A 54720-nucleotide genomic window follows, 5' to 3' on the forward strand; every position below is an offset into this window, starting at 1 on the left:
AACCAGTTGTTCCAAGGTGACCATTTCTAATTCGTGTTGGAAAGGTGTCGGTGTTTTTAGCATGCCGCTATTAAACCAAAAGGCCTCGCACTTGGCGAGGCCTTTTGGGGTTTGTCAGCAGTCTGAGGCTGAGATGATCAGCCTTTTTTATTTCTTGGATTAGACATGACTCAGCGTTCGCAAAGAAAAGTCTCAGATAGGCCAAGCCTACTCCTTGATAAAGTGCTCTCGATAGTATTTCAGCTCTTCAATCGACTCAATAATGTCAGCTAAGGCCGTATGTTTCTGGTGTTTCTTAAATCCACTTAGTAGCGCTGGTTTCCAGCGACGGCACAACTCTTTCAAAGTCGAGACATCCAGATTGCGATAATGGAAAAACTCTTCCAACTTCGGCATTCCACGGAACATAAAGCGTCGGTCTTGGCAGATTGTGTTGCCGCACATTGGTGATTTACCCGCTGGTACAAAATTTTTCAAAAATGCAATTAAAGCTTTTTCTGCATCGGCTTCGGTCACTGTCGATGCTTTCACGCGGTCGATCAGACCCGAACGTCCATGCGTTCCTTTGTTCCACGCGTCCATTTTGTTTAGCACTTCATCCGATTGATGAATAGCAAACACCGGCCCCTCAGCCAATACATTCAATTGCATATCGGTCACGACGACAGCGATTTCAATGATCTTGTCATTGTCTGGATCAAGTCCAGTCATCTCCATATCGACCCAAATCAAGTTCATTTCATTGGGTTTGCTTGGTTTTTCGGTGGCATTGGTTACAGCTTCAGTTACTTGCGAATTGCTCTCTTGTGACATAATTCTTCCTAGGACGCTAATTTGACCTTCCTGTTTACATTCAGGCCTTTGAACATTTTTCTGATAAAGCAGCATTTTCCCATGAATTCTTATACGTTTTCGGTTTTATTCATTGTTTTTCTCGCGCTGACAGTCAGTTTGCAATGTTGGCTATCAACACGTCAACTACGCCATGTCAGTCGACACCGCGCGGCCGTTCCAGCGGAATTTATTGAAAAAATTGGTTTGGACGCCCATCAAAAAGCAGCTGACTACACCATCGCCAAGACAAAATTTGGCTTATTGTCTCTATTTGTTAGTGTGTTGGTTCTCGTTGCCTTCACCTTATTTGGTGGCCTACAGTTACTGTCAGTTAGCTTATACAAGTACTTGGGCGATGGTATGGGCTACCAATTAAGTTTATTGGCCGCTTTCGCCCTGATCAGTGGCGCATTAGACTTGCCGTTTGATCTGTACCGACAATTTGTCTTAGAAGAGAAATTTGGTTTCAATAAAATGACGTTCAAGCTTTTTTTCAGCGACATGATTAAAGGTAGCTTGCTCGGCGCAGCGATTGGACTACCTTTAGTGTGGGTCGTACTCAGTTTAATGGATCAATCTGGCGACCTATGGTGGTTCTATGCCTGGTTGGTCTGGAGCGGCTTTCAACTACTGATGATGCTCATTTTTCCAACTTGGATTGCGCCATTGTTTAACAAGTTCACACCACTCGCCGACGAGAGCCTGCGTACTCGCATTGAAGGCTTGATGAGCCGCGTCGGTTTTGCTTCTAGCGGTTTATTTGTGATGGATGGATCCAAGCGCAGTGCTCATGGCAATGCCTATTTTTCTGGCTTTGGTAATACCAAACGCATTGTCTTTTTCGACACCTTGATCGAACGCTTGGCGCCTCAGGAAGTTGAAGCCGTGCTAGCTCACGAATTAGGGCACTTCAAACTCAAGCATATCGTGAAGCGTATGGTCGTCATGTTCGCCGTCTCCTTGGGTTTCCTTGCCTTACTCGGCTATTTGAAGCAACAAGTTTGGTTTTTTACGGGATTGGGAGTCGATCCCATCCTGTTTGCCTCGTCGAATAATGCCATGGCATTAATTTTATTTATGCTGACCCTGCCTGTGTTTACTTTTATTTTGTCGCCATTGACCTCCATCAGTTCGCGCAAACACGAGTTTGAAGCCGATGCGTTTGCAGTCAAGCACACTAACGCCAATGATTTAGTTTCCGCCTTGGTCAAACTGTATGAAGATAATGCTTCAACGTTGACGCCTGACCCTGTCCACTCTGCTTTTTACGATTCACATCCGCCAGCATCCATCCGGATCGCGCATCTACATCAACAAAGCAAACTGGCCTGAATTTTAACTTTTAAAGAATCCTAAATCTTATGAAAACATCCGATCTTTTAGCAAAAAAATCTGCGCACACTGAAATTGGTTTGCAAGACAATGAACTACCGACTTACTTGGCTTCGACCCCTGGTTGGACGCAAGATGGTCCACGTATCGTAAAGACCTACAACTTCAAAAATTACTACGAGACCTTGGCTTTTGTAAATGCGATCGCTTTTACAATTCATGAAGAAGATCACCATCCAGAATTAGTGGTGACTTACAGTCGCGTCGTGGTGAAATTTGATACCCACACAGTCAATGGTGGCAAAGGCGGCATTTCAGAAAATGACTTTATTTGCGCAGCCAAGCTGGATGTGATCTTTACCCAGACTTTCGGCTAAGTCCTCTGCATGTCTAAACAATTCGCCAAACAAAAAAAATCTGCGCCGACCGAACAGGGCACCGTGATTGCTGCCCATGGTCGGCACTATTTGATTCAAGCAAATGGTCTAAAGCTGCATTGCGTTACACGCGGTAAGAAAAGTGACGTCGCAGTTGGTGATGTCGTTGAATATCAAATGACATCCGCCAACCAAGGAGTGATTGAAGCGATCGTCCCGCGCACCACCCTACTGTACCGCTCAGATCAGTATAAATCGAAAATGCTGGCTGCCAATTTGACGCAGTTGATTGTGGTAGTGGCGACCGAACCTAGTTTTTCCGATGACCTCATATCTCGCGCCCTCGTCGCCTCTGAATCATCAGGAATCAAAGCGCATATCGTTTTAAATAAAGTCGACGTCACCGCCAGTCTTCCAAAAGCGAGAGAACGTGTGGGCCTGTACGCTTCCTTGGGCTATCCTGTGCATGAAGTTTCTGTGACCGGGCAGCCTGAAGCGACGCGGGAAAAAATGCTTACGCTGATTCAAGGTCAAAGCACGATACTGATCGGTCAATCTGGCATGGGCAAATCCTCACTGATCAATCTTCTAATTCCCGATGCAGAAATCGCCACGCGCGAGATTTCCGCAGCCTTAGATACCGGCAAACATACGACGACCTTCACACGCTTATTTCAGATGGATGCTTATGATGGACAAGCGACTTATGTGATTGACTCGCCTGGCTTCCAAGAATTTGGCTTGCATCATTTAAGCGAAGGTATGTTGGAACGCGCTTTTCCAGAATTCCGACCGCATCTAGGCCACTGCAAGTTTTACAACTGTCATCACCACACGGAACCAGGGTGTACCGTGCTTGAGGCAGTGAAGCGTGGGGAAATCACTGGCATGCGTCACGATTTGTTTAAGCAATTAGTGCATGAAGCTGCACAGACGATCGGGTATTAACATTAAAAAATACTCAACTATGGCGCTGGATTGCGCCATTTTTGTTCGATCTGTTGGTACGTACCATTTTTCTTAATTTTGCGTAGGCCTTGATCTAGTAAGGCTGCATATCTGAGCGAATCTTTCCGTTGCTTTGAAAAACTCACATACAGTGCTTGCAAACTAATACTACCCACCTGCTTGATGTTTCCTTTAAATTCACTTGCATATTGATTGGTCAAATAGTCGACGACCCGGGTATAAACCAAAGAGTAATCAGAGCGTTGGCGCAGCAATTTACGCAAATTTGACAAATCGGTGGGTGCAACTTCACGCTTGATGCCCGAATCATTGTCCACTTCATCGGTGTACGTATAGCCATGAGTGACCCCAATTCGTTTTCCATGGAGCGCAGAAAAATCCAGCTGATTTTCCGTTGAACTTGCTAAAGCGTAGATGCCAATTTCTGCTTTGAAAATGGGTTCCTCATGGAATAAAAATGTTTTGCTTAACTTTCGGTCTTTTAAGCTGTCAAAACAACCGAGCTCCTGACCAGTTTCAACCAACATCAAACAGCGCGCGTACGGCGCCGACTTGAAGTGCACTTTCACATTCACGGCGGCATAAGCGGCGTCAATCAAGTCGACCGCATAGCCTTTGAGGCGACCATCTTTCAACGCTGCGTAGGGATACCATTCGTCTTCACCAACAAGCGTGATATGAGAATCATATCTCTCATCTGTCGCAGCCAAACTGACCGCGGCGCAGAAAAATAGCCCCAAGATAAAGGTGACTAGTCTCGCCAAGCGCATAAACCAAAAGTGATAGTGCATAAAAAGTATGGTAGAAGAAAGCCAGTATATTTAAACATAAATTATTGCCATCACAAAAAATAAGAACAGTTTTGCTTAAAATAAGCCTTCAAGCTTCACAAATTGTGCGAAAACTTAGAACTAATTTTCATCCTTCCGGTCTGAGAACATAGCAAAAACAACGGTTTTCAGATTTTGTTGCACTCAACAGACATTATAAAATCAGACTGAAGTTGGCGAACGACATTCGTCGAACCATGGCGCTAGTTGGCAACTGTAATACCGGGTTAGACAATAAGAAACTCACAGGACTGCAATTTGGATTTATTACATCGATAAGAAAAAACTATGAAAATTTCCTCATTATTTTTAACACTCTCACTAGGTGGCATGATTGCTTCGGCTTATGCCGCGCCCAACGACAACGCTTATGTGCGCTTTCCCTCGATTCGAGCCGACTCTGTGGTATTTACTGCAGAAGGCGATTTATGGAAAGTTGCCAGCAATGGCGGTGCCGCACAAAGACTTACCACTCACCTTGGTGCAGAAACCCATTCGGCCATTTCATTGGATGGTAAATGGTTGGCCTTTTCCGCCAACTACGAAGGCACACAAGAAGCTTATGTCATGCCCATCACTGGCGGCGTTCCAAAACGGATTAGCTTTGAAAATACCGCAGTCACGGTGCTTGGTTGGAGCGCTCAAGGTGAAGTGCTAGTAACCAGTCAGCATCAACTCGGGCCGACGTCACAAACGGTTATTTCAGCGATTAACCCACAAAACCTACAACGTCAGGTTTTTCCAGTGTCAGATGCGAACGAAGCCACACTGGATGATGCCGGTAAGACTCTCTATTTCACGCGCCTTGGTCTACATACACGCAATGACAACGCGAAACTTTACCGCGGTGGTGCTTTAGCACAATTATGGAAATACGAGCTAGGTGGCAAAGCCGAAGCCGTAAAGCTATTCGCCAACGACAAATCCAACAACCGTCGCCCAATGCTATGGAAAAATCGTTTGGTTTTTCTGAGCGATAGAGATGGCGCCTACAATCTATACTCCAGTAATCTCGCAGGTGAAGATGTCCGTGCGCTGACTAAGCATCGTGAATGGGAAGTACGCAACCCACAAATTGGTGATGGCAAAATCGCTTATCAGCTCGGTGCCAATTTACATCTATTTGATCTCACGACACAAAACGATCAATTGCTCAATGTCGATTTGGTATCCGATTTCGATCAATCGCGCCAACGCTATATCAAGAATCCGCTCGAGTTCTTAAGCAATGTGCAGGTCGCGGGAAAAGAAGAAAAACTCGTGTTCACAGCTCGTGGTCAAATGACCATAGCGGGCACAGCATCTCAACGACGCGTCGATATTCAATTGCCCGATGGGGCGCGTGCACGCGAAGCCGTGTTCTCTCACGACGAACGCTATGTTTATGCTTTTGTTGATAGCACCGGTGAAAATGAAATTTGGCGTTTTCCCGCCAATGGCAATGGCAAAGGCGAACAATTAAGCAAAGATGGTGAAACCCATAGACTGACCATGGCACCTTCTCCCGATGGAAAATATCTGGCGCACACCGATAAGCGTGGCCGCCTCTTCCTACTAGACCTTAACACTAAGGCTAATTTGGTCATCGATGACGCTGCCAAAAATGGCTATGGAACCCATGACGAAATCGTGTGGTCACCGGACAGTAAAACTCTGGCATTAGTTCGTAGCAATAACTCACAAGGTCGCAATCAAATCGGCTTATATGATTTAGACAGTAAGCAAACGCATTTTGTCACCACCGATCGTTATGAATCCGAATCGCCTAGCTTTTCCAGTGATGGAAAATGGCTGTATTTCCTTTCAAATCGCAATTTTCAACCAGGTGTAGGCGCCCCTTGGGGTGACCGCAATATGGGTACCAATTTCGATAAGCGAACAGGAATTTTTGCGTTGGCCCTCCAAGCTGGCAATCGTTTTCCTTTCAAGCCCGATGATGAGTTAAGCAAGGTCAGTGAAAAAGCCGCTGAAAAACCTTCAGAAAAAACAAGCGACAAGCCAGAAACGACAGAGGCGAGTAAAGAGGTAAAGAAAACCGAAGTCGCCACCACAAAAAAAGCGCCTATTACAATAACCTATCAAGGCTTGGCAGAACGTCTCTATGAAGTGCCTGTCCCAGCCGGAAACTATCGACGTTTGATCGTCGATGACAAACGCCTGTATTTCCTCGAGAGGGATGCAACTGATCGTAGCCGCAGCAATGTCAAGACTTTAGCGATTAGCAAAACGTCGCCACAAGCTGAAATTTTCGCAGCCGGTGTTCGTAATTTCGATTTATCACTCGACAAAAAACGTGTCCTCTTACACATCGGTGCGGGCAATGGCGACTTTTATGTGGTCGATGCTGCCGCCAAAGCGCCGGGAGATCTAAGTAAAGCCAAAGTCAAAGTGGACGACTGGAGTTTCAGTTCCAATCCTCGTCAAGAATGGAAACAGATGTATTTGGACGCATGGCGCATGCATAGAGATTTTTTGTATGACACCAATATGCGCGGCGTGGATTGGGTCAAAGTCCGTGAAAAATATGCACCATTGGTGGATCGAGTCAGCGATAGAGCGGAACTCAATGATGTACTTGGCTTAATGGTCAGCGAAGTCAGCTCCCTGCATTCTCAAGTGCGTCCAGGCGATGTACGACGTGCGTCACCAGACGGTCAGGCCACTGGCTTAGGTGCAGTGTTAAGCAAAACGAATGAGGGGTATCGCATCGATCACATTTATCGTGGCGAACCTGATTTACCTTCGCAAAGAGCGCCATTGGACAACCCGGATATTGATATTCGAATCGGCGACATCATCACTGCGATCAATGGTAACGATGTACTCAAGGCGCGTGATGTTTCTGATCTCCTTTTAAACCAAGCTGACAAGCAAATTCTGCTGCAATACAAGCGTGCCAATCAAGCGACAAAAACGGTACTAGTGTCGCCTGTGAACATGCAAAAACAAGCAAATCTCCGCTACAGTGATTGGGAACAAAGTCTAGCCACTAAAGTCAATCGTCAGTCGGATGGAAAAATTGGCTATTTACACTTGCGTGCGATGACGCCAGCTGACGTTTCCAGCTTCGCCCGCGATTTCTACGCCAACTATGATCGTGATGGTTTGATTATCGACGTTCGTCGCAATAATGGCGGCAATATCGACAGCTGGATTATCGAAAAACTCTTGCGCAAAGCGTGGGCATTTTGGTCATCCGCTGGCAATCAACCGTACGCGAATATGCAACAAACCTTCCGTGGTCATCTAGTCGTTTTGATTGATGAATTAACTTACTCCGATGGCGAAACCTTTGCAGCGGGGGTCAAAACTTTAAATCTCGGACCTCTCATCGGTAAGCGTACAGCAGGCGCAGGTGTCTGGCTGTCAGATCGCAATACTTTGAGTGATAACGGTATGGTGCGAGCAGCCGAAAATGCCCAGTTTGATGTCAAAGATGGTCGCTGGCTGGTCGAAGGTGTAGGCGTGGTACCTGATATCGAAGTCGATAATTTGCCGAACGCTACATTTAAAGGGGAAGACAAACAATTAGAGGCCGCTTTGAACTACTTACAAAAGAAACTCAAAGAGCAACCAATTAAGCCTTTGCAGCCACAAGCAATTCCCGCATTAAAGTAACAGTCGTATTTCAGAAATAGAAATGGCGCGGACTTCAAAAATCTGCGCCATTTTTATTTTTCAAGAACAAACTTAAAACTTATGGTCAGCTGGCCCAACAACCTCTTTATAGGCGTGCCAAGTTGCATGTCCGATGATGGGCATCGCAATAATAAACCCCAAATTCCAAGTTATAAAACCCAACACCACAAAGCCAACAATAGTTAAGCCCCAAATCATCGTCAAAGGCACGTTCACAAACAAAGCCACAATACTGATAATCATCGCAGTAATAGCGTCAGTATCCCGATCCAACATCAAAGGAATCGACACCCAACTAATTGCAAAAACCAAGCTAGCAAAGATAAAGCCAATGCAGGCATACACCACTAAAAACTCCACATTTTCTAAAGAAAACAACTTAGCCAAGAAGCCTTCCATCGTTGGCATCCCTTTGTTGTAAAACAGCGCAAAAATCACCAAAGAAGCACGCGCCCATACCATCATGATGACGGCCAATACGACTGCAAACGTACCAATATTGCTCCAGCGTCCACTCATAGAAAATGCGCTACCGAGCATACCTGAACGCAAATTTTCGATACGACGACTAACGTCATACAATCCCAGAGCGAGTAGCGGCCCGACCAAGAGAAATCCACAAGTCAATGCCGATAAATATTGTGGGGCATTCGCCAAAGTCAGTTTTAATATACCGCCCATGACCGCAAAACACACGCCATAAAACAAACCAACCATCGGTTCGGCCCGAAAGTCTTGCCAGCCTAAATACAACCAATGAAAAGCCCGAAAAGCGCCAAGTCGCGCCACCGGTGGAAAAGCACTCTTTTGATCAATTACCATACGGATGTCAGGGGCAGCACTATCCCCGTCACGCCCGCTAGTTGGTTCACTCATAGTATCTCCTGATTATATTTATTTGAGCTCGACTGCTCTTTGTTCTTGAGCTTGATCAAGCAAGCATCATGTCCTAATGCTAAGCGAAATTTGGGTTTAACCGCAAGTCATAGCAAAAAAGAAGAGTCGCACCGCCTAAAAAAGCCAGATGCAAAAATGTGAATGCAACAAAATAGAAAAGACTGAGGTGGAAGATTGCGTCAAGGTATCGCTTCTATGTTCGGTGTCGGCTCAAGCTTTCTACTACTAGAGAGCACATACTGAAAACTCACTATCAAGCTTCGCATTTTTCCTGCTAGCGCCGACTTTGGCTATCGCTATCGACCTGAATGATAACGATAGCCTCAAACTCAATGACTTTTACAAGATTATCTGCGCGAAGGTTTCAAGTAGATCCGCCTTAGTCAGCAGCTCACGCTAGGCTTAACCGCCATGTCCATATCCAAGTGCGATGTCAACATCGGGATATGAATATATCTACCAGAAAAGTAATGTATTACAGTTTGATCAAATCAAAATTTAAACGCATCTTATTCGCTATCGCACTGAGGGTGCGCGCCAATATCGGCTTCAAGTACACTATTGGGTAAAAAGTTTTTGCAGGCCTGCTGAGCTAAGGCATCTGCACGTACATTTCTGGCACGTGGAATCCATTGCAAATCCATCTTGGGAATTTGTTGCATCAAATCTGTAGCAATCCGCCTATACGTTTCCAATCCATGCGCAGACGCCCCGGTTTGTGGCCTGAGATCATCAATGACTACCCTGCTATCGCCAAAGATCGTCACCGACCTTACATCTAACTTCAAAGCCAGTTCAAGTACTGCAATCAAAGCTAGATATTCAGCGCTACTACTATTTCCATAACCGACAGTGCGCGCAATTTCCCAACATTGACCATCCGGTGACTGCAATAGCCCACCAATAGCACAGTCGCCAGGGTTTGGCTTAGCAGAGCCATCAAACCAGCCACACCAACTGTCGACAGGAACCGCCTTAGTATTCAATTTCGCCATATGTCTTTGCTGTCCAGCCTCTCGTTGCTGCGCTTTACGCTCAGCTTGCACCGAAAAGTGTACCCGCCGCTGATCTAACAGATGCGCCAAACCCTGGTCACCAGCCCGCTCGCATAAAATCTGCTCCAAAGCGGTTGTCAAAGACAATCCGGTTCGTTTTACCAAACGCCGCGCGGCGACCTGCTCACGATGAAAAGTTAAATGCAAAATCGATTCTGGATAGGACAACATATTTACCAAAGGACGAACCACCATCATTAATAGACGTACACTTTACTCACACAAAAAACCAAACCGATATTGAAGTCAAGACATCTGAATTCACAGAAATAATGAAATTACATTCTTTTTTTCATATATCAAATCCAGCTTCTCTCCTTGTACATTTGTAGCGATCCTCTTCATCAACCTCGCGAAATCATCTGTTCGCACTGACAAGCGCCGTCACACAATTCACTTCACAATTTTGAGTTAATTTAAAGTCGCAATCACAGGTGCATGGTCAGATGGTTGCTCCCATTTGCGTGGAACCCGATCAACAACACAAGAAATACAGCGTTCCGCCAGCGGCTTGGATAACAGCACATGATCAATCCGTACACCTTTATTTAAACGGAAACCAAGCTGACGGTAATCCCACCAACTAAAGGTTTTTTCTGGCTGCTCAAATTGACGGAAGCTGTCACTTAAGCCAAGATCAATTAGCGCTTGAAAGGCTGCGCGCTCCGGTGGGGAAACTAAATTCATGCCTTCCCAAGCAGCAGGATCATGCACATCCCTATCGTCTGGCGCAATGTTATAGTCTCCAAGTAGCGCTAGTTGAGGATGCGCTTCCATTTCGGCTTTCACCCAATCACGCAAGGCTGCTAGCCAGCTCAGTTTATACGGATATTTTTCAGAATCGAGTGCTTGGCCGTTCGGCACGTAGGCGCAAATAATGCGCATGCCAGTGATTGTCGCTGCGATGATGCGTTGTTGCTCATCTTCAAAGAGAGGATTATTTTTCTGCACAGCCTCGATAGGATGACGTGAGACGATGGCGACCCCGTTATAGGTTTTTTGGCCAGTGAAGACGACGTGATAGCCAGCGGCTTCGATTTCGGCTTGAGGAAATTTATCGTCGGTCAGCTTCGTCTCTTGTATGCATAAGACGTCGACAGGATTCATTTCCAGCCATTGCAACACTTGTGGCAGACGAACTTTTAAAGAGTTAACGTTCCAAGTAACTAGTTTCATTTTTGATCTCAGCCGATGGCGATAGAGGTGCTAACAATAAAAAACGCGCTCAATGCAGGCATAGAGCGCGTCCAATGATTTTAAACCTAGGTTTTAACCTGCGCGGTTCATCAGGAACGTGGTCAACATCGGTACTGGACGACCAGTCGAGCCTTTTGCCGCGCCAGATTTCCACGACACACCGGCGATATCCAAATGTGCCCACGTGTATTTCTTGGTGAAACGTTCGAGGAAACAAGCTGCAGTGATCGAACCTGCAGCTGGACCACCAATATTGGCGATATCAGCGAAATTCGATTTCAACTGTTCGTTATAGAGTTCACCAATCGGCAAACGCCATGCGACGTCGTTGGCTTGTTTGCCAGCAGTCAGTAATTCTTCTGCTAACTTGTCATGCGTGTCATCGTGACGGGTGAACAAACCAGTTGTGTGATGGCCAAGGGATGTGATGATGGCACCAGTCAAAGTTGCGACGTCAATGACTGCAGCAGGCTTGAAGCGTTCAACATAGGTTAATGCATCACACAAAATCAAGCGACCTTCTGCATCGGTATTTAAGACCTCAATCGTTTGCCCGGACATGGAAGTCACGATATCACCAGGACGAGTTGCACTACCAGAAGGCATGTTTTCGCAAGTTGGGATGACCGCGACGACGTTCAGTTTCAACTTCATTTCACCAATGGCACGCATGGTGCCGAGAACAGAGCCTGCGCCGCCCATGTCGTATTTCATTTCGTCCATGCCAGCGCCCGGTTTCAATGAGATACCGCCGGAGTCAAAAGTGATGCCTTTGCCGACCAACACCACTGGCGCGTCTTTTGCTTTGCCTCCCATGTGCTTTAAGACAATGAATTTTGGTGGTTCATCTGTCCCGGCAGAAACGGACAAAAAGCTATTCATCTTCAAGGCTTGAATTTGCTTACGTTCCAAGACTTCGATACCCATCTTAAAATCAGCAGCGATTTTTTTCGCAGTGTTGGCCAAGTGCGTTGGGGTACAGAAGTTTGCTGGCATATTACCTAATTCTTTTGCCAACTCCATGCCATTCACCAAAGCAATGCTTTGCGCCAAAGCGATTTTAGCTGCAGCAGCTTCCGTCGCTGCAACGTAGATCGCTACCTTTTTAACATTCGCGGCAACCGTATCTTTTTTGCTCTTATGTGCATCAGTACGGAAAATCGCTTCCTTGAACGCGATCACAGTTTGACGAATCGCCCAAGCCAGATCACGTCCATCAACTGCTGGCAATACCAGACTAACATCGGCGCCGCCGAGATTATTCAAGCTACGTGCGGCATTCTGTACTGCACTAATGTAGGCTTTTTCTGACACTTTGTTTGGATCTTCACCTAAACCCACCAACAAAACACGTTCAGCACTAACATCAGTCAGATTGCGTAACATCAAAGTCGAACCGGCTTTACCGGATATGTCACCAGACTTGAGTGCCGCATCAATTGCCGCTTTTTTATTTAATTCGCTCGCTGCTGTTGTTAATTTCTTGTTTTCAAACACGCCGACAACGATACAGGCTGTCTTAATGGTGCTGGCATTGTCTGCTGCTGTGCTTTTGGCTGCTAGTGTTTTTATGCTAAAGTCCACGTCTTGCTCCTTATTGTCGATCAGCGATGATCTTTTGAATTTCGCTTAAAGCGTAAAACGACTATTATAACTCCCCCCGCCAGATCGACATAACCACTTATAAGTACATATTAAATATGATTTTTCAACGTGCGCTCAGGCGAGAATTATTTAGTGCTGCCAGCGCTGTGTTTACGACCTTGTTTACCATCACGGTCACCTTCATGCTAATCCGGATCTTGCGCGACGCCGCGGGCGGTAAGATTGCGTCTGGTGATGTTTTGATATTGATTGGCTTTTACTCACTAGACTATTTTCCGATTTTGTTAATTCTGACCGGCTTCATTTCTGTGCTGCTGGTTGTCACCCGCGCTTATCAAGACTCTGAGATGGTCGTTTGGTTCGCATCGGGCTTGAGCCTGACACGCTGGATTGCGCCGATTCTTAGCGTCGCGTTGCCGTTAACTTTTGTCGTCGGGCTTTTGAGTTTAGTGGTGTCACCTTGGGCCAATGAGCAAATGCAAGAGGTTCGCAATCGCTACGAGAAGCGAGAAGACATCGCTAAAGTGGCACCGGGAAAATTTCAAGAGTCGCGCGGTGGTGGTCGTGTCTCCTTTGTTGAAGAGGTCTCAGGAGACTTAAGCAAAGTGCAAAATATTTTCACCAGCATGATGAGTGATGGTCGTTCCAGCGTGATCGTCGCTAAAGAAGGTAAGGTAGAAATTGACGCCCATGGTGATCGTTTCTTAGTTATGAGTCAGGGACGCCGTTACGATGGCTTGCCGACCGAAGGTGACTTTCAAATGATGCAATTTGAAAAGTACGCAGTACTGCTATCGACTCAGAGCGCCGTTGAAGCGGGCAATAAATCTGCCAAAGCCTTACCTTTACAAACCCTGATTGATGAACCCAATTCAGTACGTGACGGTGAACTGTTGTGGCGTGTGTCATTGCCATTTATGGGATTGTTGTTGATGTTATTGGCAATTCCTTTGGGTTACGTGAATCCACGCGTCGGACGTTCTGCCAATATGATCGTGGCGTTGATATTGGTTGCTGTTAATCTGAATATTTTGAACGTCCTACAGCTAGCTGTGGTTCAAGGTCGCATGAGTTTTTGGCGAGCCTCTTGGCCTATGCATGTGTTGGTTGCTGTTTTAATTGGCCTATTTTTCTTGTGGCGATTAAAGGTCAATAGTGCATGGCATCCAAGCAGTGTGTGGGGAAAAATTAAATGCCAGCTATATCGTAAAAAGAACCAACAGTGCGTCGATCATCAGCACATGGTAGGTAACTAATGAAGGTACTACAACGCTATTTTGGCAGCGAAATCATTCGTGCCGTCCTGTTTGTTTTATTGGCGCTCTTAGTGTTAACTTCCTTTTTTGATTTGATGAAGGAACTGGGTTCGGTCAACAGAAATGGCTATCTATTAAAGCACGCGATCTTTACTGTGCTATTAAATATTCCTGGAAACGCCTATGATTTTTTACCAATCGCGGTATTGATAGGCTCCATTTATGTGCTAGCGCAATTTGCCGGCAATTCCGAATTTACAATCATGCGCGCGGCCAGTATGTCCTCTTGGACGGCAGCCAAAATGTTAGGAAAAATTGCGGTCGTTTTTATTCTTTTCACCTATTTGCTCGGTGAAGTCATTGCGCCGATGGCAACTAAACTGTCCAAGCAACTGAGCATGCAAGCCGCATCGACGCCATTGACTCAAGGCTTTCGCAGCGGCTTGTGGACTAAGGATTTGATCCGCAGCAGCGATACCAATGGCGGTGTCATTGGTACCCGCTTTCTTAATGTGCGCGAAGTATCTCCCGAGCGTGTACTGCTCGGCGTAAAGATTTACGAGTTCGATACGAATTTCCAATTACTACGTGAAATCAATGCCAAGCAAGCGGTCTACGTACGCTCACACGTATGGCAACTGCGCGAGGTGGTTGAAACCAGTTTTCCTCAAAATCTGGCAACCCAGACGATGATTGAATCTGATACCCATAAGCTGGAAAGCAAAGATCTCATTTCTGAAATCACACCAGACATTTTGTCAGTCTTATTTACCGAAGTTGATCGTATGTCCGCTTATGAACTAGCTTCTTACACCAAACATTTGGCAGAAAATAAGCAATCGACTGATCGTTATGAAATTGCGTTCTGGAAGAAAATAACTTATCCAGTTTCTATTTTAGTGATGATGGCCTTGGCACTGCCATTTGCCTATTTGCATGCACGCGATGGCGGTATTAGTCTGCGTATCTTTAGCGGCATCATGCTAGGTATGGTGTTTTATCTGGTGAATAGTTTGTTTGCTTATCTTGGTCAAATCAATACTTGGCCCGCATTGATAACAGCATTATTTCCAAGTTTAATATTCTCTCTGCTTGCCTATGCAGGTTTGCGATATGTAGAACGGCATTAGAGCCGCCACCACCTCAAACAAACTTAAATTTTTTAAGGCTTTCATGAAAAAACAAGCATTGATTTTATTTGCACATGGCGCTCGTGCAGCCAGTTGGGCTGAGCCATTTCTGCGGCTGCAAAAATTAACACAAGAAAGTTCTCCCGAACTCAAAGTGGAGTTGGCTTTTTTGGAATTGATGCAGCCGCAATTACCAGAAGTTGTTAAAAATTTGGTCGATCAATCTTACGAGTCAATCACGATCACCCCAATTTTTTTGGGACAAGGTGGTCATCTCATACGTGACTTACCTTTGATGGTAGAAGAAATTCGCCAGCAATACCCAAACCTCCAGATTAAACAAGTCGCCGCCGCTGGTGAAGATGCTGGCGTTTTACATGCTATTCGTGACTATTGCTTACGCTCTATGAATCCGTAGCGGATATTCGTTCAGTTTCTGAATTCAATAAAGTGCCGTGCAAGGTATCTGCCAAATGTTTATCGCTGAGCAAAATATGTGAGGTAAGCCAAAATCGCAGCAATTCTGCGGTGTCGAGTGCGACCATTTCACGGGCACGGTTTAATTCTTGCTGTAAGTCGGAAACGCGCTCTAAGAGTTTTCTATGTTGCTCTTTATGGGATTTGAAACGCGCGTAAGCAATTGCCTGCATCAAGTCCTCCTCGCGCTGAAAATGTTCTCTGGTGTAGGCTGCAAGCCTCTCTAAGATGCGAGATAGGGTGATGTAATCTTTCCCTAGATCTGCTGCGTCATGCAATTCATTAACCATGCCAATCAAGATCTTGTGGTCTTCGTCAATTAATGCGTCGTGAACACTCAGACTGCTATTCCATTCAAAATATTCCATGTGATGCCAGATGACTGTTAAAAGTCTAAAAGTTTCAGAGTGGCAAATTTTACGAGGCTACGCAAGGATAAAACTTGTCCTATCGCAAGTTTTTGAATAAAAAATTGCTATTTCTTTGAACGAGCTGGCAGACGTTGACATGGTCTGAGTCACCACAAGTTCATTATTCGATGTTGGTGTGATGAATGCGGATCAATTCATTGCGCGTTTGCGCATCGACTCCCCCATCATCACCAAAACCGGACCTTCACATGCAGGCAAACCATGCGCTAATTCAGCCAGTGTCAGATGGAGATGACGTTCTTCAGGGCGACTACAGCTTTCTACGATCACGATAGGATGTGTCGCTGAAAAACCTTTTGCCAGCATGCGTTGCGCAGTGAGGATGGCCTCCTTGCCACCCATGTATTGAACTAAGGTATCGCAATCGGGAATGCGCGTTTCGGCGATTTCGCCGGGTGCTGTACTGGAAGTAAATAGGGCAACGCTACGAGCAACACCACGTTTGGTCAGAGGCAATTGCACGCTTGCCGCTGCTGCCATCGCCGTGGTGATGCCCGGCACAATTTCAAAACGTATGCCTGCTTGTTCCAACGCCGTCATTTCTTCATCAGCACGTCCAAATAACATCGGGTCGCCGCCTTTCAAGCGGACGACGATCGCATGCTGACATGCTGCTTCGACTAGTTGTTGATTGATGTGCTCTTGCGCGGCAGAGCGTTGTCCGCTGCGCTTACCTACTGAAATCTTAATTGCTTGCGGACTGAGTGCTAGCATCTCGCGAGTGACCAAGGCATCATGCAAAACGATATCTGCTTGCGCTAAGAGCTTGGCACCGCGCACGGTAATCAAATCAACTGCACCCGGCCCGGCACCGACTAAATAGACGATGCCTGTTTTATTTTTAACGGAGGATGTAGTTGATTCAGATGGATTAGCCAAGACGTATCATTCCTGCTGCGACAGTTTGATGGGTGACTTCGTCGATCAAAATAAATGCCCCTGTCGTACGGGTGATATCGTAAGCATCAGCTGCCAGAGCTTGCTGTACATTGATATTGACGCGAGCGATGTCGTTCAATTTAAGTGTATCAGTTGGACGACGTTCTTGGGTATTGATATCTAACAAAGTGTCGACCGATGCAACACGTGCTGCGACCTGACGTGTGGTATGTTTCAACCAATACTTGCGACGTACATCTAAGGCGTCTTCAGATAACCAGCACAAATCAGCACTCAGGGTTTTCAATACAGTGGCAGGACGATCCGCGCCCGCCAACATATCTCCGCGTGAAATATCCACGTATTCATTGAGTAAAATCGTCACCGATTGACCAACTACGGCTGTTTGCAAGGAACCGTCTAAAGTCTGGATATCTTTGATGGTTGCAGTCTGGCCTGATGGCTGCACCACGATGCTGTCACCAATGCTGATTTTGCCTGCCTCTATCCGCCCCATATAGCCACGGAAATCATTTGCTTCATGACCATTGTGACGAGCTACCAATTGCACAGGGAAACGGAAGGGCTCGTCATGGCACTCATCATAGACGCTTAAAGACTCCAACAATTCGATCAAAGTTGGGCCTTGGTACCATGCCAGATTATCGCTATTGGTGACGACGTTATCGCCTGCCAATGCGGATAAAGGGATTGGATGTACGTCTTTTAAACCTAATTGCGCAGCGAATTCTTGGTAAGCACCAACGATACGATTATAAACAGTTTGATCGTAATTGACCAAATCCATTTTATTCACAGCCACAATCACGTGCTCGATTTGCAGCAAGTGAGCGATGGTCGAATGACGCTTTGTTTGTGTGAGTAATTCCACGCTGCCATCGTCACCTAGTTTAACTTTGGAAACGTCGATCAAAATGATCACCGCATCGGCGGTCGAAGCGCCTGTCACCATGTTACGTGTGTATTGCTCATGACCTGGCGTATCAGCAATAATGAACTTACGTTTTGGTGTGGCGAAATAACGATAAGCGACGTCGATCGTAATACCTTGTTCGCGTTCTGCTTCCAATCCGTCAGTTAACAAAGATAAGTCGATCGTATCGCCGACTGTGCGTTTATGTTTCGCTTTGGAAATCGCGCTTAACTGATCGGCAAAAATGCCTTTACTATCGAAAAGCAAACGGCCGATGAGCGTACTTTTACCATCGTCCACAGAGCCCGCCGTAATGAAACGCAGCAGGCCGCGTTCACGAGCGACGTCAATAGCAGTGGTGGATTGTTGTACCTGTGTGCTCATTAGAAATATCCTTCTTTTTTACGTTTCTCCATCGATGATTCAGACGTTTGATCATCCATGCGTGTTGCGCCGCGTTCTGTGATTTGCGTGACTGCGGTTTCTTCGATAATCGCTTCGACTGTTGCCGCATCGGACGACACTGGGCAAGTACAAGAAATATCGCCGACAGTACGGAAGCGCACGATTTGTTTTTCTACCGTTTCGCCAGCGCGTGGCGGTGTCAATTCTGTGACGGGAACGAGCAAGCCATTGCGTGGAATGACTTCGCGTTCATGCGCAAAATAAATCGGCGGCAATTCTAACTTTTCACGCGCGATGTACTGCCATACGTCCAATTCAGTCCAGTTAGAAATTGGGAATACGCGCATGTTTTCACCAGGATGAACGCGGGTGTTATACAAGTCCCAAAGTTCTGGGCGTTGTGCTTTGGGATTCCATTGACCGAATTCGTCGCGGAAAGAAAAGATGCGTTCTTTGGCGCGGGCTTTTTCTTCATCACGACGCGCACCACCGATGCAAGCATCAAATTTGTGTTCAGCAATCGTCTCTAATAAGGTGACAGCTTGTGCCGCATTGCGTGAATCGGTTTTTGGATTACGCAAACGTACAGTGCCACGATTGATCGATTCTTCGACTGAACCCACGATCAAACGCTCGCCTAATTCCGCTACGCGTTTATCGCGAAAGGTGATCACTTCTGGGAAATTATGTCCCGTGTCGACGTGTACTAGTGGGAAAGGAAACTTACCTGGACGAAAAGCTTTTTCTGCGATTCGCAATAACACCACAGAATCTTTACCACCTGAAAACAGCAGTGCAGGATTAGTACATTCGGCCGCCACTTCACGCATGATGTGGATGGCTTCGGATTCCAGCCAATCGAGATGGCGATTACTCGCGGCATCAATGAAGTGATTTTCAACTACGGTGTTCATGCTTTACCTTTTAATTCGGTTTTGATTTTCAATTTAAATGGATTTGATACGGACTAATTTGCCATCAACCACATGCAATCCACATTCTTTTGATTCAGGATTTTCCCACCACCAGCGTCCAGCACGTACATCTTCGCCCGGCTGTATGGCGCGGGTGCAAGGCTCGCAGCCTATCGATGGATAGCCTTTGTCATGGAGTGCATTGTACGGCACATTATTGCTGCGAATATAGTGCCAAACATCATCTTCTGACCAATCCGTTAAAGGATTGAATTTTTGCATAGCATGGGCGACATCATCTTCTTGTACTGCCAATTCTGCACGAGTGGCAGACTGGGCACGACGTTGTCCTGTGATCCAAGCTTTGTTGCCACTTAGTGCCCGATTTAGCGGTTCTACTTTACGGATTCTGCAGCATTCTTTACGCATCTCTACGCTATCGTAAAACGCATTCAAACCGTGCTGCTGAACATAGCTGTTAACAGCATCTGTTTCTGGTTTGTAGAGTTCGACTTCGTAGTCATAGGTCTCTTTGATGCGATCTAACATGCTTAAAGTCTCTTTGTGCAAGCGACCTGTTTCCAAAGAAAAGATACCTATGTTCAGCTTGTGACGCAAAATTAAATCCGTCAACACCATGTCTTCAGCTGCCAGGCTAGAAGCGAAAACTGCAGGGGAAAACTCAGTTGCAATTTTTTCTAAAATACTGACCGTCGCCGCTAGGCGTGCTGCAAAATCGCTCATTCAAATACCTGTTCTTTCAACACGGCGGAAAAGTGGATTTTTCTCATCAACCGAGGTCTGATACTTTTCGCTGAAATCCGTCAAACCTTTGATCGCATCATGAATATTCTTGTCGGCGCGTACCGCAAAGGAATTGAAGCCAACCCGCTGCATGTAAAACAATTGATCGCGCAACACATCACCAATCGCGCGTAACTCGCCTGTGTAATTAAAGCGAGTACGTAAATTGTAAGCAATTGAATAGCCACGACCGTCAGCGAATTTAGGAAAATCGACAGCTAATAAGTTAAATAATGGCAAATCACTTTGTAATTCTTTAGCTTGTTCATTACTGCTAAACCAAACCGCAATTTCAGCGCTATCTCTAGCGCGCTGGATCAACTTATCACGCTGTAACTGCCAGACTTTGAGTGGAACGATTACTTTACCCTCGGGCACTTCAATCGCATCTGCGGTGTCATCTTCCGACAACTGCAAAATCTCCCAGTCGTCTTCAATAATTGCTCTATCCTTGATAATTTTTGTCATTCTTATTCTCCCCCTTTAATACACAACTGCAGAGCCGGCATCCTCTCCGTGATGCTCGATCGTTTTTATAGGTGTTGCATACACAAATTCTTTGAACGGTGCAGTGCCTAGGCGTTGTGCCGTGTCAATGAATCGTTCGCCATCAGTCCGCTCACGTAAATACACTTGAATGATGCGATCGATGACTTCTGGCATCTGTCCGGCTGAAAAAGATGGGCCGATAATCTTACCGATCGCAGCGTTATTGCCTTGCGCGCCACCGATGGAAACTTGATACCACTCGCTACCATCTTTATCGACACCGAGAATACCGATATTGCCGACGTGATGATGACCACAGGCATTGATACATCCGGACATATTGAGTTCCAGATCACCGATGTCATGCAAATAATCAAGATCACTGAAACGGTCGGTAATATCGAGTGCAATCGGAATAGACTTGGCATTGGCCAGCGCACAGAAATCACCACCAGGACAGCAAATCATATCGGTTAGTAAACCAATATTTGGCGTTGCCAATCCATGAGCTTTTGCTTCTTGCCACAAAGCAAATAATTGGCTTTGCTCGACATCCGACAACACTAGATTTTGTTCGTGCGTGACACGAATCTCACCAAAACTAAAGCGGTCTGCCAGATCAGCAATGAAATCTAGTTGATCAGCACTGGCATCACCTGGTGGCACACCTGGCTTTTTAAGTGATAGCAATACGGCATTATAGCCTGCGACCTTGTGTGACTTGACGTTACGTTTTACCCAATTAGCAAAAGCTTTGTTTTCTTGTTGTAATTGCACAAAATTGGCGTCGCTTGCTGGAAGGTCTGCATACGCAGGAGCCGTGAAATAAGCGGATACCCGAGCCAATTCTGCCTCGGTCAAGGTACCTGGTCCGTCTTTAATGTCTTGCCACTCTTCTTCAACCTGACGGGCAAATTCTTCGACCCCGATCGCCTTCACCAAAATCTTGATGCGTGCTTTATAAATATTGTCACGACGTCCGAATTGATTATAGATACGTAGAATCGCTTCGAGGTAAGTCATGACGTGTTGCCATGGCAAGAACTCACGAATCACACTACCTAATATCGGCGTACGTCCCATGCCACCACCGACCATCACTTTGAAACCAACTTCACCAGCCTCGTTATGTACGACGGTCAGACCGATATCGTGAACGGCAATGGCGGCGCGATCTTCTTTTGCACCATTAATCGCAATCTTAAATTTACGCGGCAAATAGGCGAACTCTGGATGAAACGTTGTCCATTGGCGCAAAATTTCAGCATAAGGGCGCGGGTCAATAATTTCATCCGCAGCGATGCCAGCAAATTCATCCGACGTGATATTGCGCATGCAATTACCTGATGTCTGAATCGCATGCATCTCTACTGTGGCGAGTTCCGCCAAGATGTCTGGTGTGTCCTCCAGATTAATCCAGTTATATTGAATATTTTGGCGCGTCGTGAAGTGACCATAGCCGCGATCATATTTGCGGGCAATATAGGCAAATTTTCTTACCTGCGTGGATGACAGCAGACCATACGGCACCGCCACACGCAACATGTAAGCATGTCTCTGCATGTACAAACCGTTTTGCAAACGCAGAATACGGAATTCATCTTCGCTCAACTCATTGGCGATGCGACGGCTGACTTGATCGCGAAATTGGGCAACGCGTTCTTGAATGATTAAATGATCATGTTGGTCGTAACGATACATCTTCAAACTTCCTATTTAAAACGCCATGCCTTAGCATGCACGTGATGTCAGTAGAGTACAGCTATAAAGAAAGCACTGCTGAACTGGGTGATTGCTTAAAGAACTAATTTGCAGGCGACCAATGTTAAGGTCGTTGCCAGAATACCGCGTAATAATTTTTCTGGTACGGCTTTGGCTGCCAAAGAGCCTAACGTAATTCCGGGGATAGAACCGAGCAAAAGAGAGCCGAGTAGTTCCCAATTGATCGAGCCCAACCACCAGTGCCCAATTGCTGCAATGGCAGTGAGCGGAACTGCATAAGCGATATCCGTACCAGCGACATGTGCTGCTGGCATTTTTGGATATAGCAAAACCAAAATTGTGGCGCCGATCGCACCAGCACCAATGGACGAAATAGTCACCAGCACACCTAAAACTGCTCCGGCAATGATGGTGGCGCCTGCCAATCGATTGCCATGCAATTGACGCTCTGGATGCGCATTAATCCAAGCAAGCAATTTACTGCGATATAAAATGGCGATCACCGTCAGCAGTACAGAACCCGCAATAGAGTAACGAATAATTTGATGAAGCTCCTGACTCAAACCGCCAAAATATTTCAATGCTAGAGTCGCGACCAAGGCAGCTGGCAATGCTCCCATACACAACAATCGCACCACATGCCATTCCACGGTGTCACGCAAACGGTGGGTAAACGTACCGGTGGCTTTCGTAATCGACGCAAAGGCTAGGTCTGTTCCCACCGCAACCGCAGGTGAAACACCAAATAGCAGGGTCAGTAAAGGCGTCATCAACGAGCCGCCGCCAACACCGGTCAAACCGACCAAGGTGCCAACTGCAAAACCAGAGATGATATAGGTAAGTGTCATAGAGCCTCGTACAAAGTAGCATGCATGATAATTGCCATCGGCTTTATAGCCAACTACTTAGTATTTATTTGCTTATATGCAGTTTAAGTATATAGAAATGCGCTAGGTTTCGATTGATGTAGACACGATTTAAATTTTTTAAGAAATTTTACAAAGTTGGGTAAAAAAGCTGCCTTCTTTTGATCTTGAGCAAAAGCACACGACAAAGTCTGAAAAAATGAAACCCCGCTCTGTGTACGCTAGCACTTTCATGAAACTATGATGACCTAAATTCCTAAGAGCTTGATCAACGATGGCGTCACCTAACATGTATAAATTTGATGGTCTAAGTCAGTCACAGGCGCAAACTCGCCTTCAAGAAGATGGATTGAATGAACTAGCAACCGCCCAAGCACAAAACTTGTGGCAAATTGCTTGGCACGTTTTATCAGAACCGATGATTTTGCTGTTGATCGCCTGTGGCAGCATTTACCTGATATTGGGTGATTGGCATGATGCTGTCGTGTTGTCAGGTTTCGTGATGGGAATGGTCATCATCAGCTTTTATCAAGAGCATAAAACTGAACGCGCATTGGAAGCCCTACGTGACTTATCCAATCCCCGCGCCTTAGTGTTACGCGATGGAGCCCAACAGATAATCCCGAGCAATCAAGTCGTCGTTGGTGATTACTTAATATTAACTGAAGGCGATCGAATTGCTGCTGACGGCATTTTGATTTCCTGCCTAAATCTAAGCGTGGATGAATCACTCCTTACAGGTGAATCTTTGGCAGTCACGAAAGCCAGCTTGCAACGCCAAGACGATGACAGTAGCACCCCACCTGATATCGAATCCATTCAGATGGAAGCTGCCGGCGGCGACAATACGATCTTCGTCTACTCAGGCAGCCTGATCGTGCAAGGCAAAGGGATCGCGATTATCAAGCAGACAGGGGCGCGTACAGCAATCGGCAGGATTGGAAGCGCGCTAGCGGAAATACAAGAAGAACCGACTCGCGTCCAAAGAGATACCAAACGGGTCGTCAAATATGTTGCGCTCGCCAGCATTGGATTAGCGTTGATTTTAGCTCTCTGGTATGGCTTTACTCGACATGACTGGATGCGTGGCATGTTAGTTGGCTTAACCTTTGCCATGGCCATGATTCCGGAAGAATTACCCGTAGTATTGACGATTTTTCTTGGCATAGGTGCTTGGCGCATAGGTCAGAAAAAAGTCCTGACGCGGCGGATTCCCGCAATTGAAACCCTAGGCGCCGCCAACGTTTTGTGCGTCGACAAAACCGGAACACTGACGCAAAATAAAATGGCGCTCGTACAAGTCGTTGCTGGCAATGAACACTTCACTTGCACACCACAGTCACAGCTACCCGACAGTTTTCAAGAAGTGTTGGAGTATGCCATCCTAGCCAGCCAAAGCCAAGGCAGCGAACCTATGGATCAGGCTCTACAGCAAGCAGGTCAACTGTATTTAACCAACCCAACAAACCAGACGGAACGCTTACACAAAAATTGGTCGCTATTGGAAGAATATCCACTTTCAAAAGACTTGCTTGCCATCTCACGTGCCTGGCAAAGTCAGGCGTCACAACAAGAACAAATCACCATCGCCACAAAAGGGGCACCAGAGGCCATTGCTAGTCTTTGCCACCTGGATGCAGCGCAAACCGAGCTATTAATGGCACAAGTGAATGGCATGGCAGAAACTGGACTTCGTGTACTTGCCGTCGCGAAAGCATTGTATAGCCAAGATCAATCGAAGTTGAATGAGCTACCAGAACAACAACATGATTTTGATTTCAAACTTCTGGGACTTGTCGCTTTTGCCGATCCGATTCGTGAAGGTGTACCCGAAGCGATCAAAGAGTGTCGCAGCGCGGGGATACGGGTTTTGATGATTACGGGTGACTACCCAGCCACAGCCATCAATATTGCCAATCAATGTGGTATTGATACTGCCGGCGGCGTGTTAACGGGCAGTGACATGCTAACCATGTCAGATGACGACCTAAAGGAAAAATTAGAACACATTCGAATCTACTGCCGTGTAATGCCTGAGCAGAAATTGCGTATCGTCAATCTACTCAAACAAAATAAGGCGATTGTTGCGATGACAGGTGATGGCGTCAATGATGCACCAGCCCTCAAATCAGCTCACATTGGCATCGCCATGGGCAAACGCGGAACCGATGTCGCACGCGAATCAGCGGCCTTGGTACTTTTAGATGATTCATTTTCGGCTATTGTCGCTGCGGTACGTTTAGGCCGTCGTATTTTTGACAATCTGCGCAAAACCCTTAGCTTTATCATTGCCGCCCACATACCTATCATCGGTCTCTCCTTCTTACCAGTCATGTTTGGCTGGCCTGTACTACTAATGCCAGTACATATACTCATCTTAGAATTGATTATCGATCCTAGTTGTTCCCTGGTGTTTGAAGCGGAGGAAGAAGAAGAAAATATTATGCAAAGAGCACCGCGCTCTATCGACTCAAGTATTTTTCAATCTGAAATTTTGTGGCGCGGATTCTGGCAAGGATTCGTGATTTTTCTCAATGTCGTAACGATTTACTGGTTCGCTATTCAGCATGGCATTCCGACAGATGAAACACGGGCGATCACATTTACCGCCATCGTCGTTGGGAATCTTGGTTTTATCTTCTTGAACCGCTCCTTGGTTGGTGATTTAAGCCATACGGTCTTTTCGCCAAATCCTATTATTTGGTGGGTGTGTGGGATTACTGTTTGCGTCATGACGCTGATATTTTCCGTTCCCTATTTGCGGCAGTTGTTTTACTTTGGTCAACCCGACGTATCACATGTCTTGCTCAGTGCCATCCTTACAGCTGCGACAATTGGTGCAATTGCCTTGTTTCAGGCTTTATTCCTACGCAAAGTGAAAAACAATTAAATATGTATTTATTTTATGATTTGGCTAAATCCGCAGTCATCAGCATGGCATTACACATAACTTGAAATACAACAGTTTAAATAAAATTTCCAAGAAGCAAGCTTATCTGCTACATTGTAATTTGACGAAATTAGTAATCAAGCACAAAATTTGGCGGATTCATTTTCTGACGATGAATTTTAGCTAGTCAAGCTGTTCTTCTTGAGCTGACTGAAGTGAGATGAAGTGCGTTTTTCTCAAAGCGGAGCGACTCTGTGTCATGAATAAATCTGAAGCCCTAGATCTGCTGGTCAAACAAGCGCTAAGCGATGACTTGATATTCTCTGCCAGTGTCGCCACTTCTTTGCGTGTGCAAGAGGCCATTGATGTGGCGGATTGCAGCTTAGACAGTGCCGCTAAAATCATTATGAACGAGCCTTTACTGGCAGCGAAAGTTGTCGCTGTCGCGAACAGCGTTGCCTATAACCGCTCTTCAAATAGTGTCAGCAATGTCCGAGCAGCGATCGCTCGTTTAGGCTTCAATACTTTACGCGCATTGGTTGCGTCACTGGTCATGCGCCAAATTGCAGGTGCCAGCAAACATCCTGTGATACGCGCCAAGATTAATCAACTCTGGGAACATTCAGCACAAGTGGCAGCAATATCACAAGTTCTTGCTCGCCGCGTGACCAAACTCAATCCCGACACAGCCATGTTTGCCGGTATCGTGCATGAAGTTGGTGGTTTCTATTTGTTATCACGAGCTGAAGAATTTCCATGCTTACTGGAACCGGATGACCTCTCAGGCGCCAGCGATGATGCCAACTTTGACGAACTGAATGAAACCAGTCAGCAAGATTCACAAGAAGCCATTATCGGTAGAGCGGTATTGAAGAATCTCAATCTGCCAAGCGAAGTCAATGATGCTCTAGAAGCCCTGTGGTACGGCCTCCGGGCAATGCCTCCAGAAACCTTAGGCGATACCTTATTACTCGCCAATGAACTGGCACGAACCGTTTCACCACTCGATACACGAACCGATTCAGACAACAATCGCTGTGAGTCAGAGATCGATTTTGTAGTGGGTGAAGGGACATTGCATAGTATTTTGGAAGAATCTGAAGATGAAGTCATCACATTGTCCGCCGCACTGATCATTTAGTTAGACAAACATCAAAGTTAAACTTGTCTCGGCCACGACTCGATTTGCATCGACACTGGCGTAAAAATCACTTGGTTTAACATGGCTTCAATCTCCCACAAAAGTCTTGTGAGCATCATTCTTGATGATCATGCCATCCTAGATACCTCAACTAAGCCGCGGCAACCAACAGGCAGGTTCACCCTGCGCTTTTTCAAGGCTGCACAGATCATTGACAATACTTAAGCTTGATATGCGATACTACGCGCTATTTTTAATCGCTTAAGGACTGACGCGAGTTTTGCCACTTTAAGCCTCACCAAAATTAGACCCAGATGCATTCGCAATCGCCGCCACCCAATCAAATTGCCAGGTCATCGGACAGAAATTTCGGTTTCATCATGACCGCATTCTTCTTGATCCTGACATTTTTCCCCTTATTACATCATCAGCCTATTCGTTATTGGGCACTACTAGTAGCTGCGTTTTTCTTTATCCCAGCATTAGTATTTCCAAAACTATTGTCCAGACTGAATATCTTATGGATGCAATTTGGCGAGTTACTTTCTAAAATTGTTAGTCCGATCGCTTTAGGTATCGTGTTTTTTGTCGCCATTACCCCTTTTGCATTGATCATGCGGGTTCTGGGAAAGCGTGGCTTAGACCTAAAATTCGAGCCAAATTGCGAAAGTTATTGGAAAGTCAGAGATGTTCCAGGGCCAGATCCCAAAAGCATGAAAGATCAGTTTTAAAGCACACTCGTTGCGAAATTATTTGTGTTAAAACTTCACTCGAACTGACCTAATGCTTACGAAAACTCTCATCATTTAAAGGGCTACGATTTTGTTATTTATCAAAGAATTATTCAATTACTTGCGCTCTCGTAAAAAATTCTGGCTGCTGCCCATTTTCGTGATTATGGCCATGCTCGGCGCGCTCATCGTCTTAGCGCAAGGCAGCGCCATCGCCCCTTTCATCTACACTCTTTTTTAAGCATCTATGTTTGTTGTCGGCATTTCCGCGTATTACCACGACAGTGCAGTGGCACTGATACGTGATGGTGTCATCATTGCAGCGGCGCAAGAAGAACGTTTCACGCGTAAAAAACATGATGCCGCGTTTCCTAGCCAAGCCTTGCAATATTGTCTGGCACAGGCCGGGATACAAATGGACGACGTCGACTACGTCGCGTTTTACGATAAACCGTTTCTAAAATTTGAGCGCTTGCTGGAAACCTATCTAGCGTTCGCACCCAAAGGCTTTTCTTCATTTCGACTAGCTCTGCCAGTTTGGTTACGTGAAAAACTTTTTCTAAAAAACTTACTCGCAAAAGAGCTCAAGAATTTTTCCTCCAAGGTCAATTGGGAAGATAAATTACTATTCGGCGAACACCATGTCAGTCACGCGGCTAGTGCTTTCTATCCATCTCCATTTGAAGAAGCAGCGGTATTAACACTAGATGGCGTCGGTGAATGGGCGACTAGTTCCTTGGCGATAGGTCGTGGTAAGAAACTAGAAGTCATTAAGGAAATACATTTCCCGCATTCCTTGGGCTTACTGTATTCGGCTTTCACTTATCATCTCGGTTTTAAAGTCAATTCGGGCGAATATAAAGTCATGGGACTGGCGCCATATGGCAGGCCAGTTTATGTTGATACCATTTTTAAACACTTAATCGATGTTAAGCCCGATGGTTCCTTCCGTCTGGATATGAAGTACTTTGATTACTGCGCTGGCTTGACCATGACCAATCGTCATTTTGGCGAACTGTTTCAACTCCCAGTACGCAAGGCAGAGCAAGAGTTAACGCAAGCCCATATGGATATGGCCGCCTCTTTGCAAGCAGCCACGGAACAAGTGATCAGTCTATTAGTTGCAGGCGTCGCCAAAGAAACCGGTTTAAAGAATTTATGCCTCGCGGGTGGTGTTGCGCTCAATTGCGTCGCTAATGGGAAGATTTTTAAAGATAAGCATTTCGATAATATTTGGGTACAACCTGCGGCAGGTGATGCCGGTGGTGCGCTAGGCGCGGCGCTTGCTGCCTATCATGGCTACCTCGATCAAGAACGCAAACCTTGCACTGGATTTGATCACATGCAAGGCAGTTATCTTGGCCCAGATTTTGCGCAAAGCGATATCGAAAGTCGCCTCCGTGCGGCAGGTGCTGAATTTGAGGTATTGGATGAAGAAACACTCATCGCCACCTGCGCCAATGATCTGCAAATGGGCAACGCGCTAGGCTGGTTTCAAGGTCGCATGGAATTTGGCCCCAGAGCTTTGGGCGCTCGCTCCATTCTTGGTGATGCGCGCTCACCAGAGATGCAAAGCACACTCAATCTCAAAGTCAAATTTCGCGAGTCTTTCCGCCCATTTGCACCTTCGATTTTGCGTGAAGACGTCAATACTTGGTTTGACTTCGATGCGGATAGTCCTTACATGCTGATGGTGGCAGAAGTCAAAGACAGTCAGAGAATAGCCACACCGGAGGCTGAGAAAGATTTGTTCGGCATCGACAAACTGAAAGTCGCGCGATCGACTATTCCTGCCGTCACGCATGTCGACTATTCAGCACGTCTGCAAACCGTCACAGCAGACACCAATCCACGCTACCACGCCTTGCTATCAAGTTTCAAGCAAATGACTGGCTGCCCAATTTTAGTCAATACGAGTTTTAACGTGCGTGGTGAACCTATCGTGAATACGCCAGAAGAAGCCTTTAAGTGCTTCATGGGAACGGATATTGAGCGCCTGGCGATCGGCAATTGTTATCTCAAAAAAGAAAAGCAAGACCCTGCCCTCAAAGTCAGCTACGAAAACGCGTTTGAACTCGATTAAATTACACTTCATCATGAAACTCTTAAAAAATTTATTGTTATCGATCGTCTCCATCGCGGTAGTGCTCGGCATTGCCGAAACGGCTCTGCATTTCGCGAATTTTCCGGCGACACCCAAACATGGTTGGAAATGGGATGAAAGCCCCTATCGTGGTCCGATGAATCAGCATGACCAGCACACCAATCAACTCGGTTTGCGTGGACAAAATATCGCCTACACGGATGACGACTTCGTCGTCGTACTGGTGGGTGATTCGCAAACCGAAGCGGGAACACAGGTGTTTGAAGATGTTCCTGAAGGGCTGCTAGAAAAAGCCATCAAAGCCCAGTCTGGTCGCGATAAAGTCAAAGTTTTTTCAGTGGCCTCTGCCGGCTGGGGACAAGATCAGCAACTACTTTGGCTGACAAAATATTTCGAAAAATATCGTGCTAATGCGGTTCTGGTATGGACAACACCAGTCAATGATTATTGGGAAAATACCTTTATCGATCGCAGCATCACGCTAGAAGCTGGCAAGCTAAAACCAACCTACACTTTGGACGGTGACAAACTCAAAGCGGTCATTCCAGCAAGTTTTGAATGGAAATTACGGACGCTCTTAGGCATCGCCTTGAGTGGTCAAGACCAAGGCAAAAAAAGCTCAATTGAACAGGTGCACTTAAACCAATGGCTAGCAAAATTGCCGTCCACCACCAGAGTCGCAACCGAGCCTGCAAGTTGCCCAAAAAATGAGGTGATTGAACAAGACGTCATCGAAGCCTATCGCAAAGGCGAACGTGCCTACACGATCGTGACCGAAGAGGATGTCGAAGGCGGGCGCAATCATTTTTCACCTTTTTTGAAAAACCTGTCGCCGCGTGAGCAATATTCGATCGACATCACGCATCGCCTGTTTCAAGAAATCGCGTCAGTTAGCCAACAACACGGTGCCAGCTTTAACATCGTACATACCTATCGAAATGATCTGGATGCATCATTTCGTGAAATACAATGTATCAAGAATTTAAAGACCAACACGTATTTTGCTTATGACGGCTCGGATTGGTTACGCCACTTGAAAAAGACTACTTTAGCAAACCAACTCATTCCCCTCAAAATCGAGAGCGAAAAAGCCTTAAATGTACGTGAGGGAGATTGGCACTTTGGCAAAGAGGGAAATGAATTAGCGATGCAGGAGTTGGCAAAAGTCATCACGCAAAAATATTTAAGCAAGCCCTGATCACGTTCGTCTTTTGCGGAAAAATAAAATCAAGGATTCCATGCAAGAGTTGAAATTTGATGTATCCATCGATCGTCAAATGTTTGCTCTCAGTTTGGCGCTCGACTCCTGATGCGAGAGTTTGAGCGTTAAACAGACCAATTCAATCGAGAATTTCTGAATCAACTTGCTGAGGGAATGCTAAGGCTTAGATCCCGCCAAACGAAAGCCAAACACAAACCCAACACCAGCAATTCCCCACACTATTGCCGCCACAATCTCGAAGGTATTGCGCAAATTTGGGTGATTGATCATCAACGGCCACAACACCAGCGCACGTAACAAACAGACGATTGCCATTCCCGCCAGCCCTGTGCGTAATAATGGCAAGCGCCGTAAGACACCAAGTGCGGAAAAGGCGTAGGCCGCGCAGATTGCCATTAAGCCGGCGATGACAAGAGCGCTGACGGGAGCGAGCCAGGTGCCGTCACGAGCTGATTGCACAACACTACGTGATGCACCGAAATAAGCGTACCAACTGGCGCCACCGAAGACTGCTGCGATATGAATAACAACACCGATCAAGGCGATGATGCCAGCTAAGTAGATCCAAATGGTTTGCGTCTTTTTCATGTGTCTTTACTTTTTAACAAAAACACCGCGCAGTATAAATCAAAACCAATAATCTGCAACACATTTTCCATCACGTGGAAAATCATCAAAAGTATCAAGTCCATCAAAATGATCGATAGGAATCTGCGCCACGGCTTCTGGCTCTGCCAAACGTAAATTGACCGCAATACGACGGCGACCTTGTTCGTCTACTTGCAAGCCGCGCCAAAACGCCACGCAAGCACACTGAGGACAAAAATGAAATTCAAGTGCTTTGCCACGCACATAGGCTTTTGTTACACCACTGACTTGAATGCCTTCATTCTCATAATCATAGGCCCACAGCACACCATAACGCCGACAGGCAGTGCAATTGCAAGCGGTCGCGCCATCTGGTTCGCCCGCAAAAGTCCAGTGAACTTCGCCACAGAGACAGGCGCCTTCGATCAAATTTGACATCGATGATCTCCTTAAAATGCCGTTGTTTAAATCGTTGTAGAACCCGACATCGCAGGGTCGTCTTCGAGGCTTAACCAAGGCCAACGTCGTTGATATGACTGTGCTTTTTGTTCGAATAAGAGTCGATGTGGTGTCAGTGGATTCATCGCCAACACGCCCTGATACAAGATCTCAAAACCATTCGGCACATAGATTTCCTGCGGATTCATACCGACACAAGTCGAAGGAATTAGGAAACGATCAATACCATCTTTAGCACTGGCAAGTTGGGGATAAGAATGTCCAAAATAAGACTCATACCATAAATGCACACGAGCTTGATTACAGACTTCCAGAGTGATATTCAGATCCTTGAAAAGCTTGCTCACTCGTTCTTGATTGGCTTGCTCTGACGCAGCTGAAAGATCATCAGGATCGTAATAAAAAATGTCGTAATCTTTGATGCCGAATGCTGGTTCTTGATTTGAAATGCGATTCCACACAGTTTGAAACAAACAACCAGCAACCAACCAGCTATCGGGCAATGCGAATGCGTCCCAGCGTGCCAGGATTTCCGCGTTATTGGGATTACTAAAAACGTCTTTGATGAATTGTTGTTTCATGGATTCATCAGGAGCGTGCAAAGATTTGAAGACCGCACATTCATGTTCGTAATTCCACCGGTAATGTAATCAAAATACGTGTGCCCTCGCCCACTTGGCTTTGCAAATTAAACTCACCACCCCAGGCCAACACACGTTCGCGCATGCCGCTAATGCCGATGCCTGCTACCACTTGGTCTGGGTCAAAGCCGATCCCATCATCAAACACATTGATTGTTAGAGAGGATTTGTCTGCTCGCATTTGCAATGTAATATCAACATTCTTTGCCTGTGCGTGTTTCAAAATATTTGAACAAGCTTCTTGTACGATACGGTAGGCAGAGATGGCAAGGTCGGGATCTAATTGGGCAAAATCTCCTTTTGATGCGAAATCGAAATGACAGTCTTCGTGCGCTGCATTATACAAACGTAGCATCTCTTCAATGGCGCCCTCTAAGCCTAGCATGTCCAAGACTTCGGGGCGCAGACGACGGACCAAATTTCTCCCATTGGCATACAAATCAAGGGCAAGTTTGACGACCGCTTTTGCTCGCTCCTGAATTTCTTGAAACACCGGCGTAAATCGTTCATCGCTTTCTGCTTTGGCAGCAATCTTGGCGATGCGTTCTGATTCTAAACGTACTGCGATCAAGGAGGCATTGAGTTCATCGTGAATTTCAATCGCGATACTTTGACGCTCGTTTTCGACAATCGCATTGACTTTGTGAATCAAGCGACGCTTTTCGGCATCGGCTTTGAGTGCGTCGTTGCGTGAGGCAATTAGCTCTTTGGTGCGTTCAGCGACGGTGTTTTCCAGATGCGTTTGCGACTGGTGGAGATTATGCGCCATCTCATTGATGGAGCTTTGTAATTCACCGATTTCGCCGCCGTGTGAAATACTAATTTGCGTCTCCGTGCGACCGGCACTAATGTCACGCAACGCGTCAATCGCCAAGTGTAAAGGTCGGGTAAGACCTTTTGATAAATACCATGCTAAGCAGGCACTCACTGACAATGCCAAAATAGACATCAAGAGCTCTATGGAGAAACGGTATTTTTGTTTACTTAATAAATAGGTCTTGGTCATGATGACTCGCACATAGCCCAATACTGCCTGACTTTTTTCCTTGACTGGATCCACTTTATAGAATTCATCATGGGTTTCCGTGTGTAAGTTAACCCATACCATGTGACGCCGAATTGGCATTTCTACGTAGCGACTTTCCGGCTTGGCTCTACCTGCATTTTCTACGTGACTCAATTCTTTTTTATTCGCGTCGAAAATATCGATGCGATAAATACCGCGATCCGATTGAATCACGCCATAAATCATTTGTCGTATGCCTTGCATATTCCCTGCGATGATGTTGTATTCCACACCATCAGCCAAGGCGGTGGTAATGGTTTTTGCGCGGGAATCTAATTCTTCTTCAACCTCTTTAAGACGAGCGTAGTAAGAATACGCAATCAAGGAAAAAAATAGATAGACGACAGGAAAAACCGCTACCACCATCAAACGTGTGCGTATGCTCCAGTTGCGCCAATGCAGGATGCTGCTGATGATCCCAGCTTTCTTGAGGGTCGGATTCATCTTGAATTCAAGGCTCAATCAGGCCGTGTTTCATCGCCAACTTGGTAATTAGAGCGGGTCGATGTATGCCTAGTTTTTCTTTCACTGCCTGACTGATATTACTGATGGTTTTTTGTGAGAGATCGAGTTTTTCGGCGATCTCGACATTAGTTAAACCTTCTGCCATGAGTTTGAAAATTTCCAAACTACGTTCATCGAGCAAAGTTTGTGGCGAGGCATCGCCGCGCACAGATAAATTGGCTAAGCGCTCGGCGATTTGCGGCATGAAGTAAAGTTCGCCCTGACTTGCCCTTTGCACCGCCACCGCCAGATCAGCAGGATCGCAGTCTTTGGTGACAAAGGCTTTTGCACCTAAACGATAGGTTTCTTTGATCAAGGCATCTTGATCGAATTGACTCAAAAATACGATCTGCGCATGCGGCTGCTTTTCGAGAATATGCTTTGCCGCATCTAAGCCGGTCATCTCCGCGCCGAAACGAATATCGAGCACCACCACATCCGGCTGCAGCGCGACATATTGCTCTACTGCTTCCTGCGGCGTTTTTGCTTGCCCCACCACATCCATGCCCTCAGCGGCTAATGACATGGCAAAGCCTGTCATCACAATTGGATGATCATCAGCCAGTAAAACCCGTATCGGCTTGGGCATGTTTTCACGTTGATTTGTTACTAAGCCTTGATTAACCACTTTTTCTCCCAGTTTGATGTGACGCAAACATCAAAATACTCATTCATGGAACCCATTTTACTAGCAAATAGCAATTAATTTGAGATTTATTGCTAGTTACTAGTAATTATTTCTACGCGAATGCATCTCGCTAAGTCATTGATTTATTGCATATAGTTGGCAAATAGAAGTCAATCGACTAGATACAAGTAAAAATAAGTTAAAAATTTTCCTTTTATTTTGCTAGTTACTAGCATATTATATTTCCAACGATGAGCACAAAATGATTCATAAGCACATCGCCATGTTGCCAGTAATGGCGGCTCTTACTTCCAAATTACGCAATCAGGAGTTCATCATGACTACGCAAAGTTACGGACAAGCCCAGTATGAACAAGCACCAAAGAGAAAAATGTCTTCCCTATTGATTACTGGCGTATTGCATGCCCTTGCTTTGGGCTTAGGTTTGCAGGCGACGAATGTGATCGACATTCGCCCACCCACCATCATTGAGCTGACCACCATCAAACCACCGGTCAAGACACCAGAACCAGAACCAAGCAAAGACTTACCGAAGACGTTACCGACCATACCTGTGATCCCGCCACCATTCGTAAGACAGGATCGCGATGATGTTCCTGTGATTACCGTGGCCGAAAAAGAAAAGGTCGAGCCAGGGAAGTTTGACCCCACACCACCGCCAAACAATGGCGGTGGCAATGGCGAAGTTGCGGCACCTCGCGCACCCGTACATATCGCAGCGCGAGTCGACTCGAACGCCTGCGAAAAGCCAGACTATCCGGCTAACTCGCTTCGCATTGGTGAAGAAGGAACGGTCAACTTGGCAATGTTAATTGGCACCGATGGCCGAGTTTTAGAAAGCAAGGTAGAAAAATCCAGTGGCTCACGCGCACTCGATAAAGCAGCGATTCAAGGTTTGAGCTTATGCAAATTCAAACCTGGTTCGGTGGATGGTGTCGCCGAAAAATCTTGGGCCAAATTGCAATATGTTTGGAGTATCAATTAACTATTCCGCAAAAATTGAATGTTTTTTCACCGTATTTATTCAGGAGTCATTATGAAACCTAAGCTTATCTCAACAAACCGTACACCACTAACACAAATGCTCATTGGCACTTGTATCTTGAGCATATACCTTAGTGGCTGTAGCTCATCCAATAGAATCGAATCACAGAATCATGCGAAAGCTGACGCAGCATCTTCAGTACAAAGCAAGGAAAAAATTGCCGAGTTGCCCGCGCCAAAATCACCATCCAAATTGATGATGCTACAGTCTGTGAACAACACCAAAGCCGAAGCGGCGATGATAACAATCGCGCCACCGCCTTATTTAGCACCAGGGGAGATGGTGGTATCACCTCCTTTGCTGAGCAAGCAAAAATACATCACTGACTCAGCATACATACCAGTACAAGACACAGCAAAATATCAAAAATTTCAAGAGAATAGTTGGAAGCTAGTCAGCGAAGATCCGGTATCGACTTTTAGTGCCGATGTCGACACGGGCAGCTATGCAAACGTACGGCGTTTTATTCAGCAAGGTCAATTGCCCAGTCCTGATGCGGTACGCGCCGAAGAATTAGTGAATTATTTCGCTTACGATTATGCATTACCGGACAAAGATCAAGCGCATCCGTTCAGCGTACACACACAGTTGAGTAGCTCGCCGTGGAATGCATCGCGCCAGTTGTTACGTATTGCGATTAAAGGTAAAGACATTGCGAAAGAGACCTTGCCCGCGGCGAATCTGGTATTTCTAGTGGATGTTTCTGGTTCCATGAGTCCAGCAGAACGGTTACCATTGCTACGCACATCCTTGAAGCTACTAGTTTCACAATTGCGTGCGCAAGATCGTGTCAGCTTAGTCACTTATGCCAACGGTACCAACGTGGTGCTGCCCGCCACTGCTGGTGACCAAAAAAGTAAAATCAATCTAGCGATAGACCAATTAACTGCCTCTGGTGGCACCAATGGCGAAGCTGGGATTAAGCTCGCGTACGCACAAGCGCATGCAGCCCGTATTCCTGGTGGTATCGACCGGGTTTTACTGGCGACCGATGGCGATCTCAACATCGGTGTGACGAATGACAGTGATCTAAAAGCCTTAGTCGAACGTGAGCGTAAAGCGGGTATTAGTCTGAGCACCTTAGGGGTCGGCAATGACAACTATAACGAAGCTCTGATGAAAAAAATGGCGGACAATGGCGATGGCAGTTATCACTATCTGGATAGCATACAAGAAGCGCACAAAGTTTTGGTCAATGAATATACCTCGACCTTGGCGACCATCGCACAGGATTTAAAACTGCAGGTCGAGTTTAATCCAGCACTAGTCAAAGAATACCGTTTAATCGGCTATGAATTACGCGCTCTAAGCCGAGAGCAATTTAATGATGACAAAGTCGATGCAGGCGATATCGGCGCAGGGCATACGGTGACTGCACTTTATGAAATCGTACCAATTGCTAGCAAAGGCAACATCGATCCACTACGCTATCAAGCCACCAAAACTGTATCAAAAACCCAGCGCAAAGATAGCAACAGCGATGAGATTGCATGGTTAAAACTACGCTACAAAACGCCTAGCCAACATCAAAGCCAATTGATTGAAACGCCGATCAAACAAGATAGCTTGGTGTCCAACATCAAAGCAGCCGATCAGGATTTCAGATTCGCTACTGCGGTAGCAGCCTGGGCACAATGGTTACGCGGCAGTAGCTTAATCGCCGAATTCGGGCCAAAGGACATCTTGGCACTCGCCAATTCTGCACGTGGGGATGATCGTTTTGGGCATAGAGCCGAATTCATTCGCTTAGTTGAATTATCTGCGGCGCTGCATCCCGTTCAACGGCCACGAACAAAAAAGGCTAAGCCGGAATCAAGCGAAACGGTCTCACCTTAAAACGTCAACTGCAGAACGCAAGTCACAGCAATTTGAGACAACAGTACGATGGTGGGCATCTAAGCCCACCATTTTTCATTCCGACTAAGGTGACACTGCGAAACACCAAAAAATTTGTGACAAAGCGAGACTGCGCGTAAACTAACGCTTAGCGAAACTCTTCGTGTCGTTGACATCCTCACTAAGTACATTGAAAAAAAGGCAGTACATGCAAGATTGGACGATATTAGAACAACTTTGGCGGCAATATTGCGATCCCGCATATCGCCCCGATACTGGCAATAGAAGTATGTGGCGCCGCCAAGTGCAAGCCTTATATGCCAACAACATTGCCCACCCGGTTGCACTCCAATATTTACTGCAAGAACGCCCAGGATTAGATGCTTTTCGAGAATGGATAAGCACGTCAAATGCGCAATACCAAGTCGTGGATGACGCTAGCGACGATGCCGAAAACAACTACGAACTCTCTGCGGAACAAATCGCGTTCTGGCAAAACAACGGTTATCTCGTTTTGCCGAGTGTTATCACCGCCGAAGCATGCGCCGCAAGCTGTGACGCCATCTGGCAATTTCTCGGCGCAGACCTACAAACACCATCTAGCTGGTACCAATCGCAACATCTACAGAGAGGTTTAATGGCGCCGCTATATAACCACCCGCGCTTAAACACCAATCGTGCCTCAAAACGCATTCGTGCGGCCTATGAGCAATTATATGGACACAGCGACATTTACAAATCGATTGATCACGTCAGTTTTAATCCGCCGGAAACGACTACATTTTCATTCCGTGGTAGCCCCTTGCACTGGGATGTCAGCCTAGCACAACCGATTCCAGATCGATTTCAGGGACTACTCTACTTAACTGATTGCAAGGACAACGACGGTGCCTTTCATTGTGTTCCAGGATTTCAGAATCAGTTAGCTGATTGGTTAAATGGGCTCAATCCAGGAGAAGATCCTCGACAAGTCGCCGAGCAAACTTTGCAAGCGCAAGCGGTGCCAGGCAATGCTGGCGACTTTGTGATCTGGCACCAGGCCTTGCCGCACTGTGCAACAGCAAATCGTGGTCGAACGCCGAGAATGGTGCAATATCTGACCTATATACCAAACGATGATGTCGAACACAGCGTATGGATTTAGCTTGTCAGACGCTCACTGTTGATCGACATTGAATGTAGGCGCCGAGAGACCAAAAAATTAAATCAACTAACACCTTCAAAGGACAACTTATGCAATTTAGCGACCTATTAGCGACCCTAGAAAACATTGATCATCTGGCCGCCATCGAACTATACGATGGTGAACAATTGAACGCCCGTATCGACAATAAACCAGGCTCAGCTGGCAGCGTTCGGGTGTATAACACGCTAGTTCAAGAGTTTGGTGAGATCAATCTAGCTGCAGCTGAAAAAGGTCTGCAACTGTACGCCGAACATACGGCAGACGCAAAAGCGTTTCCCGGCAAACACCCCAATATTGATCGCCTGTTGGCCTTCGTTGAAAAGACCTGTACAAATCAAAACAATCGCCACTACGAGGTCAAACTAATCGCACAATAAACACAGATTGTTGTGAGGTGAATGGCAGGTCGTGCTCAGCAATGTTGACGCTAAGGCACTACGATGCCATTCCACGCAGGGTCGACATGCATCTGCTGCAAGATAGCGCCAAGTACCGGATGGCCTTTTGGAAATACTTGAGGAAATAAAACCCCACGATCGTATTGATCGTGCGACTTGGACAAGGTAGGAAATTTTCCCCACAAATCCGGTTGATGCTTCACGAGAAATTCATGAGTTGACCTGCCAATAATGGCGACATCAATGCGCATTCGGAATAGCTTTAGGAAATGGTGAACTTCACTACTGGCATCATCGCGTTGCAATCTTTTTGCCAACGCGATTTCATCGACATCATGCCATGCAGGCGCGATCCATAAAGTTGGTCGATAACTTAAACCGGCTCTAATTTAGCGATTGCCAATTTCAAAGCTTCAAAACAACGCTCATCAATCGCCGTATGCAAATTTTCTGCCATCATTTCTAAGGTTCGGGGAATAGGAATCGCACCGCGATATGGACGTTCAGCGGTGATTGCATCGAAAATATCGGCAGTCGTAATGATGCGTGTCTCAAGACAGATCTGCTCCGCATGTAAGCCTTTGGGATAACCGGTACCGTCTAATTTCTCGTGATGAGCCGCCGCGACTTTGGCTAACTCTGCAAAGACCGAAATACGCGACAAAATCGTCTCGGTATAACTGGCGTGTAGCTTGACTTCATCCCATTCCGAAATATCTAATTTTCCCGCTTTGTCGAGCACACTATTACTAACGCCAAGTTTGCCAACATCGTGCAGTAACGCACCGCGCTTCAACCAGCGCCGGCGCGCTGGACTAAGCTCTAAGGCTTCAGCAATCATATCGGTATACAGAGCAACCCGCGCGCTGTGTCCACTCGTGTAAGGACTTTTAGAATCAACCACCTGCCCAAATGCGGCGGCAATATCATCCAGATAATCGTCGTCTATCGGCACTTCATGCGCATCAGGCTCCAACGCCACCACTTTCTGCGTAATGTCTGCCGACCGTAAATCCCGCCAAAAATTCTCATCCTTAGCAACGGTCTCGAATGCATCAACCAGCAAGGGATCAAACCAAACGCCAGAACGGTCGCGAATCTCTTGCAATGCAGCTTCAGCGCCATCAGCAACTTGAAACACGTCGATCACTTGCGATAATAAAGCGATACGAGAAAAAATCGGGATCGACTCGGCACGCAAACCCTCAGGCCGACCTTGGCCGTTAAAGTGTTCATCCAAACTATAAATACCTTGCGCAACATCTTCCGAAAAACGTAATAAACGAGCGATTTCGGCACCTCGCTGACAACGAGTTGCAATCAATTCTTGGGCGATATTACGACCATCGCGCAAGATCGTTAAGACACTACGAAAGCGCTCTGCTAGACCAGCTTTCAAACCCGTATGTTTCAGCACAAAATGCAGTACCTGCGGCAAACTGTCACCGACCGTTTTGAAGTCACGCTTAAATTGCAGATCATCGGTCAGGTATAGCTCGCAAATGCGCGCAGCATTGCTGCTGCAGCCAAGATCCTTGAGCAGTAAGGTGTAGTACAAGTCCCACAACTGATTTTCTGGCAGATGGATTTCGCGACCGATATGCATACCGATCCAGCAGCATCGTATGCAATGTCCTTCGGGCTGCCCTTCGGTGATGTCGAGTGCGTGACTGAGCGCACTGATGAGTTCAGATAATTTAAGTCCAGGGACTGGGCTGGCATTTGATGTATCCCAATTCGAGCTACGCTCTGGCATGTCATATCCTCTCTTGCTTGCGCTTACCCGACAAGACATCGAGCATATCAATATCGCAAAGAATACATCAAATCCCGAAAATTTGCCGAAAAGAAACTATTCAGATCGGCTAAATCAATCGCAATACCCCTTATTTGCCAACGGCAAATAAAACCGCATTATTGATGGCATACACCTTTCCGTCTGCCCCTACCGCGGTTGGTGTATAGGATTCACCAAGACCACTGGTTAAACGAATTTTTTCGCTGAGTTTATTGGTGGTCAGATCCCAGCGATACAAGTATCCATCTTCACTATTCACGATCACAGATTTAGTAAAAGGATCGACCGCTGCCGTATTGACGCACCATTCAATAAAACCGCCTGGCACATTCGGATCTGGTGTTGGACCTAACAGTGTCAATACTTCCGCCATCACTTTAATGCCGGATATTTTGTCGTTTTGCTCGGTGTGTGGATCAAGAATCGCAATTTCATTCATGCCGTTACCAGAACCTGCACGCTCGTAATTATTGTATTTCACCATCAAGAGATAGGTCGAAGTCCCTTTGTAGCTCGGTACCAGATTCGCTGGGACCACAGAAGCGGTATCGTCCCAACCAAATGAACCAGGAATTTTAGTTTGCGACAAATCGGCATTGAAGTGCAACAACCAACCACGTGCATTATGCGTCCCATACGTTTTTTCCAAGACGCCAATATAAACATCGCCGTCTGGTGCGACCGTGGGTGAAGCCGTGCTGTCATCAGAAATATTGGCCGGACCTTTTTCATTTGGATCAATTAATTGAACTTTCGATTTCAAAGCTAGGGTCGTACTATCCAAAGCCAACAAATAGCCGGTCTGACGTACACCAGTCGCAATATTGTCATTGACGACGACATAGATCGTTTTTTGATCTTTGGAAACGGCGATCGCACTATTGGTAGCGACTTTTGCGACTCCAGTACCGGGCACAATCGCACTAATATCTGTCGTCACCGACTTCCCATCGGCACCGATGCGCGTGACACCACTTTTTAGACCAGCCGGATTACCTGCTGCGGCAACAAAACCAAAGTAAATATTACTTTGTGCATCGCTGGAAATCGGCGTGTTGATCACAATCGCTTTATCTAAAACGCTCTTATTGGCGGCGTAGACGCTATCACCATAAAACACGATACTCTTCAAGGTCCCGGTTGCTGCATCGGCATCGTCACGGTAAAGCACTTTGCCACCAGCACCTGGCGCATATAGACGATTATTCGGCGCTAAGCTAATGTTATAAGAGGGTGTCCAGCGATACGCTGGCATAACATAGTCAGTATTCTCAGACCAAATCAGCTTACCATCGATCCCACTACGCGCTTCAAAACGATACACGGGATCGGCGGCAGTTTTGACCGGTAAAATCACGGTATTTTTCGCGGTAATCACTGGTGAACCGTAGTGCACTAACAAATATCCTTGCGCCGAGTATTTGGGTGCGAGATCGACTGGAGTCTGCCAAACGATGCGTGAATACGCCTGCGTTGCAACGCCAGACAAGCCCTCATGCTGTGCATTGCCACCAAAATTGAGCCACGGTGGACCGCCGACAGCGGGATTAGCAGTGACAGCATTTCCTCCTGAACCACCGCAGGCAGCGATGACAGAAACGGCAATGATGCTCACTACGCTTGTCAGCAGCCATTGTTTGCTGAGCTTGTTTTTTGGTTTCATTTCCCGCATTTGATTGTCTCTATCAATTATTATGTGAACTTGCTTAAGGATTTCACTACGAATAGTAGTAAGCGGAAAGTAGATTGACGCAAAATAAGAAAAAATTCAAGTAAGATGACTCACTCCCACAGCAAGTGTCGTCTCTGTGCTTTTTTTGAGTCACAATTCATATTGTTCGCGCACGCAATTTCACTCCGAATTTTGTCAATCACTGATGTTTAACATTTTTTTCTACTTGATGCTTGTTGCGGTTAGCCTTTTTGGCTGTCAGCGGCAAGAGAATTCAAACCCACAACAATCTGGCGCAATGACAACAAAAGTCGAGACGCCAGCAATGGAAAAAACGTCTTATCCCCTGCTTTTTGTCACCCAAGTACCGACAGCTCACGATTTCAACAACCGTTTATCCGCCTTCGCCAATCACCGAACAACGACCGCAGATGTGCCACGTGGCGGCGATTTGATGTTGCTTTATCCGGATGGGACGATCAGAAATCTGACACAAGAAGCCGGTTTTGGCATGTCTGGCTTACAGGGACAGAAAGCAATCGCGGTGCGAGAGCCTTCGGTTCATCCCAGCGGTAAAAAAGCCTTGTTTAGTCTATTACTCGGCTCACCCAAAAAAAATCAAACAAACAATCACTATCGTTGGCAGATTTATGAAGTCGAAGGTCTGGCAGCAAATGACAAGGCAAAGATCCGCCGACTTGCTAAACAAGATCCACGCTATAACAATCTTTCGCCGATCTATGCTGACGACGACAGCATAATTTTCACCTCGGATCGTCCACGTACCGGCGAAGCCCATCTCTATCCACAACTCGATGAATATGAAGCGACACCGAGTATTTCAGGGATATGGAAACTCAATCCAGCGAGTGGACAATTGCAACTATTGAGTCATACGCCAAGTGGTGCGTTTAACCCCATTATTGATAGTTTTGGTCGGGTGATTTTCACGCGCTGGGATCATCTGCAACAAGATCAGCTTGCCGACAGAGATCGCGATGCTGATCGCAATGGGGTTAGTTTGCCATTTCAATCATTTAATTTTTCGGACGAATCTGCCACCGCCAAAGCATTGCAAGAACGGGTTGAAATTTTCCCGGAATCACGCGTAGGCAGCAGTGGCACTTACGGCGATGTCAGTCCATATCGCAGCAATTTTTTTACGCTTTGGCAGATTGATCAAGATGGGGCGAATGAAGAGACCGTCAATCACGTCGGTCAACATGAACTGGCTTTCGGTTTTGCGACACCCAGCTTTAGAAATGATATGAATCTCAGTCGCAGTACTAACGAACAATTTTATGCCAATCGACAACCACTACGCCGCGAAGGTGGGCTTTTTCATTTGCGCGAAGATCCGCTAGAACCAGGTACTTTTTTTGGCATTAATGCCAGAGAGTCAGGCTCATTCACTACTGATAGCATCGTCAAAATTAGTGCAAGACCAGACTTAAATCCTGAGCAAATGCAGGTGATCGCTGTTACCAAGATCGATAAAAGCGACAATTTACAAGATGGTCGTTATCGTAATCCTTTGCCCTTGTCCGATGGTCGATTGATTGCCAGCCATACTAGCCATCAACTTCCCCCGGATGCAGAATCCACCTTACAAGATCTTCGGATCAAAGTGTTAGAACGACATCCAAAAACCGGTTTGTACACCGCCAAGCATGCCTTAACTCAGGGCATACACAAAGAGTTGAGCTGGTGGGATGGCAAACAATTGAAGCACTTCAAGGGCGACTTATGGGAAATCGAAGCGGTTGAACTCAAGCCTCAAAAGAACATAACACCACCAACAAAGTCGCTAGAATCGCCGGAGCAAGCCATCTTTAAAGAAGCACAAGTCGATGAATCCACACTTCGACAATGGTTAACTGACCAAAACTTAGCGCTGATTATTACTCGGAATCAAACTAGTCGCGACCGCGCTGACCAACAACAACCCTTTAATCTGAAAGTGCCAAATGGCGTCAGCACGGTCTCAAAAGCGGCGACTAGCGGCGTGATCTATGAGATACAACATTTTCAAATCTTACAGGCGGAACAAATTCGTGCCTACCCAGATCGGCCTGGTCGTCGCCACTTGGCACAAACCATCACAAACTTTCATCCACTCAATATCCAAGAACCAGACATTGCCAGTAGTGTCATCATCGCCAAAGATGGTTCCACCGCCGCCTTCGTTCCCGCTGCCCGAGCACTAACGTGGCAAACCACTGACGCCGAAGGTAACGCGGTCGTACGCGAACGCAACTGGGTTACATTCAAAGCCGGCGAGATTCGCGTCTGTGCTGCCTGTCATGGTGTGAATCAAAGAGATCAGGCAGATTTTCCGGCACCATTCAATAAGCCAGAAGCGCTTCGCGAATTACTCACTCAATGGAAGAAAATCAGTCAAAATGCATCTTCGCTCAGCAAATAGTCTTCAACACCGCACAAAGCACCGAAAACGCCAAGCTACAAAGCCGTCAGAAATTTACTGAGCAAATGTAACTTAAATACTGCATTGCAAAAACGGACAAATTCAGCCTCTCTTGTAGCTAAAAGCCTTTATAATCAAGGGTTTTTGCTAGTTTGCTTCCTTGTTTTATGGAAACATGTACAAACAAAGCCTACAACTAAGCATATAAATTGCAATTTACTTAAGAATTTTCTGACCTATGAAGGTTTTTCGTGGACTTCCAAATGCTGCCGCTCGCGCACCGTGCGCTCTGGCCATTGGCAATTTTGATGGCGTACATCTTGGGCACCAAGCCTTACTGTCTGATTTGCGCGCAGCAGCCACACGTCTAAACATCGAAGCCGCCGTGATGAGTTTTGAACCTCATCCACGCGCATTCTTTGCACAACGACTCTGCGATCTGTCAAAAGCCCCAAGCCGCATTGCCAATCTACGCGACAACTTATCGGCGCTTGATCAAGCAGGTATAGACCGCGTAATCGTCGAACATTTCAACGCCCATTTCGCAGCACTCAGCCCGGAAGAATTTATCCAAAAGATTTTAGTTGACGGCCTGCATGTGAAATTGGTGATGGTCGGTGATGATTTCCGATTTGGTGCAAAACGAGCCGGCGATATTAATACACTAAAAGAAGCTGGAGAACGCTACGGCTTTGTGGTGCAAACAATGAGTACCGTAGAACGACAAGGTGAACGCATTTCCTCCTCTGCCGTACGTGATGCTTTAGCTGCAGGTAATTTCGAAGAAGCACAACATTTGTTGGGACGTCCGTATCAAATTTCTGGTCACGTTATACACGGTCAAAAGCTAGGTCGCACCTTGGGATTTCCCACCTTGAATTTGCGCATTGCGCATCATAAACCTGCGGTAATGGGCATTTTCGTCGTGCAAGTACATGGATTAAGCGAACAGCCTTTACCAGCGGTTGCCAGCATGGGCGTGCGCCCAACGGTGGACGACAGTGGTCGCGTACTACTCGAAACGCACATCCTCGATCAACACGTCGATGCCTACGGCAAAGTCATTCATGTCGAGTTTTTACAAAAGCTGCGCGACGAAGAAAAGTATGTCGATTTACCGACTTTAACTGCCGCCATTAATCGCGATGCCGATCAAGCGCGTAGCTATTTCAAGAGACGCGTTGGCTCAGCGACGGATCGAATTTGAAGAACGCTCGGCAAGTTCATAAAAAGATTTAGGATGAAAAACTAAAAAAGATTTCGCCGCAGAGGCGCAGAGGACGCAGAGAAAAGCATCAACACTATTTAGATTTGTCATTGCCGCGTAGGCGGGAATCCAGTGGCGTAAAGCCGTGGTCGCCGAAAGACGCTGGACTCCTGCTTCCGCGAATGACATAAGAATCTCAGCGTACTCTGCGCCTCTGCGGCAAAGACTTTTGAATTTCATCCAAAGAATTCCAAAATTTAATTTAAACGAAGAAAACTATGTCTAACGATAAGCAAGCAAAAAAAGACGGCGGCAAGCCGGCAAGCAAGTATCCAGTCAACATGACGGAAACTCCCTTTCCAATGCGCGGCGATCTCGCTAAGCGTGAACCGCAATGGGTCAAGAGCTGGCAAGAAAAGAAAATCTACGAACGTGTGCGCAAAGCCGCCAAGGGCCGTCCACAATTCATCTTGCATGATGGTCCTCCGTATGCGAATGGCGATATCCATATCGGTCACGCCGTCAACAAAGTATTGAAAGACATGATCATCAAAGCACGCACCATGGCTGGCTTTGATGCGCCTTATGTGCCAGGCTGGGATTGCCACGGTATGCCTATCGAAATCCAAATCGAGAAACTGCATGGCAAAAACCTACCTGTCGCTGAAGTGCAAGAAAAAGCCCGCGCGTACGCAGAAGTACAAATCGAGCGCCAAAAAGCCGACTTCATCCGTTTAGGTGTCTTGGGCGAATGGGATAATCCTTACAAAACCATGGCCTTCGGTAATGAAGCCGATGAAATACGCGCACTCGGCAAACTGTTCGAAAAAGGCTATGTCTACCGTGGCTTAAAGCCAGTGAACTGGTGTTTCGATTGCGGCTCTGCTTTGGCAGAAGCAGAGGTTGAATACGAAAACAAACGTGATCCATCTATCGATGTCGGCTTTCCGTTCGCTGAAAACGACAAGTTAGCGAAAGCTTTCGGCCTCGACAAACTACCTCTGGAAAAAGGTTATTGCGTGATCTGGACCACGACCCCGTGGACCATCCCATCCAATCAAGCTCTGAACATGCATCCAGAGATCACTTACGCTTTGATCAAAACCGAACGTGATGGCGAACCTTGTCTGATTTTGATGGCAAAAGACTTGATCGAAACCGCCTTCACCAATTGGGGCATGCAAGCCGAAATCATCGCCACTTGCCTGGGCGAAGCGCTGTCTGAAATCAAATTCAAACATCCTTTAGCTGCAATGCATGAAGGCTATGATCGTTTTTCACCTGTGTACTTGGGCGACTACGTCAGCACAGAAACCGGTACCGGCGTGGTTCACTCTGCACCTTCATACGGTATCGAAGATTTCCAGTCCTGCAAAGCGCATGGCATGAAAGATGACGACATGCTGAACCCAGTGATGGGCGATGGCCGCTACGCATCTTGGCTGCCGTTCTTTGCAGGCATGACGATCTGGGAAGCCTCCAAGCCGATCTGCGATAAATTGCGCGAAGCAGGTACTTTGTTCTCACTGAAAATGTTTGACCACAGCTACATGCATTGCTGGCGCCATAAAACGCCGATCATCTATCGCGCGACTTCACAGTGGTTCGCGAGCATGGACAACACACCAGCCGATGGCGGTGCCAGCTTGCGCGAAACCGCATTGAAAGCGATTGATGAAACTGCCTTTTTCCCAGGATGGGGTAAGGCTCGTTTGCACGGCATGATCGCGAATCGTCCTGACTGGACTTTGTCACGTCAGCGTCAATGGGGCGTGCCTATGGCTTTCCTCTTGCACAAAGAAACCGGCCAAATCCATCCACGCACGCCAGAGTTGTTAGAAGTGATTGCGAAGCGCGTGGAAAAAGAAGGTATCGAAGCCTGGCAAAACATCACGGTCGAAGAATTGATCGGCGATGAAGCAGCGCAGTATGAGAAAAATCGCGACACCTTAGACGTGTGGTTCGACTCCGGCGCAACGCATTTCACCGTCTTGCGCGGCTCACACAAAGAACAATCCGCCTACCCTGCTGATCTCTACCTCGAAGGTTCGGATCAACATCGCGGCTGGTTCCACTCTTCTTTATTGACCGCCTCTATGCTCGATGGCCATGCGCCTTACAAAGCTTTGCTGACACACGGTTTCGTGGTCGACGGCGAAGGCAAGAAAATGTCGAAATCCAAAGGCAATGTGATCGCGCCACAAAAAGTGTTCGATACTTTGGGTGCAGACATCTTGCGCTTGTGGGTGGCATCAACTGACTACTCTGGCGAACTCTCGATCTCCGATGAAATCTTGAAACGCGTGACTGAATCTTATCGTCGTATCCGTAACACGCTGCGCTTCTTGCTGGCGAACACCTCAGACTTCGATTTCAGCAAAGATGCGGTTGCAACGAATGATTTATTCGAAATCGATCAATACGCGATTGCGCACACAGCAGCCTTGCAGAAAGAAATCTTGGCGCATTACGACGCTTTTGAATTCCACCCTGTCATCAGCAAATTGCAGTCATTCTGCTCTGAAGATTTAGGCGGCTTCTACCTCGACATTTTAAAAGATCGTTTGTACACCAGCGGCACGACATCATTCGCACGTCGCTCAGCACAAACAGCAATCTGGCACATCACGCAAAGCTTGTTGCGCTTGATGGCACCAACGCTGTCATTCACAGCAGAAGAAGCATGGCAAAGTTTCGCCAGCGCAGAGGCATTTACAAGCAGCGACGAAACCATCTTCACGCAAACCTATTACGAGTTGCCAGCGATTGCGAATAGCGAAGCACTGGAAGCCAAGTACGCCAGTTTGCGTGCAGTACGTGCAGATGTGACTAAGCAATTAGAAGAAGTCCGTGTCTCTGGCGCGATCGGTTCTTCACTGCAAGCGGAAGTTTTGATCAAAGCGAGTGGCGATAAGTTTGGCGTGTTGAGTAGCTTAGAAGATGATTTGAAATTTGCCTTGATCACTTCTGCTGCTAGCGTTGAACAAGTCGCTACAGAAGCCGACGAAACTGTCGTGGTCAGTGCATCGAAATATCAAAAATGCGAACGCTGCTGGCACTATCGTGCAGATGTCGGTGTCAATGCTGAACACCCAACTCTGTGCGGTCGTTGCAATAGCAATTTGTTTGGTGCGGGTGAAGTACGTAAGTACGCGTAATGTAAGAATGTTGGGCGGGTGATGAAACCCGCGCCGCCAAGCCATACGGCACCTGAGCAGCGCGGATTGCTTCCGCCCTACAAAAAATCCGTTGTCGTTCCTGCGAAAGCAGAAATCCAGTGTCTTTTGATGTATCGAGAACGCCACTGGACTCCTGCCTTCGCAGGAGTGACGACAAGAAATCCCCTCTCCCGCAAGCGGGAGAGGGTTAGGGTGAGGGAGTTTCAGAAACTGCAAAGTCTAAATTGGGTCAATCAATGAAATTAATTACATAAAAAAACGATGCCTCAATTGACTTTATCCGAATCTGAATCACCCTCATCCCCAACCCTTCTCCCGCCTGCGGGAGAAGGGAGTTAACAACGAAAGCTGTCAAACCTATGGCCACGAAAAAAACCAACACCTTCTCAAACAAACCTAAATCCTCCAACGGATTATTCGGCATTTGGATGGGGCTCGCAGCCATCGTCATTTTGCTCGATCAAGTCACCAAAATCACGATAGAAAAAGCCTTTCACTACGCCGAACTATATCCAGTGACCTCGTTCTTCAATTTAACCTTGGTCTACAACAAAGGCGCGGCTTTTAGTTTTCTCGCCAACGAAGGCGGCTGGCAGCGTTATCTATTCACTGCAATTGGTGTTGTCGCTTCCATCGTGATTACGGTGCTGCTCAAAAAACACGCCTCACAAAAACTATTTTGCTGGTCACTCGCGCTCATCATGGGCGGTGCTATCGGCAATGTGATTGATCGTTTGTTGTATGGTCATGTCATCGACTTCTTAGATTTTCATTACAAAGACACCTACCACTTCGCGGCATTCAACTTAGCCGATAGTGCGATCTGTTTGGGTGCGGCTTTGTTTATTCTCGATGAGTTACGACGCGTAAAAAAATAAGGAAACAATCATGGCTTCCCGACTCGCTGGTAAAAAAATCGTCCTTGGCTTAACTGGTGGCGTAGCCTGCTACAAGGTCGCCGACCTCTGCCGCTCGCTAGGCAAACTCGGCGCGACTGTGCAAGTCGTGATGACACAAAGCGCCACGCAATTTATTACGCCAGTGACGATGCAAGCCTTGTCGGGCAATACGGTCTACACAGATCAATGGGATGCGCGCATCGCCAACAACATGCCGCACATTGATCTCACACGCGATGCGGATGCGATATTGATCGCACCTTGCAGCACCAATTTCATTTACAAATTAGCCCATGGCGCATGCGACGATTTGCTGTCCACACTCTGCATCGCCCGCCCCGCTCATCTACCTTTATTTATTGCACCAGCGATGAACGTAGAAATGTGGAGCAACCCAGCGACGCAACGCAATGTGGCACAAGTTAAACAAGACGGCATCATAGTCTTCGGCCCTGCTGCCGGCGAACAAGCCTGTGGCGAAGTCGGAATGGGTCGCATGTTAGAGCCAGTGCAAATTTTGGCAGAACTAGAAGCAGCATTTCAAAGCAAGACACTGGCGGGCAAACGCGTACTCATCACCGCTGGCCCGACCTTTGAACCGATTGACCCCGTGCGTGGCATTACCAATTTATCCTCAGGAAAAATGGGCTATGCGATTGCCCAAGCAGCTTGGGAAGCAGGTGCGCACGTAAGCTTAGTTTCTGGCCCAACAGCCTTAGAAGCCCCTTACGGCGTACAACGCCAGCAAGTGCAAACCGCACAGCAAATGCATGATGCGGTGATGGCTCAGGTGAGCACTCAAGACATTTTCATCGCAGTAGCCGCAGTAGCCGATTGGCGCGTAGCGAATGCCAGCGATCAAAAAATCAAGAAGACCAGCGATAGCGACACGCCACAACTGCAATTCGCGCAAAACCCAGACATCCTCGCCAGCGTCGCAGCACTAGCAAAAGCGCCCTACTGCGTCGGCTTCGCAGCGGAATCGGAAAACCTGCTCGAATACGGCGCTGCCAAACGCATCAAGAAAAACATCCCACTCCTAGTCGGCAATATCGGCCACCAAACTTTTGGCAAAGACGAGAATGAATTGGTGTTGTTTGATGCGAATGGACATCAGGCATTGCCTAAGGCGGATAAGCAGACTCTGGCGAATCAACTCATCTCCGAAATCGCAAAAAGAATTCAAACGAACTAAAACAATATGAAAAACATAGACCTAAAAATCCTAGACCCACGCATGAAAGACCAACTCCCTGCCTACGGTACACCGGGCAGCGCGGGCCTTGATCTACGTGCGTGCATCGACGAAGCCATCACCATTCAACCCGGCGAAACAGTCTTGATTCCAACTGGCTTGGCGATCCACATTGGAGACCCAGGTTACGCCGCCATGATCTTGCCACGCAGCGGCATGGGTCACAAAAACGGCATCGTGCTTGGTAATTTGGTTGGTTTGATCGATTCCGATTATCAAGGTCAGCTCATGATCTCGACTTGGAATCGCGGGCAAAATGCCTTCACTTTAAATCCTATGGAACGTCTCGCGCAGTTGATTATTGTGCCTGTGTTACAGGTCGGCTTTAACATCGTTGAAGAGTTTGGCGACAGTGAACGTGGTGAAGGTGGATTTGGTAGTACGGGGAAGCATTGAGGAACTAAAGCCCTTCTCCCGCAAGCGGGAGAAGGGTTGGGATGAGGGTGGTTCAGCAAGCAAACATTTTGGCGTACTCGAACAAACATGAAGTAATCAAACAAGCTGTGCAGATTTCTGAGCCTCCCTCACTCCAACCCGCCCGCGGGAGAGGGAGCTATGAAGTAAATACTGGTCTGGTAACTATTTAAGAAGCCATCAACCGTTTTACCGTCACTCCTGCGAAGGCAGGAGTCCAGCGACTTTCGTTGATCAACCAAAGACGCTGAATTCCCGCTTAAAGCATGCGGGAATGACAGACTTTGCAGTAAGCTTAGTTTTCGTCAGTCCACCGAACTCGAAACAAAAGAAACATCAGAAACAAACAAGCAATAACAAAGCAACACCCAAGCCCAACTCAAAAAGAGCAACGGCAATTAAGTAACCAACACAAATTGGTTTTAACGGCGCAAACGGCTATCATATGCGCCACCCGAGGATTTCTAAAAATCTCATTTGGGGATGAGACGCTAGGCGTACACCGGAGCAATATGTCAATATTGCGAGGATGTACAACAACGCGGATCGCCCCATATGAGGTTTTGAGAAGTTCTCGAATAAATATTGGAGAATAAAGTATGGCAACTTTCAGCGTTAAAGACGTCCTCAACGGCAAAGCCCCGAGTGACACCAGTGTTACCGTTCAAGGTTGGGTTCGCACCCGCCGCGATTCCAAAGCTGGCGTATCCTTCCTGGCATTAACCGACGGCTCTTGCTTCGGCACTTTGCAAATCGTCGTACCAAACACTTTGGGCAATTACGACAGTGAAGTTTTGCACCTGACAGCAGGCGCATCTTTCTCAGCGACTGGCATGGTCGTGCCATCGCAAGGCGGCGGTCAAAGTTTTGAAATGCAAGCGGAAAGCGTGCAAGTATTTGGCTTGGTCGAAGACCCTGACACCTACCCAATTCAACCAAAACCGCACAGCATGGAATTCTTACGTGAAAACGCCCACTTGCGCGCGCGTACTAACATCATGGGTGCTGTGGCACGTACACGTCACTCCATCGCACAAGCGATTCACCGCTTCTTCCATGAGCAAGATTTTTACTGGGTTAACACTCCTATTCTGACGGCCTCCGATTGCGAAGGTGCAGGCGAAATGTTCCGCGTTTCTACGCTGGATATGATGAACTTCCCTAAGACACCAGAAGGCAAGCCAGATTTCAGCAAAGACTTCTTCGGCAAAGAAACCTTCCTCACGGTATCTGGTCAGTTGAACGTCGAAACCTATTGCATGGCTTTGTCCAAGGTCTACACTTTCGGCCCAACCTTCCGCGCAGAAAACTCCAACACCAGCCGTCACTTGGCTGAGTTCTGGATGATCGAGCCTGAAGTCGCGTTCGCTGATCTCAAACAAAATGCCGACCTCGCTGAAGCGATGTTGAAATATGTCTTCACTGCGGTCTTGAACGAACGCGGCGACGATATGGCCTTCTTTGAAGAGCGCGTAGAAAAAGGCGTGATCGCCAAATTAGAAAACATGATCGCCAAACCATTCGTGCGCATGGACTACACCGAAGCGGTCAACATCTTGCAAAACTGCGGTCAAAAATTTGAATACCCAGTCGCATGGGGCACCGATTTGCAATCCGAACATGAACGCTACCTCGCCGAAAAACATGTAGGCGGCCCGGTGGTTCTGCAAAACTATCCGAAGGACATCAAGTCTTTCTACATGCGTATGAACGACGACGGCAAAACCGTGGCAGCGATGGATATCTTGGCACCAGGCATCGGCGAAATCATCGGCGGCTCACAACGTGAAGAACGTCTCGACGTATTAGACGCACGCATGGAAGAAGTCGGTCTCGCGAAAGAACCGTACTACTGGTACCGCGACCTGCGCCGCTACGGCACAGTACCACACGCGGGCTTTGGTTTAGGTTTTGAACGTGCTGTGTCTTACATCACTGGTGTGGGTAATGTACGCGACGTGATTCCGTTCCCGCGTACACCGGGTAACGTCAGATTCTAATTTGTGTGGTTTGAGTTTGAATGAAAAAGGGCGACTTTGGGTCGCCCTTTTTATTGGTATTTTGATGATTAAACTCGCTGTTTTGAAATTCTGTGACGTGCACTTTTTGTCGATTTGCTTATACCTCAAGTCTATACAGTATAACTAATTTGAATCAAGCGTCATGCGGGTTTCAAGAGACTTGAAACAAATTGTCTTTTTTAACGAGCCAAGTTAATATGCATTTTTGTCAAATTAAATTAAAGTTGAACTAAACCGCTACGCGGTGGGCTGTTCCTCAACGAATTATCACTAGTAAAAAGTGTATGGTTTTCTACTCTGAAGCTGGGAATGTCCCCGGTTTTGGTAAAGGAAATCATCATGAGTTCA

General features: G+C 46.8%; 47 protein-coding genes. 24 read left to right on the forward strand and 23 right to left on the reverse strand.

Annotation, left to right across the window (positions count from 1 at the left end; genetic code table 11):
- Positions 1 to 207 precede the first annotated feature (207 nt).
- Complete coding sequence (orn, locus tag H8K52_RS17450) at positions 208 to 813, reverse strand: oligoribonuclease (RefSeq protein ID WP_186924193.1); 606 nt, start codon at positions 811 to 813, stop codon at positions 208 to 210.
- 81 nt (positions 814 to 894) lie between these two features.
- Between orn and H8K52_RS17455 the strand changes: the two genes are divergently transcribed.
- The 3 genes from H8K52_RS17455 to rsgA are packed head-to-tail and all read left to right on the forward strand — an operon-like array spanning position 895 to position 3491.
- On the forward strand, positions 895 to 2166 hold the full coding sequence (locus H8K52_RS17455) for a M48 family metallopeptidase (protein ID WP_186924194.1): 1272 nt from the start codon (positions 895 to 897) through the stop codon (positions 2164 to 2166).
- 29 nt (positions 2167 to 2195) lie between these two features.
- Positions 2196 to 2543 (forward strand): 4a-hydroxytetrahydrobiopterin dehydratase, encoded by a 348-nt coding sequence (locus tag H8K52_RS17460; protein ID WP_186924195.1) that lies wholly within the window; start codon positions 2196 to 2198, stop codon positions 2541 to 2543.
- 9 nt (positions 2544 to 2552) lie between these two features.
- Positions 2553 to 3491 carry a ribosome small subunit-dependent GTPase A gene (gene rsgA, locus H8K52_RS17465; protein ID WP_186924196.1) on the forward strand — a complete coding sequence of 313 codons (939 nt, stop codon included), beginning with the start codon at positions 2553 to 2555 and terminating at the stop codon, positions 3489 to 3491.
- A gap of 17 nt (positions 3492 to 3508) precedes the next feature.
- Here the strand turns inward: rsgA and H8K52_RS17470 are convergent, their stop codons facing one another.
- Entirely contained in the window at positions 3509 to 4303 is a 795-nt protein-coding gene (locus H8K52_RS17470) for a substrate-binding periplasmic protein (RefSeq protein ID WP_186924197.1), read from the reverse strand.
- A gap of 327 nt (positions 4304 to 4630) precedes the next feature.
- Between H8K52_RS17470 and H8K52_RS17475 the strand changes: the two genes are divergently transcribed.
- The gene (locus H8K52_RS17475) at positions 4631 to 7960 is read left to right on the forward strand and encodes a S41 family peptidase (protein ID WP_186924198.1); all 3330 of its coding nucleotides are present in this window, start codon (positions 4631 to 4633) and stop codon (positions 7958 to 7960) included.
- 72 nt (positions 7961 to 8032) lie between these two features.
- Here the strand turns inward: H8K52_RS17475 and H8K52_RS17480 are convergent, their stop codons facing one another.
- From H8K52_RS17480 to H8K52_RS17495, 4 genes are all read right to left on the reverse strand, one after another.
- Positions 8033 to 8857, reverse strand: coding sequence for a DUF2189 domain-containing protein (locus tag H8K52_RS17480; protein ID WP_222613823.1), 825 nt, complete (start codon positions 8855 to 8857; stop codon positions 8033 to 8035).
- 530 nt (positions 8858 to 9387) lie between these two features.
- Entirely contained in the window at positions 9388 to 10131 is a 744-nt protein-coding gene (locus tag H8K52_RS17485; protein WP_186924199.1) for a ribonuclease HI family protein, read from the reverse strand.
- A gap of 213 nt (positions 10132 to 10344) precedes the next feature.
- On the reverse strand, positions 10345 to 11109 hold the full coding sequence (xth, locus tag H8K52_RS17490) for an exodeoxyribonuclease III (protein ID WP_186924200.1): 765 nt from the start codon (positions 11107 to 11109) through the stop codon (positions 10345 to 10347).
- 93 nt (positions 11110 to 11202) lie between these two features.
- Complete coding sequence (locus tag H8K52_RS17495; RefSeq protein WP_186924201.1) at positions 11203 to 12714, reverse strand: leucyl aminopeptidase; 1512 nt, start codon at positions 12712 to 12714, stop codon at positions 11203 to 11205.
- A 116-nt stretch (positions 12715 to 12830) separates the two neighbouring features.
- On the opposite strand from H8K52_RS17495, the gene lptF reads away from it, so the two are divergent.
- The 3 genes from lptF to H8K52_RS17510 are packed head-to-tail and all read left to right on the forward strand — an operon-like array spanning position 12831 to position 15539.
- The gene (gene lptF / locus H8K52_RS17500; protein WP_186924202.1) at positions 12831 to 13991 is read left to right on the forward strand and encodes an LPS export ABC transporter permease LptF; all 1161 of its coding nucleotides are present in this window, start codon (positions 12831 to 12833) and stop codon (positions 13989 to 13991) included.
- Positions 13991 to 15121, forward strand: coding sequence for an LPS export ABC transporter permease LptG (gene lptG, locus H8K52_RS17505; RefSeq protein ID WP_186924203.1), 1131 nt, complete (start codon positions 13991 to 13993; stop codon positions 15119 to 15121). Before lptF ends, lptG begins: the two co-directional genes overlap by 1 nt.
- Positions 15122 to 15164: 43 nt before the next feature.
- Positions 15165 to 15539 (forward strand): sirohydrochlorin chelatase, encoded by a 375-nt coding sequence (locus H8K52_RS17510; protein ID WP_186924204.1) that lies wholly within the window; start codon positions 15165 to 15167, stop codon positions 15537 to 15539.
- On the opposite strand, the gene H8K52_RS17515 is transcribed toward H8K52_RS17510, so the two are convergent.
- The 8 genes from H8K52_RS17515 to H8K52_RS17550 form a co-directional block, all read right to left on the reverse strand.
- Positions 15526 to 15966: a bacteriohemerythrin gene (locus tag H8K52_RS17515; protein ID WP_186924205.1), complete on the reverse strand. Its 441-nt coding sequence runs from the start codon at positions 15964 to 15966 to the stop codon at positions 15526 to 15528. The two genes, H8K52_RS17510 and H8K52_RS17515, sit on opposite strands and share 14 nt — an antisense overlap.
- Positions 15967 to 16158: 192 nt before the next feature.
- The gene (cobA, locus tag H8K52_RS17520; RefSeq protein ID WP_186924206.1) at positions 16159 to 16908 is read right to left on the reverse strand and encodes a uroporphyrinogen-III C-methyltransferase; all 750 of its coding nucleotides are present in this window, start codon (positions 16906 to 16908) and stop codon (positions 16159 to 16161) included.
- Entirely contained in the window at positions 16901 to 18226 is a 1326-nt protein-coding gene (locus H8K52_RS17525) for a sulfate adenylyltransferase subunit 1 (RefSeq protein ID WP_186924207.1), read from the reverse strand. Before H8K52_RS17525 ends, cobA begins: the two co-directional genes overlap by 8 nt.
- Positions 18226 to 19161: a sulfate adenylyltransferase subunit CysD gene (gene cysD / locus H8K52_RS17530; protein WP_186924208.1), complete on the reverse strand. Its 936-nt coding sequence runs from the start codon at positions 19159 to 19161 to the stop codon at positions 18226 to 18228. The genes H8K52_RS17525 and cysD overlap by 1 nt, the downstream gene beginning before the upstream one ends.
- Before the next feature lie 33 nt (positions 19162 to 19194).
- Positions 19195 to 19905 (reverse strand): phosphoadenylyl-sulfate reductase, encoded by a 711-nt coding sequence (locus H8K52_RS17535; protein ID WP_186924209.1) that lies wholly within the window; start codon positions 19903 to 19905, stop codon positions 19195 to 19197.
- Positions 19906 to 20433 carry a DUF934 domain-containing protein gene (locus H8K52_RS17540; protein WP_186924210.1) on the reverse strand — a complete coding sequence of 176 codons (528 nt, stop codon included), beginning with the start codon at positions 20431 to 20433 and terminating at the stop codon, positions 19906 to 19908.
- A 15-nt stretch (positions 20434 to 20448) separates the two neighbouring features.
- On the reverse strand, positions 20449 to 22155 hold the full coding sequence (locus H8K52_RS17545) for a nitrite/sulfite reductase (protein WP_186924211.1): 1707 nt from the start codon (positions 22153 to 22155) through the stop codon (positions 20449 to 20451).
- Positions 22156 to 22250: 95 nt separating this feature from the next.
- The gene (locus H8K52_RS17550; protein WP_186924212.1) at positions 22251 to 23024 is read right to left on the reverse strand and encodes a sulfite exporter TauE/SafE family protein; all 774 of its coding nucleotides are present in this window, start codon (positions 23022 to 23024) and stop codon (positions 22251 to 22253) included.
- Between the two features lie 307 nt (positions 23025 to 23331).
- On the opposite strand from H8K52_RS17550, the gene H8K52_RS17555 reads away from it, so the two are divergent.
- The 6 genes from H8K52_RS17555 (at position 23332) to H8K52_RS17580 (ending at position 31106) form a co-directional block, all read left to right on the forward strand.
- Positions 23332 to 25932, forward strand: a complete 2601-nt coding sequence (locus H8K52_RS17555) for a cation-translocating P-type ATPase (RefSeq protein WP_246464656.1) — start codon at positions 23332 to 23334, stop codon at positions 25930 to 25932.
- 259 nt (positions 25933 to 26191) lie between these two features.
- Positions 26192 to 27073 carry an HDOD domain-containing protein gene (locus H8K52_RS17560; protein ID WP_186924214.1) on the forward strand — a complete coding sequence of 294 codons (882 nt, stop codon included), beginning with the start codon at positions 26192 to 26194 and terminating at the stop codon, positions 27071 to 27073.
- A gap of 314 nt (positions 27074 to 27387) precedes the next feature.
- The gene (locus H8K52_RS17565; RefSeq protein WP_281387979.1) at positions 27388 to 27804 is read left to right on the forward strand and encodes an SxtJ family membrane protein; all 417 of its coding nucleotides are present in this window, start codon (positions 27388 to 27390) and stop codon (positions 27802 to 27804) included.
- A 91-nt stretch (positions 27805 to 27895) separates the two neighbouring features.
- A complete protein-coding gene (locus tag H8K52_RS17570; RefSeq protein ID WP_186924216.1) occupies positions 27896 to 28045 on the forward strand; it encodes a DUF5989 family protein in 150 nt (49 codons plus the stop codon).
- A gap of 6 nt (positions 28046 to 28051) precedes the next feature.
- On the forward strand, positions 28052 to 29887 hold the full coding sequence (locus H8K52_RS17575; RefSeq protein WP_186924217.1) for a carbamoyltransferase family protein: 1836 nt from the start codon (positions 28052 to 28054) through the stop codon (positions 29885 to 29887).
- Between the two features lie 13 nt (positions 29888 to 29900).
- Positions 29901 to 31106: a hypothetical protein gene (locus H8K52_RS17580; protein ID WP_186924218.1), complete on the forward strand. Its 1206-nt coding sequence runs from the start codon at positions 29901 to 29903 to the stop codon at positions 31104 to 31106.
- 180 nt (positions 31107 to 31286) lie between these two features.
- Here the strand turns inward: H8K52_RS17580 and H8K52_RS17585 are convergent, their stop codons facing one another.
- From H8K52_RS17585 to H8K52_RS17605, 5 genes are read right to left on the reverse strand one after another with little or no spacing between them, the layout of a single operon-like run.
- Positions 31287 to 31718, reverse strand: a complete 432-nt coding sequence (locus H8K52_RS17585) for a hypothetical protein (protein ID WP_186924219.1) — start codon at positions 31716 to 31718, stop codon at positions 31287 to 31289.
- A 39-nt stretch (positions 31719 to 31757) separates the two neighbouring features.
- Complete coding sequence (locus H8K52_RS17590; protein WP_246464657.1) at positions 31758 to 32156, reverse strand: GFA family protein; 399 nt, start codon at positions 32154 to 32156, stop codon at positions 31758 to 31760.
- Positions 32157 to 32182: 26 nt separating this feature from the next.
- Complete coding sequence (locus H8K52_RS17595) at positions 32183 to 32758, reverse strand: nucleotidyltransferase family protein (protein WP_186924220.1); 576 nt, start codon at positions 32756 to 32758, stop codon at positions 32183 to 32185.
- 40 nt (positions 32759 to 32798) lie between these two features.
- Positions 32799 to 34328, reverse strand: coding sequence for a sensor histidine kinase (locus H8K52_RS17600; RefSeq protein ID WP_186924221.1), 1530 nt, complete (start codon positions 34326 to 34328; stop codon positions 32799 to 32801).
- 7 nt (positions 34329 to 34335) lie between these two features.
- On the reverse strand, positions 34336 to 35043 hold the full coding sequence (locus tag H8K52_RS17605; RefSeq protein ID WP_246464658.1) for a response regulator transcription factor: 708 nt from the start codon (positions 35041 to 35043) through the stop codon (positions 34336 to 34338).
- 235 nt (positions 35044 to 35278) lie between these two features.
- Here H8K52_RS17605 and H8K52_RS17610 point away from each other — a divergent pair, with 235 nt between their 5' ends.
- The 4 genes from H8K52_RS17610 to H8K52_RS17625 all read left to right on the forward strand — a co-directional run bounded on the left by H8K52_RS17610 (position 35279) and on the right by H8K52_RS17625 (position 39481).
- Positions 35279 to 36022 (forward strand): energy transducer TonB, encoded by a 744-nt coding sequence (locus H8K52_RS17610; RefSeq protein ID WP_186924222.1) that lies wholly within the window; start codon positions 35279 to 35281, stop codon positions 36020 to 36022.
- Between the two features lie 51 nt (positions 36023 to 36073).
- Positions 36074 to 37918, forward strand: a complete 1845-nt coding sequence (locus H8K52_RS17615) for a vWA domain-containing protein (protein WP_246464660.1) — start codon at positions 36074 to 36076, stop codon at positions 37916 to 37918.
- A 208-nt stretch (positions 37919 to 38126) separates the two neighbouring features.
- Entirely contained in the window at positions 38127 to 39062 is a 936-nt protein-coding gene (locus tag H8K52_RS17620) for a phytanoyl-CoA dioxygenase family protein (RefSeq protein WP_186924223.1), read from the forward strand.
- Positions 39063 to 39151: 89 nt separating this feature from the next.
- On the forward strand, positions 39152 to 39481 hold the full coding sequence (locus H8K52_RS17625) for a DUF2322 family protein (protein WP_186924224.1): 330 nt from the start codon (positions 39152 to 39154) through the stop codon (positions 39479 to 39481).
- Positions 39482 to 39531: 50 nt separating this feature from the next.
- Here H8K52_RS17625 and H8K52_RS17630 read toward each other — a convergent pair whose 3' ends face one another.
- The 3 genes from H8K52_RS17630 to H8K52_RS17640 form a co-directional block, all read right to left on the reverse strand.
- Positions 39532 to 39819 (reverse strand): hypothetical protein, encoded by a 288-nt coding sequence (locus tag H8K52_RS17630; protein ID WP_186924225.1) that lies wholly within the window; start codon positions 39817 to 39819, stop codon positions 39532 to 39534.
- A gap of 56 nt (positions 39820 to 39875) precedes the next feature.
- Entirely contained in the window at positions 39876 to 41258 is a 1383-nt protein-coding gene (locus tag H8K52_RS17635; RefSeq protein WP_186924226.1) for an HD-GYP domain-containing protein, read from the reverse strand.
- A 130-nt stretch (positions 41259 to 41388) separates the two neighbouring features.
- Positions 41389 to 42963 carry a hypothetical protein gene (locus H8K52_RS17640; RefSeq protein ID WP_186924227.1) on the reverse strand — a complete coding sequence of 525 codons (1575 nt, stop codon included), beginning with the start codon at positions 42961 to 42963 and terminating at the stop codon, positions 41389 to 41391.
- A 307-nt stretch (positions 42964 to 43270) separates the two neighbouring features.
- On the opposite strand from H8K52_RS17640, the gene H8K52_RS17645 reads away from it, so the two are divergent.
- Together H8K52_RS17645 and H8K52_RS17650 are read left to right on the forward strand one after the other, a co-directional pair.
- Positions 43271 to 45397: an HzsA-related protein gene (locus H8K52_RS17645; protein ID WP_186924228.1), complete on the forward strand. Its 2127-nt coding sequence runs from the start codon at positions 43271 to 43273 to the stop codon at positions 45395 to 45397.
- A gap of 238 nt (positions 45398 to 45635) precedes the next feature.
- On the forward strand, positions 45636 to 46604 hold the full coding sequence (locus tag H8K52_RS17650; protein WP_186924229.1) for a bifunctional riboflavin kinase/FAD synthetase: 969 nt from the start codon (positions 45636 to 45638) through the stop codon (positions 46602 to 46604).
- Here H8K52_RS17650 and H8K52_RS21100 read toward each other — a convergent pair.
- Entirely contained in the window at positions 46584 to 46844 is a 261-nt protein-coding gene (locus tag H8K52_RS21100; RefSeq protein WP_222613824.1) for a hypothetical protein, read from the reverse strand. The genes H8K52_RS17650 and H8K52_RS21100 overlap by 21 nt on opposite strands.
- Positions 46845 to 46882: 38 nt before the next feature.
- Between H8K52_RS21100 and ileS the strand changes: the two genes are divergently transcribed.
- The 5 genes from ileS to asnS all read left to right on the forward strand — a co-directional run bounded on the left by ileS (position 46883) and on the right by asnS (position 54351).
- A complete protein-coding gene (gene ileS / locus H8K52_RS17655) occupies positions 46883 to 49762 on the forward strand; it encodes an isoleucine--tRNA ligase (RefSeq protein ID WP_186924230.1) in 2880 nt (959 codons plus the stop codon).
- Between the two features lie 380 nt (positions 49763 to 50142).
- Positions 50143 to 50661, forward strand: coding sequence for a signal peptidase II (gene lspA / locus H8K52_RS17660; protein ID WP_186924231.1), 519 nt, complete (start codon positions 50143 to 50145; stop codon positions 50659 to 50661).
- Between the two features lie 10 nt (positions 50662 to 50671).
- Positions 50672 to 51877: a bifunctional phosphopantothenoylcysteine decarboxylase/phosphopantothenate--cysteine ligase CoaBC gene (coaBC, locus tag H8K52_RS17665; protein ID WP_186924232.1), complete on the forward strand. Its 1206-nt coding sequence runs from the start codon at positions 50672 to 50674 to the stop codon at positions 51875 to 51877.
- A gap of 6 nt (positions 51878 to 51883) precedes the next feature.
- Positions 51884 to 52333 (forward strand): dUTP diphosphatase, encoded by a 450-nt coding sequence (gene dut / locus H8K52_RS17670; protein ID WP_186924233.1) that lies wholly within the window; start codon positions 51884 to 51886, stop codon positions 52331 to 52333.
- Positions 52334 to 52950: 617 nt separating this feature from the next.
- Positions 52951 to 54351, forward strand: coding sequence for an asparagine--tRNA ligase (gene asnS / locus H8K52_RS17675; RefSeq protein WP_186924234.1), 1401 nt, complete (start codon positions 52951 to 52953; stop codon positions 54349 to 54351).
- The last annotated feature ends 369 nt before the right edge of the window (positions 54352 to 54720 follow it).

The sequence above is a fragment of the Affinundibacterium seohonense genome (assembly GCF_014284305.1).
GTDB classification, from domain to species: Bacteria; Pseudomonadota; Gammaproteobacteria; order Burkholderiales; family Burkholderiaceae_D; genus Undibacterium; species Undibacterium seohonense.

Bases quoted from the DNA above. Each gene is read 5' to 3' on its own strand.
- orn (WP_186924193.1), bottom strand. From the start codon at position 813: ATGTCACAAGAGAGCAATTCGCAAGTAACTGAAGCTGTAACCAATGCC.
- H8K52_RS17455 (WP_186924194.1), top strand. From the start codon at position 895: ATGAATTCTTATACGTTTTCGGTTTTATTCATTGTTTTTCTCGCGCTG.
- H8K52_RS17460 (WP_186924195.1), top strand. From the start codon at position 2,196: ATGAAAACATCCGATCTTTTAGCAAAAAAATCTGCGCACACTGAAATT.
- rsgA (WP_186924196.1), top strand. From the start codon at position 2,553: ATGTCTAAACAATTCGCCAAACAAAAAAAATCTGCGCCGACCGAACAG.
- H8K52_RS17470 (WP_186924197.1), bottom strand. From the start codon at position 4,303: ATGCACTATCACTTTTGGTTTATGCGCTTGGCGAGACTAGTCACCTTT.
- H8K52_RS17475 (WP_186924198.1), top strand. From the start codon at position 4,631: ATGAAAATTTCCTCATTATTTTTAACACTCTCACTAGGTGGCATGATT.
- H8K52_RS17480 (WP_222613823.1), bottom strand. From the start codon at position 8,857: ATGAGTGAACCAACTAGCGGGCGTGACGGGGATAGTGCTGCCCCTGAC.
- H8K52_RS17485 (WP_186924199.1), bottom strand. From the start codon at position 10,131: ATGATGGTGGTTCGTCCTTTGGTAAATATGTTGTCCTATCCAGAATCG.
- xth (WP_186924200.1), bottom strand. From the start codon at position 11,109: ATGAAACTAGTTACTTGGAACGTTAACTCTTTAAAAGTTCGTCTGCCA.
- lptF (WP_186924202.1), top strand. From the start codon at position 12,831: ATGATTTTTCAACGTGCGCTCAGGCGAGAATTATTTAGTGCTGCCAGC.
- lptG (WP_186924203.1), top strand. From the start codon at position 13,991: ATGAAGGTACTACAACGCTATTTTGGCAGCGAAATCATTCGTGCCGTC.
- H8K52_RS17510 (WP_186924204.1), top strand. From the start codon at position 15,165: ATGAAAAAACAAGCATTGATTTTATTTGCACATGGCGCTCGTGCAGCC.
- H8K52_RS17515 (WP_186924205.1), bottom strand. From the start codon at position 15,966: ATGGAATATTTTGAATGGAATAGCAGTCTGAGTGTTCACGACGCATTA.
- H8K52_RS17525 (WP_186924207.1), bottom strand. From the start codon at position 18,226: ATGAGCACACAGGTACAACAATCCACCACTGCTATTGACGTCGCTCGT.
- cysD (WP_186924208.1), bottom strand. From the start codon at position 19,161: ATGAACACCGTAGTTGAAAATCACTTCATTGATGCCGCGAGTAATCGC.
- H8K52_RS17535 (WP_186924209.1), bottom strand. From the start codon at position 19,905: ATGAGCGATTTTGCAGCACGCCTAGCGGCGACGGTCAGTATTTTAGAA.
- H8K52_RS17540 (WP_186924210.1), bottom strand. From the start codon at position 20,433: ATGACAAAAATTATCAAGGATAGAGCAATTATTGAAGACGACTGGGAG.
- H8K52_RS17545 (WP_186924211.1), bottom strand. From the start codon at position 22,155: ATGTATCGTTACGACCAACATGATCATTTAATCATTCAAGAACGCGTT.
- H8K52_RS17550 (WP_186924212.1), bottom strand. From the start codon at position 23,024: ATGACACTTACCTATATCATCTCTGGTTTTGCAGTTGGCACCTTGGTC.
- H8K52_RS17555 (WP_246464656.1), top strand. From the start codon at position 23,332: ATGTATAAATTTGATGGTCTAAGTCAGTCACAGGCGCAAACTCGCCTT.
- H8K52_RS17560 (WP_186924214.1), top strand. From the start codon at position 26,192: ATGAATAAATCTGAAGCCCTAGATCTGCTGGTCAAACAAGCGCTAAGC.
- H8K52_RS17565 (WP_281387979.1), top strand. From the start codon at position 27,388: ATGCATTCGCAATCGCCGCCACCCAATCAAATTGCCAGGTCATCGGAC.
- H8K52_RS17575 (WP_186924217.1), top strand. From the start codon at position 28,052: ATGTTTGTTGTCGGCATTTCCGCGTATTACCACGACAGTGCAGTGGCA.
- H8K52_RS17580 (WP_186924218.1), top strand. From the start codon at position 29,901: ATGAAACTCTTAAAAAATTTATTGTTATCGATCGTCTCCATCGCGGTA.
- H8K52_RS17585 (WP_186924219.1), bottom strand. From the start codon at position 31,718: ATGAAAAAGACGCAAACCATTTGGATCTACTTAGCTGGCATCATCGCC.
- H8K52_RS17590 (WP_246464657.1), bottom strand. From the start codon at position 32,156: ATGTCAAATTTGATCGAAGGCGCCTGTCTCTGTGGCGAAGTTCACTGG.
- H8K52_RS17595 (WP_186924220.1), bottom strand. From the start codon at position 32,758: ATGAAACAACAATTCATCAAAGACGTTTTTAGTAATCCCAATAACGCG.
- H8K52_RS17600 (WP_186924221.1), bottom strand. From the start codon at position 34,328: ATGAATCCGACCCTCAAGAAAGCTGGGATCATCAGCAGCATCCTGCAT.
- H8K52_RS17610 (WP_186924222.1), top strand. From the start codon at position 35,279: ATGATTCATAAGCACATCGCCATGTTGCCAGTAATGGCGGCTCTTACT.
- H8K52_RS17615 (WP_246464660.1), top strand. From the start codon at position 36,074: ATGAAACCTAAGCTTATCTCAACAAACCGTACACCACTAACACAAATG.
- H8K52_RS17620 (WP_186924223.1), top strand. From the start codon at position 38,127: ATGCAAGATTGGACGATATTAGAACAACTTTGGCGGCAATATTGCGAT.
- H8K52_RS17625 (WP_186924224.1), top strand. From the start codon at position 39,152: ATGCAATTTAGCGACCTATTAGCGACCCTAGAAAACATTGATCATCTG.
- H8K52_RS17635 (WP_186924226.1), bottom strand. From the start codon at position 41,258: ATGCCAGAGCGTAGCTCGAATTGGGATACATCAAATGCCAGCCCAGTC.
- H8K52_RS17640 (WP_186924227.1), bottom strand. From the start codon at position 42,963: ATGAAACCAAAAAACAAGCTCAGCAAACAATGGCTGCTGACAAGCGTA.
- H8K52_RS17645 (WP_186924228.1), top strand. From the start codon at position 43,271: ATGACAACAAAAGTCGAGACGCCAGCAATGGAAAAAACGTCTTATCCC.
- H8K52_RS17650 (WP_186924229.1), top strand. From the start codon at position 45,636: ATGAAGGTTTTTCGTGGACTTCCAAATGCTGCCGCTCGCGCACCGTGC.
- H8K52_RS21100 (WP_222613824.1), bottom strand. From the start codon at position 46,844: ATGAAATTCAAAAGTCTTTGCCGCAGAGGCGCAGAGTACGCTGAGATT.
- ileS (WP_186924230.1), top strand. From the start codon at position 46,883: ATGTCTAACGATAAGCAAGCAAAAAAAGACGGCGGCAAGCCGGCAAGC.
- lspA (WP_186924231.1), top strand. From the start codon at position 50,143: ATGGCCACGAAAAAAACCAACACCTTCTCAAACAAACCTAAATCCTCC.
- coaBC (WP_186924232.1), top strand. From the start codon at position 50,672: ATGGCTTCCCGACTCGCTGGTAAAAAAATCGTCCTTGGCTTAACTGGT.
- dut (WP_186924233.1), top strand. From the start codon at position 51,884: ATGAAAAACATAGACCTAAAAATCCTAGACCCACGCATGAAAGACCAA.
- asnS (WP_186924234.1), top strand. From the start codon at position 52,951: ATGGCAACTTTCAGCGTTAAAGACGTCCTCAACGGCAAAGCCCCGAGT.